Annotated in this window: 52 protein-coding genes and 2 riboswitches (2 of these 54 only partly in view); of the genes, 19 read left to right on the forward strand and 33 right to left on the reverse strand. The window is 62.6% G+C overall.

Annotated elements, in window-relative coordinates; all coding sequences use genetic code 11:
* On the forward strand, window positions 1-895 hold the 3' portion of the coding sequence (locus tag ACREP4_RS08770; protein ID WP_431595805.1) for a S66 peptidase family protein. The gene continues 143 nt to the left of window position 1, outside the view; only the last 895 of its 1,038 coding nucleotides appear in the window; the start codon falls outside the window, past its left edge; the stop codon is at window positions 893-895.
* A 294-nt stretch (window positions 896-1,189) separates the two neighbouring features.
* Here ACREP4_RS08770 and ahcY read toward each other — a convergent pair whose 3' ends face one another.
* On the reverse strand, window positions 1,190-2,635 hold the full coding sequence (gene ahcY / locus ACREP4_RS08775) for an adenosylhomocysteinase (RefSeq protein WP_431595806.1): 1,446 nt from the start codon (window positions 2,633-2,635) through the stop codon (window positions 1,190-1,192).
* Between the two features lie 32 nt (window positions 2,636-2,667).
* Window positions 2,668-2,788, reverse strand: a riboswitch (S-adenosyl-L-homocysteine riboswitch).
* Window positions 2,789-2,902: 114 nt separating this feature from the next.
* Here ahcY and ACREP4_RS08780 point away from each other — a divergent pair.
* Both ACREP4_RS08780 and ppc read left to right on the forward strand, forming a co-directional pair.
* The gene (locus ACREP4_RS08780; protein ID WP_431595807.1) at window positions 2,903-5,410 is read left to right on the forward strand and encodes a prolyl oligopeptidase family serine peptidase; all 2,508 of its coding nucleotides are present in this window, start codon (window positions 2,903-2,905) and stop codon (window positions 5,408-5,410) included.
* Window positions 5,411-5,767: 357 nt separating this feature from the next.
* The gene (ppc, locus tag ACREP4_RS08785) at window positions 5,768-8,479 is read left to right on the forward strand and encodes a phosphoenolpyruvate carboxylase (RefSeq protein WP_431595808.1); all 2,712 of its coding nucleotides are present in this window, start codon (window positions 5,768-5,770) and stop codon (window positions 8,477-8,479) included.
* 128 nt (window positions 8,480-8,607) lie between these two features.
* Here ppc and ACREP4_RS08790 read toward each other — a convergent pair whose 3' ends face one another.
* The 5 genes from ACREP4_RS08790 to metK form a co-directional block, all read right to left on the reverse strand.
* Window positions 8,608-9,129: an acyl-CoA thioesterase gene (locus tag ACREP4_RS08790; protein ID WP_431595809.1), complete on the reverse strand. Its 522-nt coding sequence runs from the start codon at window positions 9,127-9,129 to the stop codon at window positions 8,608-8,610.
* 534 nt (window positions 9,130-9,663) lie between these two features.
* On the reverse strand, window positions 9,664-10,566 hold the full coding sequence (locus ACREP4_RS08795) for a phosphatidate cytidylyltransferase (protein ID WP_431596150.1): 903 nt from the start codon (window positions 10,564-10,566) through the stop codon (window positions 9,664-9,666).
* 77 nt (window positions 10,567-10,643) lie between these two features.
* A complete protein-coding gene (locus ACREP4_RS08800) occupies window positions 10,644-11,237 on the reverse strand; it encodes a lysophospholipid acyltransferase family protein (RefSeq protein WP_431595810.1) in 594 nt (197 codons plus the stop codon).
* The gene (locus ACREP4_RS08805) at window positions 11,237-11,860 is read right to left on the reverse strand and encodes a CDP-alcohol phosphatidyltransferase family protein (protein WP_431595811.1); all 624 of its coding nucleotides are present in this window, start codon (window positions 11,858-11,860) and stop codon (window positions 11,237-11,239) included. Before ACREP4_RS08805 ends, ACREP4_RS08800 begins: the two co-directional genes overlap by 1 nt.
* 363 nt (window positions 11,861-12,223) lie before the next feature.
* Window positions 12,224-13,459, reverse strand: a complete 1,236-nt coding sequence (gene metK / locus ACREP4_RS08810) for a methionine adenosyltransferase (protein WP_431595812.1) — start codon at window positions 13,457-13,459, stop codon at window positions 12,224-12,226.
* A 155-nt stretch (window positions 13,460-13,614) separates the two neighbouring features.
* Here metK and ACREP4_RS08815 point away from each other — a divergent pair, with 155 nt between their 5' ends.
* The gene (locus ACREP4_RS08815; protein ID WP_431595813.1) at window positions 13,615-14,673 is read left to right on the forward strand and encodes a metal-dependent hydrolase; all 1,059 of its coding nucleotides are present in this window, start codon (window positions 13,615-13,617) and stop codon (window positions 14,671-14,673) included.
* Here ACREP4_RS08815 and ACREP4_RS08820 read toward each other — a convergent pair.
* Window positions 14,667-15,488 carry a methyltransferase domain-containing protein gene (locus ACREP4_RS08820; RefSeq protein ID WP_431595814.1) on the reverse strand — a complete coding sequence of 274 codons (822 nt, stop codon included), beginning with the start codon at window positions 15,486-15,488 and terminating at the stop codon, window positions 14,667-14,669. The two genes, ACREP4_RS08815 and ACREP4_RS08820, sit on opposite strands and share 7 nt — an antisense overlap.
* Window positions 15,489-15,881: 393 nt before the next feature.
* On the opposite strand from ACREP4_RS08820, the gene ACREP4_RS08825 reads away from it, so the two are divergent.
* Window positions 15,882-16,481 (forward strand): nitroreductase family protein, encoded by a 600-nt coding sequence (locus ACREP4_RS08825; RefSeq protein ID WP_431595815.1) that lies wholly within the window; start codon window positions 15,882-15,884, stop codon window positions 16,479-16,481.
* An 866-nt stretch (window positions 16,482-17,347) separates the two neighbouring features.
* Here ACREP4_RS08825 and gcvP read toward each other — a convergent pair.
* A complete protein-coding gene (gene gcvP, locus ACREP4_RS08830; protein WP_431595816.1) occupies window positions 17,348-20,212 on the reverse strand; it encodes an aminomethyl-transferring glycine dehydrogenase in 2,865 nt (954 codons plus the stop codon).
* A 105-nt stretch (window positions 20,213-20,317) separates the two neighbouring features.
* Window positions 20,318-20,426, reverse strand: a riboswitch (glycine riboswitch).
* A 333-nt stretch (window positions 20,427-20,759) separates the two neighbouring features.
* Here gcvP and ACREP4_RS08835 point away from each other — a divergent pair.
* Window positions 20,760-21,980: a multidrug effflux MFS transporter gene (locus ACREP4_RS08835; protein ID WP_431595817.1), complete on the forward strand. Its 1,221-nt coding sequence runs from the start codon at window positions 20,760-20,762 to the stop codon at window positions 21,978-21,980.
* 77 nt (window positions 21,981-22,057) lie between these two features.
* Entirely contained in the window at window positions 22,058-22,474 is a 417-nt protein-coding gene (locus ACREP4_RS08840; RefSeq protein ID WP_431595818.1) for a hypothetical protein, read from the forward strand.
* Window positions 22,475-22,738: 264 nt separating this feature from the next.
* Here the strand turns inward: ACREP4_RS08840 and ACREP4_RS08845 are convergent, their stop codons facing one another.
* Genes ACREP4_RS08845 through ACREP4_RS08855 form a run of 3 tightly spaced genes read right to left on the reverse strand, consistent with a single transcriptional unit; the run spans window position 22,739 to window position 23,877 of the window.
* Window positions 22,739-23,140 carry a hypothetical protein gene (locus ACREP4_RS08845; RefSeq protein WP_431595819.1) on the reverse strand — a complete coding sequence of 134 codons (402 nt, stop codon included), beginning with the start codon at window positions 23,138-23,140 and terminating at the stop codon, window positions 22,739-22,741.
* Window positions 23,141-23,175: 35 nt separating this feature from the next.
* Window positions 23,176-23,556, reverse strand: coding sequence for a hypothetical protein (locus tag ACREP4_RS08850; protein WP_431595820.1), 381 nt, complete (start codon window positions 23,554-23,556; stop codon window positions 23,176-23,178).
* 36 nt (window positions 23,557-23,592) lie between these two features.
* A complete protein-coding gene (locus tag ACREP4_RS08855; protein WP_431595821.1) occupies window positions 23,593-23,877 on the reverse strand; it encodes a hypothetical protein in 285 nt (94 codons plus the stop codon).
* Window positions 23,878-24,382: 505 nt separating this feature from the next.
* On the opposite strand from ACREP4_RS08855, the gene ACREP4_RS08860 reads away from it, so the two are divergent.
* Genes ACREP4_RS08860 through ACREP4_RS08870 form a run of 3 tightly spaced genes read left to right on the forward strand, consistent with a single transcriptional unit; the run spans window position 24,383 to window position 27,325 of the window.
* The gene (locus tag ACREP4_RS08860) at window positions 24,383-25,351 is read left to right on the forward strand and encodes an ABC-three component system protein (protein WP_431595822.1); all 969 of its coding nucleotides are present in this window, start codon (window positions 24,383-24,385) and stop codon (window positions 25,349-25,351) included.
* Entirely contained in the window at window positions 25,338-25,565 is a 228-nt protein-coding gene (locus ACREP4_RS08865; protein WP_431595823.1) for an ABC-three component system middle component 6, read from the forward strand. Before ACREP4_RS08860 ends, ACREP4_RS08865 begins: the two co-directional genes overlap by 14 nt.
* Window positions 25,566-25,570: 5 nt before the next feature.
* Window positions 25,571-27,325, forward strand: a complete 1,755-nt coding sequence (locus ACREP4_RS08870) for a DUF2326 domain-containing protein (RefSeq protein ID WP_431595824.1) — start codon at window positions 25,571-25,573, stop codon at window positions 27,323-27,325.
* 139 nt (window positions 27,326-27,464) lie between these two features.
* Here ACREP4_RS08870 and ACREP4_RS08875 read toward each other — a convergent pair whose 3' ends face one another.
* From ACREP4_RS08875 to ACREP4_RS08890, 4 genes are all read right to left on the reverse strand, one after another.
* Window positions 27,465-29,492 carry a M2 family metallopeptidase gene (locus ACREP4_RS08875; RefSeq protein ID WP_431595825.1) on the reverse strand — a complete coding sequence of 676 codons (2,028 nt, stop codon included), beginning with the start codon at window positions 29,490-29,492 and terminating at the stop codon, window positions 27,465-27,467.
* Window positions 29,493-29,731: 239 nt separating this feature from the next.
* The gene (locus ACREP4_RS08880) at window positions 29,732-31,399 is read right to left on the reverse strand and encodes a phosphoethanolamine transferase (protein ID WP_431595826.1); all 1,668 of its coding nucleotides are present in this window, start codon (window positions 31,397-31,399) and stop codon (window positions 29,732-29,734) included.
* Window positions 31,396-32,172: a phosphatase PAP2 family protein gene (locus ACREP4_RS08885; protein ID WP_431595827.1), complete on the reverse strand. Its 777-nt coding sequence runs from the start codon at window positions 32,170-32,172 to the stop codon at window positions 31,396-31,398. The genes ACREP4_RS08880 and ACREP4_RS08885 overlap by 4 nt, the downstream gene beginning before the upstream one ends.
* A gap of 176 nt (window positions 32,173-32,348) precedes the next feature.
* Window positions 32,349-33,986: an ArnT family glycosyltransferase gene (locus ACREP4_RS08890; RefSeq protein ID WP_431596151.1), complete on the reverse strand. Its 1,638-nt coding sequence runs from the start codon at window positions 33,984-33,986 to the stop codon at window positions 32,349-32,351.
* Between the two features lie 248 nt (window positions 33,987-34,234).
* Between ACREP4_RS08890 and ACREP4_RS08895 the strand changes: the two genes are divergently transcribed.
* Both ACREP4_RS08895 and ACREP4_RS08900 read left to right on the forward strand, forming a co-directional pair.
* On the forward strand, window positions 34,235-34,930 hold the full coding sequence (locus ACREP4_RS08895; RefSeq protein ID WP_431595828.1) for a response regulator transcription factor: 696 nt from the start codon (window positions 34,235-34,237) through the stop codon (window positions 34,928-34,930).
* Window positions 34,927-36,216 carry a sensor histidine kinase gene (locus tag ACREP4_RS08900; protein ID WP_431595829.1) on the forward strand — a complete coding sequence of 430 codons (1,290 nt, stop codon included), beginning with the start codon at window positions 34,927-34,929 and terminating at the stop codon, window positions 36,214-36,216. Before ACREP4_RS08895 ends, ACREP4_RS08900 begins: the two co-directional genes overlap by 4 nt.
* 183 nt (window positions 36,217-36,399) lie before the next feature.
* Here ACREP4_RS08900 and ACREP4_RS08905 read toward each other — a convergent pair whose 3' ends face one another.
* The 5 genes from ACREP4_RS08905 to ACREP4_RS08925 are packed head-to-tail and all read right to left on the reverse strand — an operon-like array spanning window position 36,400 to window position 39,412.
* A complete protein-coding gene (locus tag ACREP4_RS08905) occupies window positions 36,400-36,888 on the reverse strand; it encodes a hypothetical protein (RefSeq protein WP_431595830.1) in 489 nt (162 codons plus the stop codon).
* Between the two features lie 58 nt (window positions 36,889-36,946).
* Window positions 36,947-37,204, reverse strand: coding sequence for a cell division topological specificity factor MinE (gene minE / locus ACREP4_RS08910; RefSeq protein WP_431595831.1), 258 nt, complete (start codon window positions 37,202-37,204; stop codon window positions 36,947-36,949).
* Between the two features lie 2 nt (window positions 37,205-37,206).
* Window positions 37,207-38,016 carry a septum site-determining protein MinD gene (gene minD, locus ACREP4_RS08915; RefSeq protein ID WP_431595832.1) on the reverse strand — a complete coding sequence of 270 codons (810 nt, stop codon included), beginning with the start codon at window positions 38,014-38,016 and terminating at the stop codon, window positions 37,207-37,209.
* A 33-nt stretch (window positions 38,017-38,049) separates the two neighbouring features.
* Entirely contained in the window at window positions 38,050-38,820 is a 771-nt protein-coding gene (gene minC / locus ACREP4_RS08920; RefSeq protein ID WP_431595833.1) for a septum site-determining protein MinC, read from the reverse strand.
* 1 nt (window position 38,821) lies between these two features.
* Window positions 38,822-39,412 carry a GNAT family N-acetyltransferase gene (locus ACREP4_RS08925; protein WP_057634581.1) on the reverse strand — a complete coding sequence of 197 codons (591 nt, stop codon included), beginning with the start codon at window positions 39,410-39,412 and terminating at the stop codon, window positions 38,822-38,824.
* A 149-nt stretch (window positions 39,413-39,561) separates the two neighbouring features.
* Between ACREP4_RS08925 and ACREP4_RS08930 the strand changes: the two genes are divergently transcribed.
* The 5 genes from ACREP4_RS08930 to ACREP4_RS08950 all read left to right on the forward strand — a co-directional run bounded on the left by ACREP4_RS08930 (window position 39,562) and on the right by ACREP4_RS08950 (window position 44,119).
* Window positions 39,562-40,761: a sensor histidine kinase gene (locus ACREP4_RS08930; RefSeq protein ID WP_431595834.1), complete on the forward strand. Its 1,200-nt coding sequence runs from the start codon at window positions 39,562-39,564 to the stop codon at window positions 40,759-40,761.
* On the forward strand, window positions 40,761-41,402 hold the full coding sequence (locus ACREP4_RS08935; protein ID WP_057634576.1) for a response regulator: 642 nt from the start codon (window positions 40,761-40,763) through the stop codon (window positions 41,400-41,402). The genes ACREP4_RS08930 and ACREP4_RS08935 overlap by 1 nt, the downstream gene beginning before the upstream one ends.
* Window positions 41,403-41,819: 417 nt before the next feature.
* Complete coding sequence (locus ACREP4_RS08940) at window positions 41,820-42,962, forward strand: SRPBCC family protein (protein ID WP_431595835.1); 1,143 nt, start codon at window positions 41,820-41,822, stop codon at window positions 42,960-42,962.
* A 106-nt stretch (window positions 42,963-43,068) separates the two neighbouring features.
* A complete protein-coding gene (locus tag ACREP4_RS08945) occupies window positions 43,069-43,440 on the forward strand; it encodes a DUF423 domain-containing protein (RefSeq protein ID WP_431595836.1) in 372 nt (123 codons plus the stop codon).
* Between the two features lie 4 nt (window positions 43,441-43,444).
* On the forward strand, window positions 43,445-44,119 hold the full coding sequence (locus tag ACREP4_RS08950; protein ID WP_431595837.1) for a DNA-3-methyladenine glycosylase family protein: 675 nt from the start codon (window positions 43,445-43,447) through the stop codon (window positions 44,117-44,119).
* 202 nt (window positions 44,120-44,321) lie between these two features.
* Here ACREP4_RS08950 and ACREP4_RS08955 read toward each other — a convergent pair whose 3' ends face one another.
* The 7 genes from ACREP4_RS08955 to ACREP4_RS08985 are packed head-to-tail and all read right to left on the reverse strand — an operon-like array spanning window position 44,322 to window position 48,545.
* Window positions 44,322-45,131 carry a M15 family metallopeptidase gene (locus ACREP4_RS08955; RefSeq protein ID WP_431595838.1) on the reverse strand — a complete coding sequence of 270 codons (810 nt, stop codon included), beginning with the start codon at window positions 45,129-45,131 and terminating at the stop codon, window positions 44,322-44,324.
* 9 nt (window positions 45,132-45,140) lie between these two features.
* Window positions 45,141-45,710, reverse strand: a complete 570-nt coding sequence (locus ACREP4_RS08960) for a PH domain-containing protein (protein ID WP_431595839.1) — start codon at window positions 45,708-45,710, stop codon at window positions 45,141-45,143.
* On the reverse strand, window positions 45,710-47,005 hold the full coding sequence (locus ACREP4_RS08965) for an alpha/beta hydrolase (protein ID WP_431595840.1): 1,296 nt from the start codon (window positions 47,003-47,005) through the stop codon (window positions 45,710-45,712). Before ACREP4_RS08965 ends, ACREP4_RS08960 begins: the two co-directional genes overlap by 1 nt.
* The gene (locus tag ACREP4_RS08970) at window positions 47,005-47,187 is read right to left on the reverse strand and encodes a DUF4177 domain-containing protein (RefSeq protein ID WP_431595841.1); all 183 of its coding nucleotides are present in this window, start codon (window positions 47,185-47,187) and stop codon (window positions 47,005-47,007) included. Before ACREP4_RS08970 ends, ACREP4_RS08965 begins: the two co-directional genes overlap by 1 nt.
* Window positions 47,184-47,369, reverse strand: coding sequence for an Arc family DNA binding domain-containing protein (locus tag ACREP4_RS08975; protein ID WP_431595842.1), 186 nt, complete (start codon window positions 47,367-47,369; stop codon window positions 47,184-47,186). The genes ACREP4_RS08970 and ACREP4_RS08975 overlap by 4 nt, the downstream gene beginning before the upstream one ends.
* Window positions 47,366-47,653, reverse strand: coding sequence for a hypothetical protein (locus tag ACREP4_RS08980; RefSeq protein WP_431595843.1), 288 nt, complete (start codon window positions 47,651-47,653; stop codon window positions 47,366-47,368). Before ACREP4_RS08980 ends, ACREP4_RS08975 begins: the two co-directional genes overlap by 4 nt.
* A gap of 10 nt (window positions 47,654-47,663) precedes the next feature.
* A complete protein-coding gene (locus ACREP4_RS08985; protein WP_431595844.1) occupies window positions 47,664-48,545 on the reverse strand; it encodes an SPFH domain-containing protein in 882 nt (293 codons plus the stop codon).
* A gap of 272 nt (window positions 48,546-48,817) precedes the next feature.
* Between ACREP4_RS08985 and purT the strand changes: the two genes are divergently transcribed.
* Entirely contained in the window at window positions 48,818-50,005 is a 1,188-nt protein-coding gene (purT, locus tag ACREP4_RS08990) for a formate-dependent phosphoribosylglycinamide formyltransferase (protein WP_431595845.1), read from the forward strand.
* Between the two features lie 188 nt (window positions 50,006-50,193).
* On the opposite strand, the gene ACREP4_RS08995 is transcribed toward purT, so the two are convergent.
* From ACREP4_RS08995 to ACREP4_RS09010, 4 genes are all read right to left on the reverse strand, one after another.
* The gene (locus tag ACREP4_RS08995) at window positions 50,194-50,589 is read right to left on the reverse strand and encodes a hypothetical protein (protein WP_431595846.1); all 396 of its coding nucleotides are present in this window, start codon (window positions 50,587-50,589) and stop codon (window positions 50,194-50,196) included.
* A gap of 38 nt (window positions 50,590-50,627) precedes the next feature.
* Window positions 50,628-51,824, reverse strand: coding sequence for an endonuclease/exonuclease/phosphatase family protein (locus tag ACREP4_RS09000; RefSeq protein WP_431595847.1), 1,197 nt, complete (start codon window positions 51,822-51,824; stop codon window positions 50,628-50,630).
* Window positions 51,825-51,912: 88 nt separating this feature from the next.
* Window positions 51,913-52,278: a hypothetical protein gene (locus ACREP4_RS09005; RefSeq protein WP_431595848.1), complete on the reverse strand. Its 366-nt coding sequence runs from the start codon at window positions 52,276-52,278 to the stop codon at window positions 51,913-51,915.
* An 83-nt stretch (window positions 52,279-52,361) separates the two neighbouring features.
* Complete coding sequence (locus tag ACREP4_RS09010) at window positions 52,362-53,117, reverse strand: arginyltransferase (protein ID WP_431595849.1); 756 nt, start codon at window positions 53,115-53,117, stop codon at window positions 52,362-52,364.
* A 149-nt stretch (window positions 53,118-53,266) separates the two neighbouring features.
* On the opposite strand from ACREP4_RS09010, the gene ACREP4_RS09015 reads away from it, so the two are divergent.
* Entirely contained in the window at window positions 53,267-53,863 is a 597-nt protein-coding gene (locus ACREP4_RS09015) for an EF-hand domain-containing protein (RefSeq protein WP_431595850.1), read from the forward strand.
* Between the two features lie 164 nt (window positions 53,864-54,027).
* Here ACREP4_RS09015 and ACREP4_RS09020 read toward each other — a convergent pair whose 3' ends face one another.
* Window positions 54,028-55,227 carry an RNA polymerase sigma factor gene (locus ACREP4_RS09020; RefSeq protein ID WP_431595851.1) on the reverse strand — a complete coding sequence of 400 codons (1,200 nt, stop codon included), beginning with the start codon at window positions 55,225-55,227 and terminating at the stop codon, window positions 54,028-54,030.
* 59 nt (window positions 55,228-55,286) lie between these two features.
* On the reverse strand, window positions 55,287-55,651 hold the 3' portion of the coding sequence (locus ACREP4_RS09025) for a pathogenicity-like protein (RefSeq protein ID WP_431595852.1). 142 nt of this gene lie beyond the right edge of the window; 365 of the gene's 507 nt are visible here — the last part of the coding sequence; its start codon lies off the right edge, out of view; its stop codon occupies window positions 55,287-55,289.

A 55,651-nucleotide genomic window follows, 5' to 3' on the forward strand; every position in this document is an offset into this window, starting at 1 on the left:
GTCGTCGGCATCCAGTGACCGACTGAGCCTGCAACTGGCACGCGAGGCGATGGAGGCGTTCGGCTTCAAGGTGAAGACGGGCGAGCACTACGCTGCGCGCCACGGCCACTTGGCCGGCACCGATACCGAGCGCGCCGGTGATTTGAACGCCATGTTTGCCGACAGGCAGGTGAAAGCGATCATCTGCGTGCGCGGCGGTTCCGGCGCTGCGCGGCTGCTGCCATTGCTGGATTACGACCGCATCCGCGCCAATCCCAAAGTGCTGCTGGGCTACTCGGACATCACCGCGCTGCACAGCGCCATCCAGGCCAAAACCGGCTTGGTGACCTTTCATGGTCAGATCGGCTCGGGTAGCTGGAATCGCTTCAACGCCGACCAGTTCGAGCGGCTGTTCTTCAAGCGTGAGTTGATGGACTACCGGAACGTGGTGGTGGATGGCGACGACGAACTGGTGCCGCGCAAGAATCGCGCGATCACCTTGCGTGGCGGCATTGCACGCGGTGAGCTGGTTGGCGGCAATCTCACTGTGCTGACGGCGCTGGCCGGCTCGGCCTATCTGCCGGATTTCAGCGGCAAGATTCTGTTTCTGGAAGATGTGGAAGAAGCGCCGTATCGCATCGACCGCATGTTCACCACGTTGAAGCTGATGGGCGCGTTGGACAAGATCGCGGGCTTCATCTTTGGCGAATGCACTGATTGCAACCCGGGTGACGGCTATGGATCACTCACACTCGACCAGATTTTCGATGACCACATCCTGCCGTTGAAGATTCCGGCCTATCGCGGCGCAATGATCGGCCACATCCGCGAGCAGTTCATCGTGCCGGTGGGCGGCAAGGTGGAGATGGATGCTGACGCGGGCAGCTTCCGCATGCTGGAGCCGGTGTTCGCGTAAGTGCATGGGCAGGGTGTGGCCATGTAGGGCTGGGCTTCGCACTACGGAAAACGGGCGCCTTTCGGCGCCCGTTCTGGTTTGAAGCTCTGCAGTCCTTCTCCCTCTGGAGGGAGAAGGTGCCCCGTAGGGGCGGATGATGGGAAGCTCTCAATGGTTCGCCTTCAGGGCGCGTGGCGACGCGTTCTTCATCGCTGCGGTTTGATGAGCGTTGAGGCGCCCCTCACCCCAACCCCTCTCCCGTGAACGGGAGAGGGGCTCTTGGCGCTGCAGCCTTGGCGTGGACCGCCTGGCCGATCAGTAGCGGTAATGGTCCGGCTTGAACGGGCCGTCGACCGGCACGCCGATGTAATCGGCCTGTTCCTGGCTCAGCGTGGTCAGCTTCACGCCGATCTTTTCCAGGTGCAGACGGGCCACTTCTTCGTCCAGCTTCTTCGGCAGCAGGTACACCTTGTTCTCGTAGCTGTCCTTGTTCGCCCACAGGTCGATCTGTGCGAGCGTCTGGTTGGCGAACGAGTTGGACATCACGAAGCTCGGGTGGCCGGTGGCGCAGCCCAGGTTGACCAGGCGGCCTTCGGCCAGCAGGAAGATCGCGTTGCCGTTCGGGAAGATGTACTTGTCCACCTGCGGCTTGATGTTGACGTGCTGCACGCCCTTGTAGCCCACCAGCGCATCGACCTGGATTTCATTGTCGAAGTGACCGATGTTGCAGACGATGGCCTGGTCCTTCATCGCGCTCAGGTGCTCGATGCGGATGATGTCCTTGTTGCCGGTGGTGGTGACGTACAGGTCAGCGCGGCCCAGGGTGGATTCGATGGTGTTGACCTCGAAGCCTTCCATCGCCGCCTGCAGGGCGCAGATCGGGTCGATCTCGGTGACCACCACGCGCGCGCCATAGGCACGCAGCGAGGCGGCGCAGCCCTTGCCCACGTCGCCGTAGCCGCAGACCACGGCCACCTTGCCGGCCAGCATCACGTCCATCGCGCGCTTCAGGCCATCGGCCAGCGACTCGCGGCAGCCGTACAGGTTGTCGAACTTGCTCTTGGTGACCGAGTCGTTGACGTTGATCGCCGGGATCAGCAGGGTGCCGGCCTGGGCCAGCTGGTACAGGCGGTGCACGCCGGTGGTGGTCTCTTCAGAGACGCCCTTCCAATCCTTGACCACGCGCGCCCAGTAACCCGGGCGCTCGGTGGCAACGCGCTTGAGTAGGTTCTTGATGACCTGCTCTTCGTGCGAGGAGGCCGGCTCGTTGACCCAGTTGCTGCCGTTTTCGAGCTCGTAGCCCTTGTGGATCAGCAGGGTGACGTCGCCGCCGTCATCGACCACCAGCTCCGGGCCGGTCAGGGTGCCGTCGGCCAGGGTGAAGGTCAGCGCGTCCAGCGTGCAGTCCCAATATTCTTCCAGCGACTCGCCCTTCCAGGCGAACACCGGCGTGCCGGTGGCGGCAATCGCGGCGGCTGCATGGTCCTGGGTCGAGAAGATGTTGCACGAGGCCCAACGCACGTCGGCGCCGATGTCCTTCAGCGTCTCGATCAGCACCGCAGTCTGGATGGTCATGTGCAGCGAGCCGGTCACGCGCACGCCCTTCAGCGGCAGCTCGGCCTGGTACTTGCGGCGGATCGACATCAGGCCCGGCATCTCGTGCTCGGCGATGTCCAGTTCCTTGCGGCCCCAATCGGACAGCGAGATATCGCGGATCTTGTAGTCACCTTCCTGCGAGAAGGTCTGTGCAGCAGCATTCATGTGGAGCTCCGGTGTGGTGCGAGCAGGCTCGCGTTCGCCGGGCGCCGTTGTTGCATGAAAGCCGTCCGAGCCTGGCCGTTTGGAAAGTCCGCACAGTGATGTGCGGGCTCTTGTGGAGTGATCCACCCAACGGTCGCAGCGCCCCTCGGAACGGGCTGGCGATTATATCGCGGCTGCGGCGCAGCGCCCGCGGCCCAACCAACGGCAGGGGAGATTATCGACAGACATTGTTAAGTTGGCCGATTGCCCCGTTTCACAAGGATTGCCATGAACACGTTCCCCCTTCGTCGCGCCAAGCGGACCTCGGCCGTACTGGTGTTGTGCGCCGGCCTGCTGCTGGCGGTGCCGCCGGTGTTGGCACTGCCCCCGCCACTGGCGCAGAAGGCGGTTCAGGGCGAGGGCTATCGCCTGCCGTCGGCTGCCTTGCAGGCGGTGGTGGACGCCCCGCGTGCGCCCAGCCTGTACCTGTCGCCCAAGAGCGACCTGACGGCGTTGCTGCAGACCCCGGCGCTGCCGTCCATCGCCCAGGTCGCGGCGCCGGAGCTGAAGCTCGGCGGCCTGCGAATCAATCCGAAGACCGTTTCCGACAGCCGCTTCTCGTTCGGCAACAAGTTGTGGCTGGTTTCCAACACCGATGGCGCCGAGCGCCAGATCGCCGGCCTGCCGCAGCCGCTGTCGGTGGCCTCGCTGGCGTGGTCGCCTGACCAGAAGTACCTGGCCTTCAACCAGTTGAACCCGGCTACCGGCGCCAATGAGCTGTGGCTGGTGGACGTGGAATCGGCCAGTGCCCGCCGCGTCGCCGAAAACCTGAACAGCATTATCGGTAACGGTTACGCCTGGCTGCCGGGTGGCGAAGCGCTGCTGGTGCTGCAGCGCCCGGCCGGGCAGGGTGAGCCGCCGAAGGGCGACGGCATCCCGACCGGCCCTGCGGTGCAGGAAACCGTCGCCGGTCAGGGCGTGCGCACCGTGCGCACCTATCAAGACCTGTTGAAGGACGAAGACGACGCGCGCCTGCTCGAGCACTACCTCAAGGCGCAGCCCGTCCGTGTTGCGATCAATGGCCAGGCCACACCGATCGGCGCCCCCGGGATGTTCCTGGGGTTGTCGTCCTCGCCGGATGGCAAGTACCTGCTCAGCCAGCGCGTGGAGCGGCCGTTCTCGTACGCGGTGCCGGTGAGCCGTTTCCCGCGTCATATCGATGTGTTGGACGCGCAGGGCAAGGTGGTGCACACCGTCGCCAAGCTGCCGCTGGTGGATGGCCTGCCGACCGGCAACGACGCGGTGCCGACCGGCGTGCGTTCGATCAGCTGGCGCGCCGATGCGCCGGCCATGCTGGTCTGGGCGGAAGCACAGGACGGTGGTGATCCCGCGCGCGACGCCGCCATCCGCGACGCGGTGCTGGTGCAGGCCGCACCGTTCGAGAAGCCGCCGGTCACGCTGGCGCAGCTGGGCTCGCGTTATGCGGGCATCACCTGGAGCAGCGGCGATGTCGCATTGCTGGACGAATACTGGTGGAAGAGCCGCCAGGTGAAGCAGTGGAAGATCAGCCCCGACAATCCGCAGCAGGCGCCGGTGTTGTTATCGCAGCGTTCGGAAGATGACCGTTACAGCGACCCGGGTGAGCCGCTGTTGCAGGCCGATGACGCGGGCCGTTCGCGTCTGCAACTCAGCGCCGATGGCAGCAGCTTCTACCGTATCGGCAAGGGCGCTTCGGCCGAAGGTGATCGCCCGTTCCTGGACCGCATCAACCTGGCCAGCGGCAAGAGCGAGCGCCTGTTCCATTCGCAGGCGCCGTACTACGAAATGCCGTTGACCATCATCGAAGGTGACAATGCGCGCATCCTCACCTACCGCGAATCCAACGATGTGCCGGCCAACCTGTTCGCACGCGGCCTGAGCGCCGATGCAACGCCGGTGGAGTTGACTCACTTCGCCCATCCATTGCCGCAGCTGCGTGGAGTGAAGAAGGAACAGATCCGCTACACGCGCAACGATGGTGTTGAACTCACCGCCGACCTGCTGCTGCCGCCCGGTTACGACCCGAAGAAAGATGGCCCGCGCCCGGTGCTGATGTGGGCCTACCCGGCGGAGTTCAAATCGGCGGAAGACGCCAGCCAGGTGAGCGGTTCCAAGTACCGTTTCAATGCGGTCAGCTACTGGGGCCCGCAGGCCTTTCTGGCCAAGGGCTATGTGGTGCTCAACAACCCGACCATGCCGATCATCGGTGAGGGCGATGCCGAGCCGAACGACACCTATGTTCAGCAGCTGGTCGCCAGTGCGGAGGCGGCGGTGAATGAAGTGGTCAAGCGCGGCGTCGGTGATCGCGAACGCATCGCGGTCGGCGGGCATTCCTACGGCGCCTTCATGACCGCCAACCTGCTGGCGCACACGCGCTTGTTCAAGGCGGGCATCGCGCGTTCGGGTGCATACAACCGCACGCTGACGCCGTTCGGCTTCCAGGCCGAGGAGCGCAATTACTGGCAGGCGCAGGAGGTGTATCTGAAGATGTCTCCGTTCAACTATGCGGACAAGATCAAAGATCCGATCCTGTTCATTCATGGCCAGGAAGACAACAACTCCGGTACGTTCCCGGTCCAGAGCGAACGCATGTTCGCCGCGGTGAAAGGCTTGGGTGGAACCTCGCGCCTGGTGATGCTGCCCAACGAATCGCACGGCTACCGCGCCCGCGAATCCATCATGACCATGCTGGCCGAAAGTGAGTCGTGGCTGGACAAGTGGTTGGCCGCACCGAAGGCCGGTGAAGCGAAGCGTTGAACACCTCGCGTAATCAGAAGGCGTGAGCAGAAGGCGTGAGTAGAACAACCCCCTCCCTTTCGCGCAGCGAAGGGGAGGGCGGGGGAGGTAGCTTTCGCAGTTCATCTGTAGTGCCGAGCCATGCTCGGCATGGGCATTACCGATACAGCCTTGCCGAGCATGGCTCGGCACTACAGGTGAAGCGTTGCCATTTCGTCATGTCCACGAACTGGCTGATCAAACATGCTTTCCTGTCCAGATGGACAGCTGTCAGACAACATTCAAATGCAACTGTTTCAGGTTTGGTGCACTGCAAAATTGTGCTGATTTTTGCGGTAGGCTTGACGGGTTTCCGCTCTCAAGGCTTGTGCGTCTTCGATGAACGAGTACCGTAGCAGCGTTGTCTTTGCCACCCCCGACCTGCCGTTGCGCGACGATGTGCGCCGCCTTGGCACCTTGGTCGGCGATCTCCTTTCCGAACAGGTTTCGCCCGGTTTCCTCGATGAAGTGGAAGACGTGCGCACCGCTGCCATCGCGCGCCGCGAGAGCCAAGCGCCACTGGTTACGTTGAGTACGCAACTGGCCGGCCGTTCACCGCGTGAAGCCGAAGCCTTGGTGCGTGCGTTCAGTACCTATTTCCAGGTAGTGAACATCGCCGAGCGCGTGCACCGCATCCGCCGCCGCCGTGACTACCAACGCGCAGGCACCAAACGTCCGCAGCCGGACGGGCTGCACGACGCGCTGCTCGCGCTCAAGGCGCAAGGCGTATCGCTGGAAGAGTTGGCGCACTGGTTGCCGCGCATCGATATCGAACCGGTATTCACCGCACATCCCACCGAGGCCGTGCGTCGCGCGCTGTTGGAAAAAGAACAATTGATGGTGGCGTCGCTGGTCGATAACCTCGACGGCCAGCGCACCCCGGGTGAGCAGGCTGCCGATGCCGCACGCTTCCGCATGGCGCTCACCGCATCGTGGCAGACCACGGATTCCTCGCCGGTGCGTCCCACGGTTGATGACGAGCGCGAGCACGTGGGTTTCTATCTCACGCGTGTGCTGTACCGGGTAATTCCGGTGTTCTACGAATCGCTGGAACAAGCCTTGCTCGACACCTGGGGCCGCACGCTGCCGCTGCCGCGTCTGCTGCGCTTCGGTACGTGGGTCGGCGGTGACATGGACGGCAATCCCAACGTGGATGCCAGCACCATCACGGCCACCTTGAACGCACAGCGTGTTGCGGTGTTGGAGCTGTACATCAAGGACATGCTGGGGCTGGCGAGCCTGCTCAGCCAGTCCACGGAATTGATTGGCGTCAGAGATGCGGTGGTATCACGCGTGGCTGAGTATCGCCAACTGCTGCCGAACGTGGAATCGCGTCCGCGTCATGCCGACATGCCGTACCGCTTGCTCAATGACCGCATGCGCGCGCGGTTGCAGGCAACCTTGGCCGATGCGCCGGGCGCGTATGCCGCACCGGAAGAATTCATCGGTGACCTCCAGTTGATTCTCGACAGTCTGGAAGCAAACAAGGGTAAGCACGCTGGCTGGTTCTCGGTGCGTCGTCTGTTGTGGCGCGCGCGTACCTTCGGCTTTCATCTGGCGCGGTTGGATGTACGCCAGGAGTCGAGCGTGCATTCGCGTGCCCTGGCCGAAGTGCTGGGCGGGCAAGAAAATTTTGATGCGTTGGATGACACGGCGCGCGCGCAGCTGCTTTCCGCGTACGCCTCTGGCGAAGCAACGCTGGCGCCGGGCGCCGATGAAGCAGGTCAGCGCTTGGACAAGGTATTCGGTGCATTGGCCGACGCGCGTCGTCGCCACGGTGCCGATGCGTTGGGCAGTTACATCATCTCGATGGCGCACGATCGCGGCGACGTGCTGGCGGTATTGGCGCTGGCGCGGCGCGGCGGCTTGCTGGATGCAAATAGCGCCGTGCCGCTGGATATCGCGCCATTGTTCGAGACCGTGGATGACCTGCGTCGCGGTACGGCAACGCTACGCGATCTGTTGGCCGATCCGGTTTATCGCGCACACCTGACGGCACGCGACGACGTGCAGATGGTGATGCTGGGTTACTCGGACAGCGGCAAAGACGGCGGCATTGCCGCGTCGCGTTGGGGGTTGCAGCAGGCGCAGGTGGAACTGCTGGAAGTGGCCAACGAATTCGGCGTGCACCTGACGTTCTTCCACGGCCGTGGCGGTTCGATCAGCCGTGGCGGCACCAAGACCACGCATGCGGTGAACGCATCGCCGCGCGGCAGCATTGATGGTCGCCTGCGTGTGACCGAACAGGGCGAAGTGATCCATCGCAAGTACGGCATTCGTGCATTGGCGCTGCGCTCGCTGGAGCAGTCCGCCGGTGCGGTGCTGCGTGCAAGCCTGCGGCCGCGTGAGGCCGAGCCGCGCGAGGAATTGTGGAAGCCGGTGATGGGCGTGGTCGCTGAGCAGAGTTCGCGCGCTTACCGTGCTTTTGTTGGCGACGCCGAGTTCATGAGCTACTTCCGCCAAGCCACCCCGATTGATGTGATCGAGCGCATGACGCTGGGCTCGCGTCCTTCGCGTCGTTTGGGTGAAAACGCGGCGTTGACCAACCTCCGCGCGATTCCGTGGGTATTCGCATGGAGCCAGGCGCGCGCGGTGATTCCCGGTTGGTTTGGCGTGGGCAGTGGCCTGCAGGCCGCGGCTGATGCGGGGCACGAGGAGCTGCTGCGCGAGATGGCACACGACTGGCCGTTCTTCGAGACCTTCCTCGATGACATGTCGATGGTGCTGAGCAAGGGCGACATCCATATCGCCGAGCAGTTCTCGCGGCTGGCGGGCCCGTTGCATGAGCGCTTCTTCCCGTTGATTCGTGAAGAGCTGGCGCTGACCGCGCATTGGGTAAAGCGCCTGAGCGGTCAGCAGGAATTGCTGGACCACGACCCGCGACTGGCGTTGTCCATTCGCTTGCGCAACCCCTACATCGACCCGATCAGCACCTTGCAGGTAGATCTGCTGCAGCGCTGGCGTGCCAGTGGGCGCGAGGACGATGCATTGCTGCGCGCGTTGGTCGCCTGCGTCAACGGCGTTTCGCAGGGCGTGCAGAACACGGGCTGAAGCCGTTCCTGTAGTGCCGAGCCACGCTCGGCAGAGGCTTTACCAGGAAAGCCCAAATGTAGTGCCGAGCCATGCTCGGCACTACAGATATGTCGGATGCATTGCCCGCTTCGCGGCTGACGCCGCTCCTACAATCCGGGTGCTGAAAAATCCGCTTCCCCAGACGGATTGCTCTTCAGCAACTCCAGATGCCGTTGCTCCATTTCCTGCCGCAGCTGACGGCGGATCTGCGCGGCAGCGTGGCGACGCTTCTCGTCACTGGTTTCAGGTAGCAACGGCGGCACCGGCGTCGGCCTGCCATCGTCGTCCACCGCCACCATGGTGAAGAAACAACTGTTGGCGTGGCGCACACTGGCCTTGCGGATGTCTTCGGCCACCACCTTGATGCCCACTTCCAGCGAAGACGTGCCGGTGTAATTCACCGAAGCCAAAAAGGTGACCAGCTCGCCGACGGCGATGGGCTGGCGGAACATGACCTGGTCCACCGACAGCGTGACGACATAGTTGCCGGCGTAGCGGCTGGCGCAGGCATAGGCCACCTGGTCGAGCAGGCGCAGTACCGAGCCGCCATGAACTTTCCCGGAGAAATTGGCCATCTCCGGCGTCATCAGCACGGTCATCGACAACTGGTGGGATTTGGGTTCGGACATGATGGCAACACCACGACAGCGGGAGCCGCAGGCTACTCCAGCGCGAGAGGCGGTGATAGTCCGGGCGTGGGGATGATGCGTTCCCGTTTTTCCGTTGCGACGGGAGGCAGGTGGGTTGCGAGCGATTGGTTTGTGCAGTGACTGAACAGTTTGCTCGCTTGCTACGGATGCCCGAGCTTGGAGAATTCCTTGGGGGCCAAGCACCGCTGCCTTCGCTCATGCCCTCACCCCAACCCCTCTCCCGCTTGCGGGAGAGGGGCTAATAGTCTTCAAGCGCGCGAAGGTGCTATCAGCGCTCGCGATGCTTGAATGGCTCCCTTCTCCCGCAAGCGGGGTGAAGGCATGCGGCTTACGAGCCACTGGCTCGTGCATGGCTGAACGCCACGCACGCTGTGCGTGGCTGGGGCGCGGAGCGAGGTGCCCGAAGGGCGGAGGAGGGGGCTTTGGCTTTGGGCTTTGAGGCATGCCGCAGAGCATTGAAAGCTGCCCTCACCCCAACCCCTATCCCGCTCGCGGGAGAGGGGCTTAGAGCAGTTACTGGAAGTTGTATCGCACCACATGGAAGAACACCGGCGCGGAAAACACCACCGAGTCCAGACGGTCCAGAATGCCGCCGTGCCCTTCGATCATCTCGCCCCAGTCCTTGGCGCCGAGGCTGCGCTTGACCGCCGACAATGCCAGCCCGCCGAGGAAGCCGCAGATCACGATCAGCAGTGACAACGCCGCCGACTGCAGCGGTGTGAACGGGGTGATCCAGTACAGTGCAGCGCCGACGCCGGTTGCGGCCAGCCCGCCGCCGACCAGTCCTTCGACTGTCTTGGAAGGACTCACCAGCGGCGCCAGCAGATGCTTGCCGAACAACTTGCCGAACACGTACTGCAGCACGTCGCTCAACTGCACGACCAGCAACAGGTAGAACAGCAGCATCAGGTTCTGGCCTTCGTAGCCGGGAATGCGCAGCAGCATCAACGCCGGTGCGTGGCTCAGGCAGAACACGGTGAGCATCACGCCCCACTGGATCTTGGTGTTGCGCTCCAGGAAGTTCTCGGTGTCACCGGACAAGGCCGAAACCGCCGGCAACGCCAGGAAGCCATAGACCGGAATGCACATCACGAACAGGCCGTACCAGTCGATGCCGATCAGCCAGTACTGCAGCGGGATGGCGACGTAGAAACACAGGCACAGCGCAAGGTGATCGCCGCGTCGCGTTGGCGTCAGCGAAATGAATTCACGCAGTGCGAAGAACGACAGCAGGCCGAAGAACACCAGCGTGGCGATCTTGCCGAGCACAAAGCAGAACAGCAGCACGCCGGCCATCACCCACCACGCACGGATGCGCGCGTTGAGGTTGTCGACCACCGAGCCGGGTTTGATTCGGCCAAGAATGAAGCCGATTGTGCTGGCGAGGATCAGCACGCCAAACACGCCGCCGATCATCCACCAGAAACTTGGCGGCGCGCGGTCGATGGCTTGGCGAAGGAAGCTGCCCAGCGGCAGCTGTTGGAATACGTTGCTCATGCCAGTTCCACCACCGCCTGCCGGGCGCGTTCCAGGAAGTGCGCCTTGTCTTCATCGGGAATGCGGTTGAGCGGGGCGCCGAAGCGCACCGTGCAGACCAGCGGCACCGGCACCATGCTGCCCTTGGGCAATGCACGTCGCGCGTTGTCCAGGTGCACCGCCACCAGTTCCACATGCGGATAACGCTGCGCCAGGTAGTACAGGCCCGCCTTGAACGGCAGTGGCGTTTCTTCGTGATTGCGCGTGCCTTCCGGGAACAGGATCAGCGAATCACCGGCGTCCAGCGCGTCGTACAACGGCTGCAGCGGATCGCCTTCGCATTTGTTGCGGTCACGCTCGATCAACACCGCGTTGAAGCCTTTGTTGGCGATGACCTTGCGGATGCCTTTGCTCCAGTAGTCACGCGCGGCAACCGGGCGGGTGTGTTCGCGCAGGGCAGGCGGCAGTGCCGACCACAGCGCCACCGTATCCAGATGGCTGGAATGGTTGGCGAAGTAGATGCGTTGCGTATCGGTGGGACGACTGCCGACCCAGCGTGGATAGGCGCCAATGAAAACCTTGACCGCTGCGACCAGCAGGCGCGACAGCATCAGGAGCGCACCTTGAGTTGCGCGGCGATGGCGCGGGTGCGGGTGATGCAGGTCAACAGTGAGCCTGCTGCAATGACGGCTGCGGCGGTTGGCAGGACATAGGCGGTGTGCGTGGTCAGCCGCTCGACGATGGCAAGCATGCAGGCGATGGTCAGCACTGCCATGCGGTGCTGCTTGGCCATCGGTCCGCGAAAGTCCTGCGGCAAGCCGAGGCTGGCGCCGGACAAGCGCACATAGGCGGTGAGCGCGGCAAGCAGTGCGCCCAGCCAACCCAGCCACGGCATACCGGCGGCGTAACCGAGCGCGACGATCAACAGCGAGTCGGCGATGCGATCGGGATACTCGTTGTAGAGCGCACCGGTCGGCGTCTGCTTGCCGCCTTCCATCGCCACCATGCCGTCGAGCAGGTTGCAGATCAGGCGCAGCTGGATGCCAATGGCACAGGCAATCAAACCGGGAATGCCCGGCCAGTACAGCAGCGCAGCGGCGGCGCCGCCGGCGAAGAAGATGCTCAGTACCGAGATCTGATTCGGCGTGATGGAAGAACGTACCAGCGCGGCACTCAGGGCACGGGCCCAGCCGGTGGAACGGGCGGCAATTGGTCTACGGTCATCCTTTCCCATGCCGGCGATGGTAGTGCATTGGAGGGAGAGAGGGAGTGCGAAGGGGGAGGAAGGGCGGGAGGTAGTGTTAGAGGCAGCGCTGGAGGCAGTGCTGGAGGCAGTGCATGCGAGGGCGGAGTCGCGCTTGTCCCTTCTCCCGCGTGCGGGAGAAGGTGCCCCGAAGGGGCGGATGAGGGGGCTCTTTGCTTTTGGATGTAGAGCCTGAAAGAGCTACTGCCAATGCAGAATCAAAGGCGCCCTCATCCCAACCCTTCTCCCGCTTGCGGGAGAAGGGCTAAGGCAGAAGCCTAAGCAACAGCTACCCCCCAAAACAGAAAGGCCGCCCTCGCGGGCGGCCTCTCATTTCAACACTTGCTCGAAACCTTACTTCAGCTTTGCAGCCTTGCGCAGGGCTTCGGCGCGGTCGGTGTTTTCCCAGGAGAACGCAGTCGCGTTCTGGGTCTTGCCGTCACCGTCGATGTACGAGAAGTCCTTCGGCTTGCGGCCGAAGTGGCCGTAGGCAGCGGTCTGCTGGTACATCGGGTGGATCAGGTCGAGCATCTTGATGATGCCGTACGGGCGCAGGTCGAAGTGCGCGCGGATCAGCTTCTCGATCTGTGCGTCCGAGATCTTGCCGGTGCCGAAGGTGGTCACCGAGATCGAGGTCGGCTCGGCCACGCCGATGGCGTAGGAGACCTGCACTTCGCACTTGTCGGCCAGGCCGGCAGCAACCACGTTCTTGGCCACGTAACGGGCAGCGTAAGCAGCCGAACGGTCAACCTTGGACGGATCCTTGCCCGAGAACGCACCGCCGCCGTGACGGGCCATGCCGCCGTAGGTGTCGACGATGATCTTGCGACCGGTCAGGCCGCAATCGCCCACCGGGCCGCCGATCACGAAGATACCGGTCGGGTTGATGTGCACCTTGTTCTTCGGCAGCTTTTCCAGCCACGCCTTCGGCAGCACCGGCTTGAGGATGTGCTCGCGCACGGCCTCGATCAGGTCCTTCTGCTTCACGCCCGGGTCGTGCTGGGTCGACAGCACCACGGCGTCAAGACCTTCGATCTTGCCGTCCTGGCCGTAACGCAGGGTGACCTGGCTCTTGGCATCCGGGCGCAGCCACGGCAACGGCGAGTTCTTCTTCTTGCGGACCTTGGCCTGCTGCTCGACCAGACGGTGCGAGTAGTAAAGCGGCGCCGGCATGAATTCCGGGGCTTCGTTGCAGGCGTAGCCGAACATCAGACCCTGGTCGCCAGCGCCTTGTTCTTCCAGCTTCTTGGCCTTCTTGCCGCTGCCATCAACGCCGGCAGCGATGTCCGGAGACTGCTTGCCCAGCATGTTGATGATGGCGCAGGTGTGGCCATCGAAGCCGACGTCCGAGTTGTCGTAACCAATCGAGTTGATGACGTTGCGGGTCAACTCTTCGATGTCGACCCACGCCGAGGTGGTGACTTCGCCGGCCACGATGGCCGCACCGGTCTTGACCAGGGTTTCGCAGGCTACACGGGCGCGCTTGTCCTGGGTCAGGATCGCGTCCAGCACCGCATCGGAGATCTGGTCGGCAATCTTGTCCGGATGGCCTTCGGAGACCGATTCGGAGGTGAACAGGTAGCTGGACATCGGGCTATATATCCTTTGATTCGGATGGAAAGATGGGCGCGAATGATACACGGCATGACCGCAGGGTGCATTGTGCGCTGTGCCATGTTGCCGGTCGTTAAGCAATTTGGGGCATCCGGGGCCTGAAGCTGCAATGGGCTTGCTAGCATCCGCGCATGGATTCCCTCAGTCAGATTGTTCTTGGCGGCGCCATTGCCGCTGCCATCGCGCCCGCCGCACATCGCCGGGCGGCCTTGCTGGCCGGCGCAGCGCTGGCCACGCTGCCCGACCTCGACGGTTTGTTAATCAAGGCCTTTACCGATAACCCGGTGAGCCTGATGACGGTGCACCGCAGCTTCAGCCATTCGCTGTTCGTGCTGCCATTGCTGGGCACGCTGATCTGGTGGCTGTACAAGCGCTTCGGCCACGGCCGCGTTGCGGCGGCGCCGGGCCGCTGGTGGTGGGCGATGGTGCTGGCGCTGGTCACGCATCCGCTGCTGGACGCCTTCACCGTTTACGGCACCCAGCTGTGGTGGCCGTTCATGCCGCCGCCGACCATGTGGTCCAGCGTTTTCATCATCGACCCGCTGTATACGATCTGGCTGTTGATCGGCTGTGCGGTGGCATGGTTTGCCCGCGCACGACCGGTGGCGCAGCGGGCGTTGGTGCTCGGTTTGGTGCTGAGTACGGGTTACCTGGGCTGGTCGCTGGTGGCCAAGGCGCAGGTGGACCGTGCGGCCGATCAGGCCTTGGCCAGCATGGGTCTGGCCGATGCGCCGCGTTTCTCGGTGCCGATGCCGTTCAACACCTTGTTGTGGCGCGTGGTGGCGATGACGCCGCAGGGCTATGTGGTGGGCGACCGTTCGTTGTGGGCGGATCATGGGCCGATGCGGTTCCAGGGATATCCGTCGAATGTGCAGGCGCTGCGCCAAGCGGCCGACGTGCCGGCGGTGCGGCGTCTGCAATGGTTCAACCACGGCTTCATGCGCGCCCAGGTACAGGACGGCGAGCTGGTGCTCAGCGACCTGCGCATGGGATTGGAGCCGGACTACAACTTCAATTTCGCCGTGGCCGCCGAGCACGACGGCCAGTGGCAGGCCATCGCGCCACAACAGCAGCGGCCGTCGTATCGCGAGGCCGGCAACCGGGGTGTCCTCAAGCAGCGTCTGGCGCAGATGTGGCAGCGGATCTGGCAGGCACCCGAGCACACGCCCACTGCGGTCAGCACTCAGTAGACCGTGGCGCTGGCCTGCACGAAGGAATAGAAGAACACCGCGTTGGGGTCGTTCTGCACCTGGTTGAATTCCCGGCGCATGCCTTCGACCGTGGCCGCATCCACCTTGCCGGCTTCCAGCAACTGGTCGGCGGCTGACAGCAGCAATTCTTCCCACAGCGCGAACATCACCTTGCGCCGTGCCGGCTCGCGGTTGTCCAGGTGCACGGTTTTGGTCTGCGTCTGCACGTCGCGGAAGCCGCCTGCCAGCAGCAGGTTGCCCAGCTTGGCGCCAACAAACGGGTCGCCACCGCTGTCGATCTGGAAATCGTTGAACGCCATCCAGTAGCGCCACAGGTTGGGCGAGTACGGATCGAGCAGGAAGGAGGCGTTCATCACCTCGGTCACGAACACCGGCGAGCCCGGGCTGAGCACGCGGCGCACTTCGGCCAGGGCGCGGGCGGGCGAGGGCACGTGTTCCAGCACCCAACACAGGAAGGCGCCGTCGAAGCTGCGCGGCTCGAACGGCAGGTCGGTGGCGTCGGCACGCTGGAACTCGCAGCGTTCGCGCAACCACGGCGTCTGTGCCATGTGCTCGTTGGCGGCGGCCAGCTGACGCTCGTTGAGGTCCACGCCGGTGATGCGCAGGTCGGGAAAGCGGCGCAGCAGGATCTCCGTCTGTGCACCGACGCCGCTGCCCACTTCCAGCACATGGCGGGCGTTGCAGAAATCGATGTCGTGGAAGATGGCCGGTTCAAACAGGCGCGCTTGTTTGCGCAGCCGAGCCTGCTCGTTGGCGGAGAAGCCGTGCAGGTAGGGGAAGTCGTTGAGCGTCATGAGTACTGCGTCTTGCAGGAATCAGGGAAGTATCACCAGCAACTGTTATCGCGGCGCATGCAATGCGGGAACCCAGCATTGCGGTGTGGGTGGTAATCCTTGCAGGGCGGGCCTTTGCGGCCGATTGCGGCTGATAGCCAACGGTTCTGAGCTTGGAAGTGGATGGAATCAGTGGTGATTGAGATTCGAGGGCGCCGCATGCAGTGAGGTCACGGCAGCGTAGGAGCCGCTCCTACAGGCTATTGGGCGCGTTTGGTCTTGCGATTTGTTCTGAAAATGAAATGATTCGTTGGAATTTAAGTAATTGTTCTAATTTTGCAGGCAAATAGAATGGCCGCCAACAAGAAGGGTCGGCGCTGTTGCCGATCTACCTTTCCCTTAAAGGAAACGATCATGAGCAGCCAAGCCATCTCCCTGTACAAGAAGCGTCGTTCTCAGTACGCGCTCGGCAAGACCCTGCCGATCAGCCAGAACGACACCACCCACCTGATCAAGCAGGCCGTGCGTGAAGCGCCGTCGGCGTTCAACGCGCAGTCCTCGCGTGCGGTGATCCTGTTCGGCGCCGAGAGCCAGAAGTTCTGGAGCCGGGCCAAGGACGAGCTGCGCAAGATCGTCCCGGCCGATGCATTCGCGGGCACCGAGAAGAAGATCGACAGCTTTGCTGCCGGCGCCGGCACGGTGCTGTTCTTCATCGACACTGACGTGGTGAAGGGCCTGCAGGAGCAGTTCGCTCTGTACGCCGACAACTTCCCGGTGTGGGCCGAGCAGTCCAACGGCATGGCGCAGTTCGCGGTATGGACCGCCCTGGCCGAAGCCGACATCGGCGCCAGCCTGCAGCACTACAACCCGTTGGTGGACGACAGCGTGCGTGAAGCCTGGGGCATCCCGGCCAGCTGGACCCTGCGCGCGCAGATGCCGTTCGGCTCCAACGAAGCTGCCTTCGGTGAAAAGGCCTACGTGGAAGACGAAGCCCGTTTCAAGGTGTTTGGTTGATCAAGAAGGTTTGATCCGCACCGGCGCGACTCTCTCCCCCGCGCGCCGTGTTGCAGCCGCACCCGCCCGCCAGCTTTGCTGGCGGGCTTTTTTGTTTGTGGTGAGGTGGCCGGGCAGTGGCGAGCTCAGTGGTGTTCGGCGGGGTGTTGGTTGATACGACGCATGGTTCTGCGCTGCGCGACGATGGAGGTTGGGGGTTTTTTGAGGTTGAAGCATTCCCCCTCTCCCCAACCCCTCTCCCGCCAGGGGAGAGGGGCTTTAAAAGCTGCAGTTGCCAGCGATGCTTGAACTCGCAGTGGGCAAAGCCCCTCTCCCGCCAGGGGAGAGGGGCTTTAAAAGCTGCAGTTGCCAGCGATGCTTGAACTCGCAGTGGGCAAAGCCCCTCTCCCCCCGCGGGAGAGGGGTTGGGGAGAGGAGCTTTAAAAGCTGCAGTTGCCAGCGATGCTTGAATTCGCAGTGGACAAAGCCCCTCTCCCCTGGCGGGAGAGGGGTTGGGGAGAGGGGCTCTAAAAAGCTGCAGTTGCCAGCGATGCTTGAATTCGCAGTGGGCAAAGCCCCTCTCCCCTGGCGGGAGAGGGGTTGGGGAGAGGGGCTTTAAAAGCTGCAGTTGCCAGCGATGCTTGAACTCGCAGTGGGCAAAGCCCCTCTCCCCCCGCGGGAGAGGGGTTGGGGAGAGGGGCTCTAAAAAGCTGCAGTTGCCAGCGAGGCTTGAATTCGCGGTGGGCAAAGCCCCTCTCCCCTTGCGGGAGAGGGGTTGGGGAGAGGGCGCTTTTCCGCAAGATGCCGCTTCACACCAATAAAAAAGCCAGCCGGTTCTCACCGGCTGGCTTTTCTTCAATCAGCACTCAGTTGATGCGCAGGCCGAATCAGGCCTCCACATCTTCCTTGTACGCATCCACCGGGATGCAGGCGCACATGATGTTCTTGTCGCCGTAGACGTTGTCCACGCGTGCCACCGGCGGCCAGTACTTCTGCAGCTTCAGCGACGGCAGCGGGAAGGCGGCCAGTTCGCGCGGATATGCGTGGGTCCACTCGCTGGCCGACACGGCACCAGCCGTATGCGGTGCGTGCTTGAGCGGGTTGTCCTCGCGGTCCAGGCGACCATCTTCGATGGCCTGGATTTCTTCGCGGATCTGGATCATCGCGTCGATGAAACGGTCCAGCTCGTGCTGCGATTCGCTTTCGGTCGGCTCCACCATCAGCGTGCCGGCGACCGGGAAGCTCAGGGTCGGGGCGTGGAAGCCGAAGTCGATCAGACGCTTGGCCACGTCCTCGGCGCCGATGCCGGAGGTCTTCTCCAGCGGACGCACGTCGAGGATGCACTCGTGTGCCACCAGACCGTTGCGGCCGGTGTACAGCGTCTTGTAGTGCGGGGCCAGGCGCTTGGCGACGTAGTTGGCGTTGAGCAGCGCCACCTGGGTGGCCTTGCGCAGACCGGCGGTGCCCATCAGCGTGATGTACATCCAGCTGATCGGCAGGATCGAGGCGCTGCCGAAGCTGGCGGCGCTGACCATGCCGACCGGGCCGTTGTCACCCAGCTTGCCCGGCAGGAACGGGGCCAGGTGCGACTTGACCGCACACGGGCCAACGCCCGGGCCGCCGCCGCCGTGCGGGATGCAGAAGGTCTTGTGCAGGTTGAGGTGCGACACGTCCGAGCCCCACTTGCCGGGCTTGGCCACGCCGACCAGGGCGTTCATGTTGGCGCCGTCGGTGTACACCTGGCCGCCGTGCTGGTGGATGATCTCGCAGATCTCGACGACCTCTTCCTCGAACACGCCGTGCGTGGACGGGTAGGTCATCATGATCGCGGCCAGACGACCGCTGTACTTCTCGGCGTTGAGGCGGATGTCATCCACGTCGACGTTGCCGTTGGCATCGGTCTTGGTGACGACGACGGTCATGCCGCACATCTGTGCCGAAGCCGGGTTGGTGCCGTGCGCCGAATCCGGAATCAGGCAGATGTCGCGATGGCCTTCGCCGCGCGACTGGTGATACGCACGGATGGCCAGCAGGCCGGCGTACTCGCCCTGCGCGCCGGAGTTCGGCTGCAGGCTCACCGCGTCGTAGCCGGTGCATTCGACCAGCATCGCTTCCAGGCCGTCGATCAGTTCCTTGTAGCCGGTGGCCTGGTCGGCCGGAGCCAGCGGATGGATATTGGCGAATTCCGGCCAGGTCACCGGGATCATCTCGGCGGTGGCGTTGAGCTTCATGGTGCAGCTACCCAGCGGGATCATGGTGCGATCCATCGCCAGATCTTTGTCGGCCAGTGAACGCAGGTAGCGCAGCATTTCGTGCTCGCTGTGGTGCGTGTTGAACACCGGGTGGGCCAGGAACTCGCTGGTGCGCAGCAGGCTCTGCGGCAGTGCGTCGGCGGTGCTGGCGTCCAGTGCGTCCACATCGACCGTGGCGCCAAACAGCTGGCCCAGCGCGACGATGTCGGCACGGGTGGCGGTTTCGTCCAGGCTGATGCCGACCGAGCCGGCGTCGATGATGCGCAGGTTGATGCCGGCGGCTTCGGACTTGGCCTTCAGTGCGGCCGAGTCAACGCCGGTGATGTGCAGCGTGTCGAAGAAGTCGTTGCCGACCGCGACGCCCTTGCCACGCAGTGCGGCGGCGAGGATCGAGGCCAGGCGATGGGTGCGACGGGCGATGCGCTGCAGGCCCTGCGGGCCGTGGTACACGGCGTACATCGAGGCCATCACCGCCAGCAGCACCTGTGCGGTACAGATGTTGGACGTGGCCTTCTCGCGGCGGATGTGCTGCTCGCGGGTCTGCAGGGTGAGGCGGTACGCGGCCTTGCCTTCGGCATCCACCGACACGCCGATCAAACGGCCCGGCATCGAGCGCTTGTAAGCATCGCGGCAGGCCATGAAGGCCGCGTGCGGGCCACCGAAACCGAACGGCACGCCGAAACGCTGGCTGTTGCCGACCACGATGTCCGCGCCCCATTCGCCGGGTGCGGCGATCAGGGTCAGCGCGAGCAGATCGGTGGCCACGGCGACCAAGCCCTGACGTGCATGCACGGCATCGACCAGCGCCTTGTAGTCGCCAATCTGGCCCAGGCTGTCCGGGTACTGCAGCAGCAGGCCGAACGAGTCAGCGGTCAGCGCTTCAGCCGGGGTGCCGATCTGCAGTTCGATGCCCATCGGCTCGGCGCGGGTGCGCAGCAGTTCCAGCGTCTGCGGGTGCACGGCGTTGTGCACGAAGAAGGTCTTGGACTTGGACTTGGCCGAGCGCTTGGCCAGGGTCATCGCTTCAGCCGCGGCGGTGGCTTCGTCCAACAGCGAGGCGTTGGCGATTTCCATGCCGGTCAGGTCGGCGACCATGGTCTGGAAGTTGATCAGCGCTTCCATGCGGCCCTGCGAAATCTCGGCCTGGTACGGCGTGTACGCCGTGTACCACGCCGGGTTTTCCAGGATGTTGCGCAGGATCACGTTCGGCGTGTGGGTGCCGTAATAGCCCTGGCCGATGAAGCTGCGCAGCACTTTGTTCTTGTCGGCGATGGCGCGGATCTTGGCCAGCGCTTCCACTTCGGTAAGCGATTCGGGCAGCGCCAGCGGCGCCGGCGACTTGATCGAGCCCGGCACGATGGCGTCGGTCATCGCTTCAAGCGACTCGTGGCCAACGGTGCGCAGCATCTGCGCGATTTCGGCATCGTTGGGGCCGATGTGGCGGTCAACGAACGCGGAGTGGTGTTCGAGTTCGCGCAACGAAGGGATGTTCTTGGGCATGGCTGACGTCCGGAGAAGGCATACGGGGCAGGTGAGCCAGGTCAGCCCCGTTGCCGTCAGGATGCCGCGCACGCGACACCTCAGCCGGCAAACCGGTGGCTTACCTCGCGCCCCTCTGTCCTTTTGCCTGAGAGTTTGGAAGCGACGCGACGAGGATCGTGCGCTTCGTGCACCTTCGGCGCCGGAATGAACCGGTCTCTCCAGAGTTTTGTTACGGGTGGTATCGGGCCTGAGCGATTCACGGGCGTTTGCGCCTTCGGCAGCGGGGTGAACCGCTTCTCCCACCGTGTTGCATGCAGCGGCGCGATTATAGCCCGGGGCAGACCTGCGCACCGGCTTGGATTACCATCTGCGTCCCGGTTTCAATGCCGCGCGTTGCACGCGAATGGCCGGGGCGCCGGAACCGCAGGCTGAAGCGGGTGAATGTCCGGACAATTTGACGCATCATGGCCCCGTGCCGCCGCAGGCACCCGGCCCTGTTCATTTTTGCCATTCCCCTGCATCGGCCATTACGCCGGTGCCGTCGCACGTTGTTTCACAGGAACTCATGGAAGCTAGCAAACAGGTTTCGCTGCGCCGCATCGCCGTGCTGGTCGGCGGGTTGTCGATGTTCGGCCCGTTCGCGATTGACGCCGTATTCCCGGCATTTCCGCAGATCGGCGCCGATCTGGGCGCGGACAAGCTGGCGATGCAGCAGGTCATCAGCATCTATCTATTGGCCTATGCGCTGATGAGCCTCGTGCATGGCGCGCTGTCTGACGCGCTGGGCCGCAAGCGGGTGATCCTTGGCGGGCTGGCGGTGTTCATCGGTGCCTCGGTGGGCTGCGCGCTGGCCACCGACATGGCAACGCTGCTGTTCTTCCGCGCGCTGCAGGGCCTGTCGGCCGGCGTGGGCTACATCATCGGGCGCGCGGTCATCCGCGACCTGTACGACGGCGACGATGCGCAGCGCCTGATGAGCCAGGTGTCGATGATCTTCTCCATCGCCCCGGCCATCGCCCCGATCATCGGCGGCTGGCTGCTGGGCTGGAGCAACTGGCAGGGCATCTTCTGGTTCCTGGTGGCGTTCTCCACGGCCTTGCTGTTGATCACCATGACCTGGCTGCCGGAAACCCATCCGCCGCACGCGCGTCTGTCCTTGCATCCGGCGCGCTTGATGCGCGACTACCTCAGCATCGCCCGCAATCCGCGTTTCCTGCGGTTGGCGGCGGCCGGCTCGTTCGGCTTCGGCGGCTTGTTCCTGTACATCGCCTCGGCACCGGCCTTCATTCTTGACCTGCTGCGTTTGAACGAGCGCGAATTTGCGTGGCTGTTCATTCCGACCATTGGCGGCATGGCGCTGGGCGCTTACGCCTCCGGCCGCGCCGCAGGCCGCATGGATGGCGCGCGCGCAGTGCGCATCGGGTATGCCTGCATCGCTGTGGCCACGCTGTACAACATCGGCTACAACGCGCTCGCGCCGCAGATGAGCGTGCCGTGGGCAGTGTTGTCGCTACCGCTGACCTCGTTCGGCGTGGCGCTGATCTTCCCGATCCTGAGCCTGGACATTCTGGATATGTACCCGCGTCAGCGCGGTACCGCCTCGTCCATGCAGGCATTCAGTACCTTGCTGACCAACTCGATCATTGCCGGTGTGCTGTCGCCGCTGCTCAGCCGTAGCGGGCTGTGGTTGGCTATCGGCGCCGGCTTGTTTGGCGTTGCCAGTGGCCTGGCGTGGAAGTGGGAGCGCAACAGTCAGCGCGCCCAACGTGCCGCAGCGCAACCCTGAGTCACCACCGCGTCATCACCCCGATAAGTGACAATAAGCAGGCCGCCATCAGCGGCGACGGTAGAGAGCCCCCAACGATGTCGATCCAATCCAAAGGCCGCCGCGAGGCGAAGAAGAAGCTGGCCGAGCGCGAGCGCAACCAGGCCGAAGCCAATCCCGCACCGAAGGCGAAAGTGGAGCCGCATGCGGAACTGCGCGACCAGGACCGCACCTTGCTGGCCGGTATCGTGCGCCGTGACGGAGAGTGGGTGCTGGGCATGAACGGCAAGATCGCCGGTGAAACCACCAGCGCCGCCCGCGTCCTGGCGCTGATCATGCGCGCCGCCGAACTGCACGAGCGCAACAACACCCCCGTGCGCCTGATGTACTCGGACGCCCTCAAGGACGCCGCCCACGCCGAAGTGGCAGAGCAGGGCATCGACTTCGATGCCTACAAGCGCAACCTGGCCGAAGAGCTGAGCGTCGGCACCAAGAGCGCGGCTGTCACGCATTGAATCCAGTGCGTGGGTCGTGAATGAACAAGGGCGCCGAGAGGCGCCCTTGTTGTTTGTAATGCCGAGGATTCCGCGACCGGCCAGGAGTGCTACTGCCCACTACACCAATGCGCGATGGCCGCTTCGTTCTGCCGTTCGTGAGCGAGCGTGCAGTTCTCTTTGATGGTTTCCGCATCTGTACCCGGAGGTGCCACAGTCGAGGCATGTGACTCAACACGAGCAATCCGCACAACATCATTGGAATGATTGCTGCAGATTTCACCATCACGCTGCAGAGCCCTCGTAGTTCCATAGTGGGCGGAACGCCGCGCGATGCAGCCATGCCAGTACGGCGAGATAGCAGAAGTGGAACGTTCCCCAAGGCCATTGCTGATTGAGGAACAGGTGGAAGATGAAGATGCCGGTGACCAGCGGAGCCAGAACGGCGATACCCAGCGGCGCGGTACGGCGGAACAGCAACAGAACACCGCCGGCCAAACAGGCACTTGCGATCAGTGGATCCACAATGCCGCTGTCGCTCAACGCAGTCGTGAGTACCTTGGCCGCAGGCGCTTCCTTGTGATCCGGCCAGGACGTACCGAAGAGTTTGTAGGAGAACCAACTGGCGCCGACATAGGCATAGAACAGGCCGAACAACCAACGTGCGACAGCGACGATCTTGTTCATGCGATCTACCCCGGATGTTCTGGATAACGCAGGGATCAAGCCGAACCGCGAAGCAAAGGCTTGAGCGTGTTGTTCGGTGAAAGTGCCGCAGACATCATTCCGCCAATCGCCACGTGCAACGCAAGCTGCCTCAAATAACCCCCGGAAGCGCTGAAGACGAGTTGCGAAACGTATCGCAGAATGCGCCTTCCCCAGCGCTGGTACAACTGCAGGAGATAGGGCCAAACGGTACTGCCGATCACCACGCTCAGCTGGGCGGAAACCAGGTAGATCAAAACATCCAATCCCAGCGCGTCCAGCACCGGCACAAAGACCGAAAGCTCAGGATTGGATGCGATGCAAAGAATCACCAGGGCCGTAAGCAGTGCGACCACTCTGTGCTGCCAAGGTCCACTTCTGAACTTCATCAAGGGCATGATTCGAGCCTGTCGAAAGAAAGAAGGGTACAGAAGTCAGTAGCCCTGGTCGCTGGCGACAAGCTGATCATCGACATAGATCATGTAGTTCTGCGTCCTGAGCCCACCCATGATCTGTGTGCGGGTTTTCTCCACGCGAACAATCCTTCCCTCGATTTCCCGCTCCCACGCATTCTTGGTCTGAAAGGAGAAGTGTGTAGACAGATTCAGCGGATGCTGGAGCCAGATGGACCGTGCGGCAGTAATGATCTTCATGCCACCGAAGAAGCTGTCGCGGGAGAGAGTTGCAGGTGTGGTGCCAATATGGAAATGAATCTTCATCGGGTCTCTTGAAGGCGGATCTGTAAGGCTGCGTTGGTGTGGAGCATTGTTGTTGAAAGTTCTGAACAACTGTCCCGTGCCGGAATTAAGCCGATCCGCGCAGCGGATTCGGCTTGATTGCTAGCCCTCATCTGCATCTGGCTGAAGCAGAAGCCGCTCTCAAGTTGCGCTGGTGGAATTCCGGTGGGCCTGCCAGCCAACGGGAAGATCAGCTAGCTCCACGACACTCTTGTCGTGTTGATACGCACAACCGTGGTCGTGACTGACCAGCAAAACCGGATACCCCTCGCGCAGGGAAAACACGGCTCAGGGTCGGGTTCTTCAATAACTCAACTCTGACCCCTGTTTTGTCAATTAAATTTCAACGACTTGTCCTTGGCGACTGCTAGCTCTGAGTGTCCGGCGCGGGTAGACTGACTAATGTCCTAGAGGGCAAAGACCGTGCTGGTCTCTTAAGTGGTGCCATTGACTCCGTAGAGGTGAGCGGAGCGCCAGGGGAGGGCGAATGAGGCGTAGTACCCAATTCGATGCGTGCGAGTATTTGCTGACCCATCTCTGTACTCGGGTCGAGGTGCGCGGGAAGCTAAACATCTTGAACTTGCACGTTCACTGCGAAGACTTCTACGCGGGGCTGCTGAATCGTCTCTTGGAACTGCAACTCGAGAACATGAACGCTCAAGCTCATAATGCTGAGGGTATCGATCTCATCGATTCTAACGCGAAGGTTATTTTTCAGGTTTCCGCCACCGCCACAAAGGGCAAAATCGAATCAACTCTTTCTAAGGATCTGTCGAGCTATGCTGGGCATGGATTTCGTTTCATGTCCATTTCTAAGGATGCGGCGAAACTCCGGACGCAAAAATACAATAACCCTCACAAGCTTACATTCGATCCGGCGAACGACATTCACGACGTCGTTTCTCTTCTCGACATCATTCTCCACATGAACCTCTCTGGACAGCGAGAGATTTACGAGTATCTCCGAGACGAGTTAAGTGAACCTGATGCCTGTCGCTTCATGGAAGAGTCCAACCTGGCGGAGATCATCAACTCTATTTCGAGGCAGAACTTGGGCGCCGTCTCAACGGGTGCGACGACAAACGAGTTCAATGTGGAAGAGAAGATTGGCTTCAATAAGCTTCAAGCAGCTGCCGGAGTGATCGAAGACTACAAGATATGTCACCCCATTGTTGACAGCATATATACGGAGTTCGACAACAACGGGGTCAACAAGAGTAGGTCGGTACTTGATGCATTTCGAGGCACTTACCATAAGTTGAGTGTCAAGTACTCAGGTGACGATCTCTTCTATCGGATCGTCGATGAGGTGGTGGAATCGATACGTGGTGCTTCCAATTACTCCCCGATTCCGATTGACGAATTGCTTTTGTGCGTGAATATTCTTGCGGTGGACGCCTTCATGCGGTGCAAAATTTTTAAAAATCCGTCTGGAACGAACCATGTTGCTGCCTGATAACATCCATCCCGAAAGTACTGCGGTCTATAATGGTGCCCTAATAGTGAAGGCTCTACGAAAGATCGGGGGTGCATCCTTGATGGATTTGTACGTAGAGGCGAGGAACGAAAGCAAGATGACTATGCCTCTATTTGTACTTTCCCTCGATTGGCTCTACTTAGTTGACTGTGTAAAGCTCGATGAGCTAGGGAATGTATCGCTATGTTCTTGAGATCTTTGAAGATAGAAAATGCGAACGGAGTTATTCGCGAAATTCAGTTCCATGCTGGTCTTAATCTCATTGTCGACGAGACCCCTTCTGACGAAAATTCCAGTACCGGCAACAACGTCGGTAAGACCACTGTCCTCAAGCTGATCGACCTGTGTCTCGGCGGTGATCCGAAGAGGATTTTTACCGACCCCGAGGATAAGAAGTCGGAGTACGTCGAGGTAAAGAAATTTCTGATTGATACGAAGGTCCTGGTCACCTTAATCCTCTGTACGTCGTTAGAAGGAGTGACCCAAGGTGACATTCGAATCGAACGGAATTTTCTTTCGAGGAATAAAATTATTCGTCGAATCAATGGTGTCAACTACACCGAGGAAGAGTTTGAGACCTACATGCGGTCCACTTTGTTTCCCGAGTATAAGAGCAAGAAGCCAACATTCAGGCAGATCATATCGCACAACATTCGATACAAAGAGCCTGGCCTGAGTAATACGCTGCGAACTTTGGATGAGTACACGCGTCCAGAAGAGTATGAGGCGCTCTATTTGTTTTTACTAGGTTGCGACTTTGATCAAGGTGATGCGAAGCAAGTGCTGCTTACGCAGTTGCGCACCGAATCTTCATTCAAGAAGCGTCTTGAAGCCCGGCAAACTAAGTCTGCTTATCAGATTTCTCTTTCTTTTCTACTTGATGAGATTAAAGAGCTTCAGAGGGTGCGAGCTTCTTACAAGGAGGTGTCCGAGCTGGATTCGAAGATCGCGCGTCTCGGTGAGGTCAAGTATCAGCGGAGCGTGGTTGCTGGTGACTTGGCAAAAGTTAAGCTGCGGCATCAGCTCGTGCAGGAGGCGGTCCATCAAGTTCGGTCTCAGAAGAGCCACGTAGATACCAAAGAGCTGTGGTCGCTCTACAGTCAGGTCGCTGCAAATGTCACCAAATTGACCAAATCATTTGAGGATCTGGTTGCATTTCACAACCGAATGGTTGAAGAGAAAGTTCGCTATATCGCGAAGGATCTTCCCCAGTTGGAAATCGAAATTGAACGTAAAGAGTTCGAGCTTGCCGCACTGGCAAGGCAAGAGGGTTCTTTAGTTGATGAGGTGTCAAAGGATGCGGCTTATAACGACATGGAGTCAATTATAGCTGACCTGAATGAAAAGCATGGCCGTCGTGGCGAGTATGAAACAATCATTGGGCAGATCACCGCAGTGGATGAATCAATCGGAGAAATTAAGAAGGGGCTTGCAGAGCTGGATAGATCCCTCTTTTCGGATGAGGCCAAGGTTGTAATTGATTCACAGTTGATAAAGCTGAATCGCCACTTTACGGCGGTGTCGGAAGAACTTTACGGCGAGAAGTACGCCCTCAAATGCGAACGCATTATTTCCAAGAAGACAGATCAGCAGGTTTACGAGTTTAGCTGCTTTGCAACGAACTTTAGCACTGGTAAAAAGCAGGGGGAAATTGCCTGCTTCGACATTGCCTATACTCTGTTCGCGGACGAGCAAGAAATCCCCTGCTACCACTTCCTGCTGAACGACAAGAAGGAACTGGTCCACCACAACCAACTTGAGCGAATCGGGCAGCTAGTTAACCGTAAGGGGGATCAACTCCAGTTCGTTGCTTCAATTTTGCGTGACAAGCTTCCGCTTTCACTTAACAAGGAAAGCTACATCGTTGTGAAATTGTCGCAAGTCGACAAACTGTTCCGCATTGAGAGCGCAGGTCGAGCGCCTGTAGAGAATGAGGGGTACGGCATCTTCTAGCCTATTACAGGCTGAATTATTGGTTCGGCCTGATCCTGTCTGGCTCAAATTTAATCTAATTCCAGTGTGTGTCGCCTGCCCGGAAACAGGAAGGGCGCCGTGATGGCGCCCTTCAGGTGTTGCGGTATTGCCCTGCGTCTTATCCCGCCTTGGCCTGCGTAGCCGGAGCAGTCGGGGCCGTTGGTGCAGCGGCCGGAGCTGCCGCCTGCCAACCACACATCTGCCCTTCGTTCTGCTGCTTCAGCCATTCCTGCAGTGGAGCGAAGTATTCCAGCATCGGGGCAGCGTCGAGTTTCTCTTCGCCGGTCAGTTCTTTCAGCGTGGCTTGCCACGGCTGGCTGGAACCCTTGCTCAGCATTGCCCAGAACTTCTGGCCGGCTTCCTTGTTGCCGTAGAAACTGCACTCGTTGAGCGGGCCGGTATAACCGGACGCGTCGCACAGGCCCTTGTAGAACTGGTACTGCAGAATGCGCGCCAGGAAGTAACGCAGGTACGGGGTGTTGCCCGGTACGTGGTACTTGGCGCCGGCGTCGAAGAACTCCTCGCCGCGTGCGCCGGCCGGGGCCACGCCCTGGTACTGCGCCTTCAGTTCCCACCACTTCTGGTTGTACTGGTCCGGCTTGATCGAGCCGTCGAACACGCCCCAGCGCCAGCGGTCGATCATCAGGCCGAACGGCAGGAACGACACGCCCGACATGGCCATGCGCATCTGCGCGTTGATGGTGGCTTCGCGGCTTTCCTGCTGCGCGCCGACCAGGCCGATCGAGTTCAGATACTTCGGCGTCATCGCCAGCACGATGGTGTCGCCGATGGCTTCGTGGAAGCCGTCATTGGCACCGCCCTGGAACAACGGCGGCAGCGGGTTGTAGGCCAGGTCGTAATAGATGTGGCCCAGCTCGTGGTAGATGGTGGTGAAGTTCTCTTCGTTGGGCGTGATGCACATCTTGGTGCGCACGTCGGCGCCGATGTCCTTGCCGTCGCCACCCATGTTCATGTCCCAGGCGCTGGCATGGCAGACCACGTTGCGGTCCAGCGGCTTGATGAACTGCGTGTTCTGCCAGTAGCTCTCCGGCAGCTTGGGCATGCCCAGCGACACGTAGAAGTCCTGCGCGCGTTCGGTCATCTGCTTGGCGGTGGCCAACTCGGCCTCACGCTGCGCCTTGAAGCGTGCGGACACGTCGGCGTTGCCGTCGAGCTTGCGCAGCGACGCGCTGAGGTTGGTCTGGTACTGCTTTTCCAGCGCGGCGGTGATGTCCAGGCTGCCCGCGTTCGGGTACGGCGCGGTCATGTCCCACAGGTTGCTCCAGTCCTGCTGCCACATGTTGCCGGTGAGGTGCGCGGCGATCATGCCGCCGGCCACTTCGGCCTTGTCCTTGCCGTATTCCTTGTCGAGCTTGGCGCGGGTGTAGCAATGCAGCTGTTCGTACAGCGGCTTGACCTGGTCCCACAGGCGGTCGGTTTCCGGGCCAACCTGATCGGCCGGCATGTCGTAGCCGCTGCGCCACATCTGGCCGGCGTCGCTGTAGCCCAGCTCGCGGGCGCCTTCGTTCACCAGCTCAACAAAACGCTGGTAGTTGGCGCGCGACGGCACGGCGGTGGAATGCCAACCCTGCCAGGCATCGAGTTGTTTGTCGTAGTCGCGCGAACGCGCCAGCACTTGTTCCAGGTCGCCCAGCTGGCGGCAGTTCTGCTTGTCGCCTTCGCCCACGCAATAGGTGCCGGCGCCGTAGTCGCCTTCCAGCTTGGTGGCGATGCCGGCCAGTTCGGCCAGCTTCTGCGGGTCGCGCGGTGCGGGCATGGAGGTCATCAGCTTGAGCAGGCTGATGGCGCGCGCGGTGTCGGCGCTCATCGGCTGGCCGTCGTACGTGTTGGCCTGCTCGATCCAGCCATTGAGCACGGTCAGCCAGCGCTCGTTGGCCTTGGCGGCCACGCGTGCGGAATCGTCATTGATGTAGGTGGACGACAACCACTGCGCCGAGGTCATTTCCGGGTACATGGCCTTGTATTCGGCATTGACGCGGGCGACGAACTGGTCGGCGCTTTCGGCCGGCGCGGCAGCGGTGGTGGCCGGCGTGGCGGCGTCCGGTGCGGCGTCCTTTTTACAGGCAGCCAGCGAAAGTACGGCCACGCCTATGGCGGCGGCCAGCAACAGATGACGATTCTTCACGTATATCCCCGGTAATGGTTACAAGTACCGGCGAAGGCTAGTGGGGCGGCGGCGGGGCCGCAAGTGGACGAAGGCAGGGCGGGCGCCTGCCGAGCCGTAATTGAGATGATTCCGAGGCTCAGGTTCCCGGGGCGCGGAATGGATGTTTGTAGGAGCAGCCTCGGCCGCGAAACAACGGATGTCGCCGTAATCGTGCGCTCCACCTGTTCGGGCGGAGCGCTATAGGCGCCGCGCGGGGATTACGTCTTGCTCACCGGCTCACAACCGGCGAACACATCGCGACTACGGTCGTACAGCGAGGTGCTTACCTGCATCAACCCGAGTACCGAAGGGAACAGGTTGTCGTGGTCGGCGCGTTGGCTGGCGCGTTGGCGCAGGCATTGCAGATTCAATCCGCGGTCGCTGGCGAAGCTCGGCGAGAACCACATCAGCATCGGCACGCGGGTTTGCTCTTCCGGCGCGATGGCGTACGGCATGCCGTGCAGATACAAGCCCTTCTCGCCCAGCGATTCGCCGTGATCGGAGAGGTAGATCATCGCCGTGTCGTAGTCGTCCATGCCGCGCAATGCAGCGATGGTGCGGCTGAGGAAATGGTCGGTATAACGAATGGCGTTGTCGTAGCTGTTGACGATTTCATCGCGGTTGCATTTGCCCAGGTCCGCCGTCTCGCAGGTGGGGGTGAACTGGCGGAACTGCGCCGGGTAGCGTTGGAAGTAGCTGGGACCATGGTTGCCCAACTGATGCAGCACCACCACGCGGTCGCCGGGCTTGGCACGCACCTGCGTGGCCAGATCGTTGAGCAGGATTTCATCCATGCAGCGGCCATCGGCGCACAGGCCGGGCAGGGTGTCGTCGTCCAGACGCTCAATCTGCAGCTGATCGCACACGCCTTTGCAGCCGGATTGGTTGTCGCGCCACAGCGTGCTGATGCCTGCGTGTTCCAGAACATGCAACAGCGATTGATGGCCGCGGATTCTCTTCTCGTCGTAATCGTGGCGACCATACGGCGAGAACATGCACGGCAGCGAGACTTCGGTGCTGGTGCCGCACGAATGCATGTCGGGGAAATTGATGGCGCCCGTCTGCGACAACTCCGGCGTGGTCTGGCGCGCATAGCCGTTCAAGCCCCAGTTCTGCGCGCGCACGGTTTCGCCCACCACCAGTACCAACAGGCGCGGTTTGCTGGTGGCTGCACGCGGCAGGGCTTTGGCGTCGGTGCCGATCGGCAACTTGGGCTGCTTGCGGATCGGGCTTGCGCTGCTCATGTTCTGCTTCAGCGCGATCAGGTAGTTGACCGGCGTTGCCAGGTAGCGCACTTCACGGTGGTTGCGCATCAGTGCCGAGATGTCCTGGAACGAGACCATCGTGCCGGCGCCGCCCACCATCACCACGCCCAACAGGAAGACGATGCGCCACAGTAATGCGCGTCCCACGCTGCGCTTGCGGATGCGCACGCGCCACAACAACAGCGTCGGCAGCACCGCATAGCCCAGCAGCGGCAACAGCAGTGCGGGGGTCATCAACTCGCGGGATTCCTTGCGGTCGGTGGCCAACACGTTGCGCAGCATGTCCGCGTCCAGATAGACGTTGTAGCTGTTCATGTAATGCACGGCGAAGGCGGTGGTGATGAACAGCACGGTCAACAGCACCTTGGCATTCCAGCGCCACAGCAACAGGCCGAACAGCAGCGCATGCACGCTCATCAGCAAGGCAAACAACGAAGTGGCAAACAGCACGCTGCCGGGATGTGTGGCCATCGCGCTGCGCCAGAACAAGCTGTTGCACACCAAGGCGAAGAACGCGCTGGCCAACAGGATCAGCATTTCGCTGCTGATCTCCGGCCGCCAGCTGCGCAGCGCGCTCCACGACATTTCCTGCAGACGGACGCGGGGGGCGACGACGCTCATGCAACTTCTCCATTGTTGAGCAGGCGGGTACGTGCCTGCGCCGCCGGAGCGGTGACCGGGCCGAACATCCACAGCGACAACAACGCGGCGACCGCCCAGCTGATTGCCAGCGACCACAGGTCATGCGAAAGAAAATGCGCGCCGCGCAATTGCTGCGCGAAGCCGAACGCCGCGCCGGTTGCGAGTGCGGCGGCCAGGGCGGGCCAACGCCACTGCGGACGTATCTGCAGCATGAAGAAGTACAGCGCCACCCAGGCATAACCCGCGCTGGCGTGACCGGCCGGGAAGCAGGCCGCGTGGCCCATCGATATCGGTCGTGTTTGCAGTAAGCCAATGAACGGACGCAGCCCACCGTAGCGCTCCAGATCCCACGGGCAATCCATGTGCGTCCAGCTCTTCAGCAACGACACCACACCGGTCGAAAGCGCGACCGACAGCAGCAGGTAGAGCAGCGGCTTGCGCAGCGGGCGCCAGCGGGCGTCGAAGCGGGTGCGGATCAGCCCCAGGATCACCAGCAATGCAGCGAAGGTGCTGAGGTTTCTGCCGCCCTTGTGCAGCAGGTGGCTGGTCCACCAGGCATCGCGCAGCAGCCACTGGCTGCCTTGCCAGCGGTAGAGCTGGTCGGCAAGCCACTGGTCGCCACCGCCGGCCATCAGCACCACGCTGGCGATCACCAGGACGACGGCGGGGATCAACAACGTCCGGTTGATGAAATCCAGCCGGGCGCTCGATAGGGCAGCGGTAAAAGGGCGTGCAGACGTGGGCTGGGACATGGAGCAGGCGTGCCATCAAGGTTGATGGCGGCATGCTGTTCCCGGCGCTGTCGGAGCGCGGTCGGAAGCCTGTCGGATTTATGTTGGAACGCGTAAGGACGTGTGGTGCGGTTCAACGTGCGGTGCGAACCGGGCTGCCCGGCGGGCTCCGGGCAGGCAGCAACAGCCGGCCCGGCTTAGTCGTTGTTGTCCTCAACGGCTGCATCGCCATTGGGTACAGCGCCGTGGGTACGCGCGATGCAGTCAGCATCCAATGCGGTGCCTGGTAGCAGCTGCCAGTGGTTGCGGTTGGCGCTGCCGATGTCGATGACCTGTGCGGGATCGGCACAGGGCGACATTGCCGCGTCCAGCACAAACAACCAGCGTTGGTTCGGCGCCTCGGCAATCCAGCGCGCAGCGTCTTGCCATTGCTCGGCGACCGGTCGTTTGAAGCCGAAGTCGGTGGCTTGTGGATCGGTCTGCAGCAGGTTCTGTTCACGCCACGCCACCATGCCCAACTCAGCGTCCGCGCCGATGCGCTCGCGCACCTTGTCCATCACCAATGATGCCGAGCTGTAAGGATCCAGCGCTGGCATCGCGCCCAATCCGTACATTGACCACAGCAGCACGGTGGTCAGCACCACCGCCAAACCGACGCGTCGCAGCCGCAGCACGGCGGCCAACAGCAACGTCGCCGCAGCAAAGCCGATCAGCCACCAACCTACGCGCGGCAGCACCCACAGATCGATGGCGCGTTTGACGGCGTTGCGTTGCGCCCAACCATCGCCATGCACCGCGCCGTAACCGACGGCCAGTGTTGCCAGTGCCAATACCAGCACATACAACAACAGCACCCAGCGCACGCCGGTACGTCGCAGCAGGCCGGGCAGCAGTGGTGCGGCAGCAACCGCCAGCGCGGGCAGCATCGGCAGGATGTAGACCTCACGCTTGCCTGGGCTGGCGCTGAAGAACAGCAGCACCAGCAGTGCCCATCCCAACAGCAGGAGATAACGCGGATCCGCACGGCGGCAGCGGCGCCACCATGCCGGCGCCAGCCAGGGCAGCAGCAAGCTGCCGGGCAGCCACAGGGTGATCATCACCTGCAGGTAGTACCAGACCGGCTGCGTGTGATGCCAGGCGTTGGTGTAGCGGGTGCCGGTCTGCTTGAACAGCAGCTCATGTGCGTAAGCCTGCAGACCGGGGTCCGGGTTCCTCAGCAGGGCGATGGCCAGCGGCCCCAGCCACACCGCCAAGCCGGCAATGAAGGCCGGCAGCAACAGCCACCACGCCCAGCTGCGGCCCGGGCCGGGCGCCTGCGGATGGCGCCAGCGCCAGGCCAGCCACGGCAACAGCATCAACAACGACAGGAAGCCAACGCCCTTCGTCACTGTGCCCACGCCAGCGGCAAACGCAGCCAGTGCGAGCGCCGCCCAGTTCGGGCCCAGCAATAGATGGCGGACCAAGCCCCACAAGGCCAGCGTGGTCATGCCCAGCAGCACCATGTCGATCTGCGCCCGCTTGGCCATCAGCCCGAACTGGATGCAGACGAACAATCCCAGCACCGCGTAGCGCGCCACCTGCCGGTTCCATAGCCGGCGCGACATATCCCAGGTCAGCCACAGCGTCAGCAGTGCCGCCAGCAGCGAGGGCACCAGAAAGGACAGGTTCCAGCTGCCCAACAGTTTGTAGCTGGCGGCCTGCATCCACATGAAGGTCGGCGGCTTTTCGGCATACAGCTCACTGCCGCGATGGGGCAGCAACCATTGACCGGTTTCGACCATGTGCTTGGCGGCCAGCACGAAGCGGGGTTCGTCCGGCGGCTGTGGTGAGCGCATGCCGAGCCCGGCCAGCAGGCTGGCAACGACCAGCGCAATGACGATGGCAAACCACAATGAGGTCGAGTTGGGGCGGGAATTGGACGGGCGCACGGAGGGCTCGTGGGATTGGACGGCACGATTCTGACGGTGCGGACGTTGGAAGCGCGTCAGAATCCCCGCCGGTCGCTTCGACGCTATTCCGACGCCCCCGGCGCTAGGATGTGCAGGTTCGCCCCGGCTTGCGGGGCCTTGAAGGTCTTGCCTGCATGCGGCTGCTGGTCATTGAAGACAATCGCAATCTGATCGCCAACCTGTTCGAGTACTTCGAGGCGCGCGGTCATGTGCTGGACGTCGCCCCGGATGGCGTCACCGGCCTGCACCTTGCGGGCACCCAGAGTTACGACGCGATCCTGCTCGACTGGATGCTGCCGCGCATGGAAGGCCCGGAAGTGCTGCGCCGCCTACGTGAAGAACATCGCTCGGAAGTGCCGGTGATCATGCTGACCGCGCGCGACGAACTGCCTGACAAAATTGCAGGCTTCCGTGCCGGTGCCGACGATTACCTGACCAAGCCGTTCGACCTGCCGGAACTGGAAGTGCGCCTTGAAGCAGTGATGACCCGCATCAAGGGCCGCAACCCGCGCAAGGTGCTGGAAGTACACGACCTCACGCTGGACATGGGCACGCTGGAAGCGCAGCGCGGCGGACAGGTGCTGCATCTCTATCCGGCGTGTCGCAAGTTGCTGGAACTGCTGATGCGTGCCAGCCCGGCCGCCGTCACGCGAGATCAGTTGGAGTTCGCGCTGTGGGGCGATGAGCCACCGGACGGCGACATGCTCCGCTCGCACATCTACGAACTGCGCCGCGCCGTTGATGGCCCGTTCGAGCAGAAACTGCTGCACACCTTGCCGCGCGTCGGCTACCGGTTGTCGGCACCGAGCCGGATGGAAAAGGCGCTATGAAGCGGCCCACGCTGCGACGCAAGTTGCTGGGTTGGCTGGGCGCGTATCTGGCGCTGATCACGCTGGCGGTATTTGGCGCGGCCAACTATGTGCATGAGCACGCCGAGCACGCGGTGTGGCGTTCGCTGTTGAACACCGAGCTGGACAGCATCCTCGCGCACATGCGTGTTGATCCGGATTACCACTGGCAGGATTCGGACACGTTGTTTTTCTTCGACGGCAGTCCGTCGCGGCCATTGCCGCAAACGCTGCTTGAACTGAGGCCGGGCCTACATGACGGCGCGCTGCTGGAAGGCCGCAAAAGTGCGGCGATGGTGCGCGAAACCTCCGACTTCGGTCGCGTGGTGCTGGTGCTCGATATCACCGACTTTGCCGAGCTGGAACACTTCGCCACCCGCTGGGCCATGCTGGCTGGCGTCGCCTTGGTATTGGTGACCTTGGTGATGGCGTGGGTCGGCATGAATCGTCTGGTGCGGCCGCTATCAACGCTGGCGCAGGACATCGGCGCATTGCGGCCAGAGTTGCGCGGGCAGAAAGTGACCGTGAGTTCGGGCGGCAGTGCCGAGCTGGAAGTCATTGCCGGCGCCTTGAACGATTATCTGCGCCGCAACGAACACTTCGTCGAACGCGAACGGATGTTCATCAGCACCGCCAGCCATGAATTACGCACGCCGATAGCAGTCATCGGCGGCGCGGCGGAACTGGCGCTGGAACAACCGGATCTGCCGGTAAAAGCGCGGCAGCCGCTGCAGCGTATTCGCAGCACCACAGTCGGTGTCGAGCAGCTGATCCAATTGCTGCTGGTGCTGGCGCGCGACCCGGCCAAACTGGCTGCAATGAGCGAGTTGGTGGCATTGGATCAACTGCTACCGGAGATCGTCGAGGACCACCGTTATCTGGCCAACGGTAAGGAACTGGAACTGGCCCTGCAGCAACTCGACGAATGCCGCGTGCTGGCGCCGCTGGGCGTGGTGCAGGCGGCCATCGGCAACCTGCTGCGCAACGCCATCGAGAACAGCGATCGTGGCGTGATCCGTCTGGCGGTATCGGCGCGCGCGGTAGTCATCATCGAAGATCCCGGACACGGTATGAGCCCGGAAGAAGTGGCGCAGGTGTACGCACGCATGGCCAAGGGCGAGCGCAACATGCGCTCCGGAATCGGTTTGGATTTGATCGCCCGGTTGTGCGATCACCTGGGCTGGAAGCTCGACATCCAGTCGCAGCCCGAACGCGGCACCCGCGTCACCCTGGACATGAGCAGCTCGTTACCCTCGACTTCGGTGTAAGAGCGGCCTCGGCCGCGAAACCAAAAATGCATAACGCGTCGCCGCGTTGAACCTTCCCTTGCTTGAGCAAGGTTGTTCCAGCAATCGATCAGATCGTCAGAGTCCCGCTTTCACCCCCTCCCTTTCGCACAGCGAAGGGGAGGGCGGGGTAGCTTTTGCTTTTGCCAAAAAAGCCCTGAGCACTCAACCCGCCAACAACTCCCGCTCAATCAACCAACACCGCGCATCCTCCGCGTCCTGCTCAAACCACGCCTGCGTCGAGCCAAGTCGATACGTGTAACCCCACGCATCCATGTCGGCCATCAGACGCGCGCTGCCAACGCCGGGCAGCTGTCCGGCCAGCACAATCTGCAGATAACAGGTCGCATCTTCTTCAGGCACCGAATCGGTCGCATCGGTATGCACCTGCGCGCGCCGCTCGGGCGGCAGCACGATCAGGTGGCAGGACTCATGCAGCATCGAATGGACCGGCGTGTCGTCACGCACGTACACATCGCAGGCGATGATGCCGGCCTCGGGTTCGCCCCAGTAACTGCCGGGGATTTTCTCGCCAGCGGCCACATGATTGAGGCGCAGGCCGTAGCGGCCGAGCAGGGCGGCAGCGTCGTCCCAGTGGATATCACCCACACACAGGATGTCGGCGGCGGAGTCGGGTTGGGTCAGGTCGGGCATGGATTTCAAAACCAACAGGGCCGCTGGATTCAGCGGCCCTGGAAGGATGTTGCGGGTATCAGGCCTGGGGGCCTTCAGGCAGGGCCACGGAAATATCAAGCACATCGTGCTCGCCATCCTTGACCAGATCCACCCTGACCGCATCGGCGTCGATGTTGACGTATTTCTTGATCACTTCCAGCAACTCGCGCTGCAGCAGCGGCAGGTAATCCGGGCCGCCGCGATGGCTGCGTTCCTGCGCGATGATGATCTGCAGGCGGTTCTTGGCGGTTTCTGCGGTGGTCTTCTTGGCCTTGAGGAAATCAAAAAGTCCCATCTTCACCCTCCGAACAGCTTGCTGAAGAAGCCCTTTTTCTCAACCGTGATGAAGCGCATCGGGCGCTCTTCACCGAGAATGCGTGCGACGGCATCGTCGTAGGCCTGGCCGGCCGGCGATTCGCTGTCCAGGATCACCGGCTCGCCCTTGTTGGAGGCGTTGAGCACGTCACCAGATTCGGGCACCACGCCGATGGCCTTCAGCCCCAGCACTTCTTCCACGTCGGTGATGCTCAGCATTTCGCCGGTCTCAACACGCGACGGGCTGTAGCGGGTGAGCAGCAGGTAAGCCGGCACGCTCTTGCCGTTTTCGGCATTGGCGGTCTTGGAGTCGAGCAGACCGATGATGCGGTCCGAGTCGCGCACCGACGACACTTCCGGGTTCACTACGACAACGGCGCGGTCGGCGAAGTACATCGCCAGGAACGCGCCCTTCTCGATGCCGGCCGGGGAGTCGCAGATGATGAAGTCGAAGCCGTCAGCGGCCAGATCCTTGAGGACCTTCTCCACGCCTTCCTTGTTCAGTGCGTCCTTGTCGCGGGTCTGCGAAGCAGCCAGCACGAACAGGTTGTCAAAACGCTTGTCCTTGATCAGCGCCTGCTTCAGCGTGGCTTCGCCGTGGACGACGTTGACGAAGTCGTACACCACGCGCCGCTCGCAGCCCATGATCAGGTCAAGGTTGCGCAGGCCGACGTCGAAGTCGATGACGGCAACTTTTTTGCCGCGACGAGCAAGTCCGCAGGCGATGCTGGCGCTGGACGTGGTCTTGCCAACGCCACCTTTGCCGGAAGTGACTACGATGATTTCAGCCAAAGGATCTCTCCTGAATGTTGCTTGTGAGCTGCGTCAATCCAGCGCAGCGATCATGATCTGGTCCTGTTCCAGCCACACCTGCACGGCTTTGCCGCGCAGGTTGTCGGGAATATCGTCCAGTACCTTGTAACGTCCTGCAATGGCGACCAGTTCAGCGTGGAAGTCGCGGCAGAAAATCCGCGCGCCCTCATCGCCTTGTGCGCCTGCCAGTGCACGGCCCCGCAGCGTACCGTAGATGTGGATGCTGCCGTCGGCGATCACCTCGGCGCCGGCGCCCACTGTTGCAAGTACGGTCAGGTCGCAGTTCTCGGCGTACAGCTGCTGGCCGGAGCGTACCGTCGCGCGCTGCATGCGTCCGGGTTGCGGTGCGCTTGCGGCAGCCGCGGCCGGCGCGGCCTTGGTTTTGGGTTCGGCCGCACGCGGTGGCGGTGGAGCGGGAGCCGGTGCCGGCTCGCCCGCCGCACGTTCGTACTGGGCGCGGAACTTGGCCAGCAATGGCAGGCCAAGTTGTTCGGAAAGCCGTTCGGTTTCCTGTGTGCCGTAGGCCAGTGCAACCGGCAGTACGCCGGCCTGACGCAGGCCATTGAGCAGTTCCTGGGCGGTGGCCAGGTCCGGCAGCTGGCTCAGCCCGCCGAAGTCCAGAATCACCGCCGCACGCCCGAACAACTTCGGTGCGCGTGACACGCGCTCGTGCATTTCCTGGACCAGTCGCGCCACATCAAGGGTGCGGATACGCAGGTTGGCGATGCCCACCTGCCCAATTTTCAGCTCACCGGCTTGTTCGTAATCCAAATTCACTGCCATCTCAGGTTCCCGTCGGCCGTTGTTGCAGCGGCCGACGTGTGTTGCCTACCCAGGGAACGTCGGGCAGGTTGTCGCCGTAGGTTTCTTTCACCCATTCATAGCTGCACAGTTCCTTGAGCAGCATGCTGGCGCGTACATCCACCGACGGCATGGTGTTCTGGCCGACTTCGCGGAAGCCGAAGCTGCCATGGAACAGCAGCGCGGCGTCGGCGCCGTGGTCCAGGAATACCTCGCAGGCCATCTGCGGGTAACGCAGCTCGGCGTAACTCTGGGCATCGGCATAGAACGCACGGCCGACACCACCACCACGGCGGCGGCTGGCCACCACGATGCGGTCGATATAGAAGAAGCTGGGGTAGCGCTGCTGGAACCAGGCGAAGTTGCAGCTGTCGTGGGGGCTGTGGCTGCCATATCCCACCAGGAACCCGGCCATGTTGCCGTCACGTTCGGCGACCCGGAAATACTCAGCGGTCTCGTAGAAGCGCCGGACTTTGGCGGCGTCGAGCGGCAGGATGGCAAGACCCGCGTTGTTGTTCAGTGCCAGGACGGAATCGAGCTCATGCTCGCGCACGTCGCGGATGACAATCGACATTGTGACTCCGTGGGGTAAAGCGGTGGACCCTGAGGCTTTGCCGGCGATTATCGCATGGGGTGGCGGGGCGGGCGAGCACCGGCCGTGCCGGTTGGATACATGACTTCCGTGGGAGGGCGCAAAGTGCCCGCTGTCCTTACCATGCGTGCATGTTGGTACATCTCAGTCACACCCGCGTTCTCCGTCTGGCCGGCCTGTTCACCTGGGCCCTGGTCAGCTTGCCGTTGGTCTACACGCAGTACGCGCCCGAAGAGGGGATGATCCAGCCCGGCGCCGGCGAGGCAACCTGGCTGTTTGCGGCGTATCTGGCGTTTGGTGGCTGCTACTTCTGGCTGACCCGCGGGCTCAGCGCCGCGGGTCATACCGGCTGGTATGACCGCCTGGCCCTGCTGGTGCTGACCATTTCGGCGCTGGCGGTGAGCTACATCTCCGGCACCGGCCTGGGCAGCATCTTGATGATGGTGGCGGCCGGGGTGATCCCGTGGCTGCTGAGCAAGCGGGTCGGCGTGATCTGGCTGGTGGTCAGCCAGCTGGCGGTGCTGCCGGTCTACAGCCTGATCATGGGTCTGCCGTTGTTTGAGGCGCTGTTGCAGTCGCTGCTGTACGGCGGCTTCTCGATGTTCGTGTTCGTGACTAGTTTGGTGGCGCGGCAGCAGACCCAGGCCCGTGAAGAGCAGCGCCGGCTCAACGCCGAGCTGCGCGCCACACGCCTGTTGCTGGCTGAAAGCGCCCGGGTCAACGAACGCACCCGCATTTCCCGCGAGCTGCATGACCTGCTGGGCCACCACTTGACGGCGCTGAGCCTGAATCTGGAAGTGGCCGGGCATATCACCGAAGGGCAGGCGCAGGAACACGTCCGCCAGGCGCATACGCTGGCCAAGCTGCTGCTGACCGACGTGCGAGAGGCGGTCAGTCAGCTGCGTGAAAGCGGCGCCATCGACCTGGCTGCTGCGCTGCGGCCGCTGACCGAGCGGGTGCCGTCGCTGGACATCCACTTGCAGGTGGACGCACCGCTCAGCGTCGACGACCCCGAGCGCGCCCACGTCCTGCTGCGTTGCACCCAGGAGATCATCACCAACGCGGTGCGCCATGCCGGCGCCCGCAATCTGTGGATCCGGGTCGAGAAGGAGGGCGGCAATATCGTCATTGATGCGCGTGATGACGGCATCGGCGGCGAGGTGGATGAAGTCCTGCCCGGCAATGGCCTGCGCGGCATGCGTGAGCGGCTGGCCGAGTACGGCGGTGGCTTTGATGTGTCGGCGCGTCGGGGCGAGGGTTTCCACCTTCGCGCCAGTCTGCCGGTGGTAACCAATATGATGTTGGCCTCGGGGCCCCAAGGAGTGAGTTGATGATCCGTGTCTGCCTGGTCGACGACCAAACGCTGGTAAGGCAGGGCATCCGCTCCTTGCTGGCGCTGGACGACAGCATTGAAGTGGTGGCCGAAGCCACCGACGGCCGCCATGCGGTGGAGGTGATTCCCGTCGTCAAGCCGGATGTCGTGCTGATGGACATGCGCATGCCGATGATGTCGGGCCTGGAAGCGCTGCAGACCCTGAGCCGCCTCGGCCAGCTGCCGCCTTCGATCATCCTGACCACCTTCGACGACGACCAATTGGTGCTGGCCGGGCTCAAGGCCGGCGCCAAGGGCTATCTGCTCAAGGATGTGACGCTGGAGCAGTTGGTGGGGGCGATCCGGACGGTGGCCGGCGGCGGCTCGCTGGTGCAGCCGGCGGTGACCCAGCGCTTGTTGTCGGGGCTGGAACACATGCGCAACGAGTTTGTCAGCCTTGATCGGCCCGACCCGCTGACCGACCGTGAGACCGAAATCCTGCGGCTGATGGCCAGCGGCTTCTCCAACAAGGAGATTGCCAACTCGCTGGGCGTGGCTGAAGGCACCATCAAGAACCACGTTTCCAACATTCTGTCCAAGCTCGGCGTGCGCGACCGTACCCGGGCCGTGCTGAAGGCCTTCGAGCTGCAACTGGTCTGAGCGACACAATCGCTGGCCCGCCGCCAATGTGCGGCGGGCCAGCGATGCCTGTGAGCGGCGTTTTTTGGACGCTGCGAATGTGTGCCACCGGCCTTCAGCAGGGCTGGATTTTGCCGATGTTGGCTTTCACTGGCACATGGCAGCGGCTAGGCTGTAAAAAAACATGCATAAATGCTGGTGCTCGCCTGCGGACTGAGGCGAAAATGGACGGCAGGGGCCGTCCTACGGCCCGTGCTATCGCTTGAAGGCGCGTATCGTTGGTAATGGATGCGTTACCTTGCGCCAGAGCGATGGGATGCCGTGATCGGGCAAGGAAACCGGTACGCCATTTGTAATGAACAACGTGCGAAAAGCCTGCTAGGATGGGGGCTTCGCTTCAATCAACCCGGCCGTGGGATCGGCCACGGAGACTCCTGAATGACCCGTATTATCGAGTTCCTGATTGCCTTGGGGATCGTGGCTGGCCTGTTCGTCATCATTGGCGTGTGTTTGCCCGGTGAGCGCCATATTTCTGAAAGCATCGAAACCAACCGCAAGATGACGATCGTGTATGACACGGTCAACAGTCTGCGCCGCTTCAAGGACTGGAACCCACTGGCACTGCGCGATAAGAGCGTGGAGCTGAAGTTCAGCGGTCCGGACGCCGGCAAGGGCGCCCGCATGGAATACAGCTCCAAGGACAGCACGCTGGGCCAAGGTAGCTGGCAGATCACCGACAGCGAGAAGAACAAGCGCGTCGAGATCGCCATTGATGACCAGACCCGTGGTCACGACAAGGTCACCACCTTTACCCTCGAGCCGACCGGCAAGAACGACCGCAACGTCAAGATCACGCAGGAATACAGCGTCAAGTACGGCTTCGACCTGTTCGGTCGCTATGCCGGCCTGTACGTGAGCCGCCACATTGGTGACGACGTCAAGCTGGGCCTGTCGCGTATGGCCAACATGCTGGCTTCGGTGCCGAACGTGGATTACCGCGCTCCGGATGCACCGCTGACCGACCTGAAGGTTGTGGACGTGCCGGCAGAAGATCTGCTGGTGGTCAACGCCGGTAACATCGACCGCAACAACGACACCATCCGGAAGTCCATTGAGGACAACCAGGAGTGGATCAAGCGTGCGATGGAAGCCAATGGTCTTGAAGCCGCCGGTCCGGTGCGCATCGTGACCACCGACTTCGGTGCCGAGAAGTACGCGTTTGACGTGGTGCAGCCGGTGCGCAAGCGCAGTGGTGCTGCTCCGGCCGCCGACAAGAAGGAAGGCGAGGCTGACAAGGCCGCTGCCGCTCCGGTTGCCGTGGCTGCTGCTGATGGCAAGTTGAATGTGAAGATCCCGGCGGGCAACCCGGTCAGCTACGTGCATGCAGATGCCCGTCGCGCCGCGTTCGCTTCCTACACCGGCCACATGGCAGGTCTGGATATCGCTCGTAACGCACTGCGTGCCTGGGCGACCACCACCGGCAACGAAGTGATTGATCGTCCGTACGAGTCCTGGAAGGGTGGCGTAGCCAAGGGCTTCACCACGGAAGGCAGCTACGACATCTACTGGGCTGTGAAATAAACACCCGGTTGTTGACGATGAGTTGATTGTCAAAAAACGCGCCGCTTCCTGCGGCGCGTTTTTTTTGTGGCCATCGAAACTGGCCATCAGATGATGGGAGCACGACATGTTTATGCAGGAGCGACGCAAGACCAAGCCTTCCTTCCTGGCATTTTGTGGAGGGCTGTTGGCGGCGGTGGCGGTGGGGCTTTCGGCCTATGCCTCGCATGGAGTGGCTGAGCCGTTGGCGCAGTCACATCTGAACACCGCGGCGATGTATGCGTTTGGCCACGGCGTGGCGCTGGCCGCGCTTGGCGTGGCGACGTTGAACTCGCTCGGGCGCATAGCGCTGTGCGTGTTGCTGGTGGGGACGCTGTTGTTCTCCGGCAGCCTGGTTGGCAACGTGCTGATGAAGTGGCCGACCACGTTGGCGCCGTTCGGCGGCATGACCTTGATGGGCGGCTGGATTCTGTTGGCTTTCAGTTCGCTGAAGCGCTGACGTCATGCCCCGCTATGCGCGCGGCTTCGATATTGAGCAGGCGCTGGATCACCTGCAGCGGAAAGACCGGCGGCTGGCGGCGTGGATACGCCGGCTCGGTCCGTTGGCCGCACCCGAAGGCTGGCGGAAATCGTTTGATCCGGTAGACGCGTTGGCGCGCGCCATTCTGTTTCAGCAGCTCAGTGGCAAGGCTGCCTCGACCATCGTCGGGCGGGTGGAAGCCGCCATTGGCAGCAAGCGCTTGCATGCCGACACCTTGGGCGCGATTGATGACGTGGCGTTGCGTGCCTGCGGTGTTTCTGGCAACAAGGCGTTGGCATTACGCGACCTTGCGCGCCGTGAAGCCGCCGGTGAACTGCCGTCGTTACGGCAGATGTCGGTGATGAATCACGAGGACATCATCAATGCGTTGGTGCCGGTGCGGGGCATTGGCCGCTGGACGGTGGAAATGATGTTGATGTTCCGTCTGGGCCGCCCCGACATCCTGCCGATTGATGACCTTGGCATCCGCAAAGGCGCGCAACGCGTCGACGGCGCCGAGGTGATGCTAACGCCCAAAGCATTGGCCGAGCGCGGCGAACGCTGGGGGCCGTATCGCACCTATGCGAGTTTGTACTTGTGGCGCATCGCCGATTTCAGCGCGGGCCCAAAGCTCAAGACCAATCGTTCGCAGGATTGAGCCGCGTAGCGCATGCGCCGAGCTGTTCGCGTGCTGCAAACGATGACGTTGGCCATTGTCCGTGTGCGGGCTAGGCCGCTTACCTTGCGTCTACATCTGGGCGCGGCGGTCTGCACGGGCCGCTTCGGTAGCAGGGGCATCAATCGCGGCATGTGATTGCAGACAACACATGTACGCTGCCAAGGGCGAGCCTGCAATGACCTCAGTAACCCCCGCCAATCCAACACCAATGCCACGGTTCGTAGACGATGCCGTATGGATTGTCGCGCGGATAACTCATGTGGAAGCCGTACGCGCTGGCATGTGTCTGCAGCCAGGCGAAAGCATCGGTGTGCTCGAATGATTCTTCTGCCGGCGGCTCGCCGGGTGCGCCGATATCCAGTGCGTTGCCGCCGTGGTGTTCGCTGAAGCCGGGCGCGGCGTTGACGGTGAGGATTTCGGCCACGCTCAGGCCGCGTGCGCGTTTTCGCTCGAAAATGCCCAGCTGATAGTCGTGGCTGCGGTAGCCGGAAATCGCATCCATCGCGATGCCGTCGATAGCCGCGGCATCACGCATGCGCTGCCAGCCGCGCGCTGCGGGCCGGGTCAGCCACAGCGCGCGGCGGTAACGGTCGAAGCCTGCCAGCGCCAGGTGCGCGGGTTCGGCGACCAGCCATAGGCCGGTGTCGGCGGCATAGTCGTCGCTATCCAATCCCAGTTGGTCCAGACGCTGCTGCAGTTGATGCAGTGGCAATTCGCCCTGCGCGGGCGGGATGCGCGCCGGCTGCGACAACTGTGTGTCCAGCGCGGACAAGGCCTGTTCGATGCCCGGTTCTTCCGGCAGACGCTGGATCAGCGGCATCAAGCCGCGTGGCAGTTGCACGGCGAGATAGCGGCCATCGCTTTTGCGGCGCAGGACATGACTGGCCTGCGCCAGCAAGCGCGCGTCGTGATTGCTGCGCGCGCGCAGCAGGCCGCCGGGCCAGATTTCGATGTCCGGCGTGTTGATCAGAAGATGGGGAGCGTTGCGCATGTGCGCAGCTTAGGCCCGGTTGCGGTTGTCGGCCAGTTGATTGAGTGCATCGAGCAGGGCGCGTGGCTTGTCGGGGCTGACCATCACCACCGAGCCATCGCGCAGCGGCAAGATCAATACGCGGTGATTGTCGGTGATCAGGCAGAAGCCCTTGCCGCCTTCGGCCGTGCGGAAATGGCCGGAGCGGAAGCCGGGCAGCTGGAAACCATTGCTTTTGGCGCCGGGTTTGAACTCCGGATATTCATCGAAATTCACCACGCGGGCGCGATCCAGACGCAGATTGTTCAGCGGAATCTGCTTGCGGTAGAACGTGCTGACGACCTCCAGCTGCTGCGGCGTCAATGTGATACCGCGCCGACGGTAGAGCAGGGTCAAGGCGATGCCCACCAAGGGCAACGTTAGTACCGATGCCAAGGACGTCAACGTCGGCTCGACAATGGGCTTGCCGGCAAACAAGCGGGTCAATGGATCGATGCTCGTGATCAGCAACAACGGCCCCCACAACCACCAGAGCGTGATTGCCGATGACGCGGCAATCTTGATTGGCTTCGGGTAAGGCGAGGGGTTGGCTGTCTTCATTACTGCGCCTTGATCCAGCTGGCGATGTCGTTGATCAAGGCAGCATCAACGTGACCGGCTTGCTCGTACTCGGCCATGCCGCCCTTGCCATTGCTGGTGATGCCCAGATGGTTGAGGGCAGGGTAGTGATGGAAACGGTAGCGCTCGCCCTGCAGGCCTTTTTTCCACAGCTGCCATTCGGCATCGACCACCTGGAAATCGCGTCCGCCCTGCAGCAGCAAAACCGGCAGGCCGCTGTTGCGGACATCGGCGACCGGATCGACCTGTTCCAGTTGCTGCCAGAAGCTGCCCGGCAGGTTCATCAACGTCGCGGTTGGATCGCGGCGAACCGTGGCGATGGCGGCATCCAGTGCGTCCAGATGGGTTTGTTCCTCGGCGCTGATGTTGCCGTCCAGATTGACCAGATAGCGGTTCTGTTCGGCCAGGATGTCGAGGATGGGGCGCACCGGTGCGGCCAGTAATATCAAGCCGGCAAGTTTGTCGCCGCTGGCCTTGGCGATGCGCCCGGCCAACATGCCGCCCTGGCTGTGGCCGAGGACGTACAGGTGCTTTGGATCGATGCCGGTGGTGTTGGCAAGCGCCGTGACGGCGGACACCGCATCGTCGGTGGTTTCATCGTCGATGCTGAAAGCACCAGTGAAATCCTGCGGCCGTGCATGCGTGCGTTTTTCGTAACGCAGCACGGCAATGCCCTGCGCGGCGAGGCCGCGCGCGATGTCCAGGAACGGCCGGTTCGGGCCGGTGGTTTCGTCGCGATCCTGCGGGCCAGAACCGTGCACCAGCACCACAGCAGGGAACGGCCCCTTGCCCTTGGGCAACGCCAATGTAGCGGGCAGGCTGTTCTTTCCATCCGCGCCAATCGGCACGCTGAACGGCTGTTCGATGAAGCTTGCATCGGCAGCCGGCGCAGCGGCTGCTGGCGGCGCGGCCGGTTGCACCAGGAAGCCTGCAACCTTGTCGTCCTTGTCCAATACGATGCGCGCTTGCAGGTGGCCGTTGGCGTAATCCAATGGGATGACGACGATGCGGTAACCGTCGGCCTCGCTGATCTGCGCATCACCGCGTTTGCCGGCGGCGCCCATTTGCGCGGGCAGTGATTCCCACACGGCCTTGAGCTTGTCGGCGGGGACGGCGGCTTTCATCTCTGCCGAGAACATGGCCTCGGCTGCGCTGTATTGCGCCGCGTCGAGCTGGTCGAGCAGGCGCGTGGCCAGTGCACTGGGGGCTTCGGCGGCAAACGTGCTGGCGGATGCCATGAGCAGCACGGCGGAGATCCATCTGTTGAGCCGCTTCATCAGTGTTCCTTCTTGAAGATCAACACCGCAGGTGACAGCTGCCCGTAATGCACCATGTTGACCAGCTCCCAGCCCAGGTTGCCCTGTTTGGTGAGCTCGGCCTGCACTTTTTCTGCGGGCGGGCCACCTTTCATCAGTGAGGCGGGCATTTCGATGGTGAGGTACTGCCAACGCTTGCTCATGGTTCCTCCACGTTGCCCTTGTCGGGCTTGGGTTTGGGTAGCCGCCCGGCCTTGCGCAGGGCGTCGCGGATCACGTATTCGATCTGCGCGTTGAGGCTGCGCAGTTCGTCGTCGGCCCAGCGCTGGGTCGCGGCCAGGACGTCGGCGTTGATGCGCAGCGGATAGGCCTTTTTCTCACTCACTTTCTGGACGCCCCGTTGTTGTCGGCGCGGCGCAGGTACAACACCAGCGACACGCCAAGCGCGTTGACCGCAACCACCAGTGCGATCACCACGCCATAGGCGATGTTGCGGTTGTCGCCAGCCAGGTACACGCCGATGGCGCCGACAAACAAGCACAGCGCGATCAGTGCCCAGCGCAGCCCCACTCCGCGTGCATGCGCGGTACCGGGGCGGCCGCTCCAGGCGGCGAAGCACAGGGCGGGGATGCCGGTGGCGGCGATGATCAATGGAGCAACTGCATTCACGGGTATTTCCTCAGTACAACGAACCGGCGTTGACCACGGGCTGGGTGCCGCGGTCCGAACACAGCACAGTGAGCAGGTTGCTGACCATCTGCGCCTTGCGTTCTTCGTCCAGCTGGACGATTGCGTTCTTCTGCAGCTCCATCAGGGCCATTTCGACCATGCCTACCGCGCCGGCAACGATCTGCGTGCGGGCGGCAATCACCGCGCTGGCCTGCTGGCGCTGCAACATGGCCTGGGCGATTTCCGGTGCGTAAGCGAGGTGGCTGATGCGCGCGTCGATCACCTGCACACCGGCATCGGCCAGGCGTTCGGCAAGCTCGTCTTTCAGGTGCTGCGAAATTTCGGCCGCGTGACTGCGCAGTGCAAGCTGGCCTTCGGTGTGCTGGTCGTAGGGATAGCTGGTGGCCATCGCACGCAGCGCCGATTCGGACTGGATGTGCACGAAGCTCTCGTAGTCGTCCACGTTGTAGACGGCTTCAGAGGCATCCACCACCTGCCAGACGATGACGGCGGCGATCTCGATCGGCGAACCGTCCAGCTCGTTGACCTTGAGCTTGCCGCTCTCAAAATTGCGTACGCGCTGGCTGACGGTGCGCTTGCTGAAGAACGGGTTGTTCCAGCGCAGGCCGTTGTCCTTGACCGTGCCCACGTACTTGCCGAACAGGCTGATCACTGCCACTTGGTTGGGTTGAACCATGTACAGGCCGCAGCTGAGGAAGATGCCAACGATCACCAGCACGATGCCGCCGAGCACCATCGGCCCGCCGCCACCGGTGCCGTTTTTGGTGACAACAACCGCGCCGATGATGGCGGCTGTGCCGGCCAGCATCATCAAGAGGGTGCCGAGCAGGGTGGGAATGCCGGACATGGAACCGAGGGACTTCTCTTTCATGGCACATCTTCCGTGGTAGTTGGATTGGAAGATATCAAATTGATATCAGTCCGCAAGTGCCGGGCGGGAGGCTCGGGGCAGGGCATCGAGCCGCCCCGCAGCTGGGGTCGGCAGAGCGCAGCCGGGGTGTGATCGCCGCCAGCCCGGCCAGATGGGCCGTGGTTTATGGGGAATGGCGCCACAGTGGCATGCGGCGGATGGCTTCCTGCTGCCCGGCGGTGACGGGCTCGCCCTAGAATGTGCGTCCTTTCTTCGCCTGCCCGGAACTGCTGATGATCACCCTCGGTACCCCGTTGTCCCCATCCGCCACCCGCGTCCTGCTGCTCGGCTCGGGCGAACTGGGCAAGGAAGTGGCCATCGAGCTGCAGCGTTTTGGCGTGGAAGTGATTGCCGCCGACCGTTATGCCAATGCACCGGCGATGCAGGTTGCGCACCGCAGCCATGTGCTCGACATGCTGGATCCAGCCGCGCTGAAGGCGTTGATCGAACAGGAGAAGCCGCATCTGGTTGTCCCCGAGATCGAGGCCATCCACACCGAAACCCTGGTGCAGTTGGAAGCCGAACAGAGCCTGCGGGTAATTCCGACCGCACGCGCCGCGCGCCTGACCATGGACCGCGAGGGCATCCGCCGTCTGGCCGCCGAAACCCTGGGCCTGCCGACCTCGCCGTATCGCTTTGTCGATACCGAAGCCGAATACCGTGAAGCGGTCGCCGCCATCGGCCTGCCGTGCGTGGTCAAGCCGGTGATGTCGTCCTCCGGCAAGGGGCAAAGCACGTTGCGCAGCGAGGCCGACATCGGCCCGGCGTGGGAATACGCGCAGACCGGCGGTCGCGCCGGTGCCGGGCGTTGCATCGTTGAAGGCTTCATCGACTTCGATTACGAAATCACCCTGCTGACCGTGCGCCACGCCGGCGGCACCGCATTCTGTGATCCGGTCGGCCACCTGCAGAAGGACGGCGATTACCGCGAAAGCTGGCAGCCGCAGGCAATGTCGGCCAAGGCGCTGGAACACGCACAGCAGGTTGCCCGTGCCATCACCGACGACCTCGGTGGCTGGGGTTTGTTCGGCGTGGAGTTGTTCGTGAAAGGCGACGAGGTGTGGTTCAGCGAAGTCTCACCGCGCCCGCATGACACCGGTCTGGTGACGCTGGTATCGCAGGAATTGAGTGAGTTCGCGCTGCACGCGCGCGCGATTCTCGGCCTGCCGATTCCGACCATCCGCCACAACGGCGCATCCGCCTCCTGCGCGATGTTGGCGCAGGGCAATGGCGTGCCGTTCTTCAGCAATGTTGCCGAAGCATTGGTGCATCCGGACTCGGCACTGCGCCTGTTCGGCAAGCCGATGGTGCAGGGCCAGCGCCGCGTCGGCGTCACCCTGGCGCGCGCGGAAAATGTGGACCAAGCACGCGCGATTGCACGTGATGCAGCGGCGGCCATTGGTATCGAATTGCGTGCATAAGCAGTAGTCATAGGCTGGGATGGAACCCCAGCGTCACGCGGCTCAATAAACTCAAGCTGGGATTCCATCCCAGCCTACGGATCTGCTTCAAGAAAAACGCCGGCATTGCCGGCGTTTTTTCTTCCATCGGAGTGCAGCCAATCGCGACGTCTGCTTTTCATTGGATGCTGTGCAAGAGCAGTTGGTACTCAACTCTGCGAATGACCGACCTTGCTCACTTTTCCGTCGATGTACTCAATGTCGAGATCGTCGTAATCCACGCGCAGTCCGCTGCACATGCCCAGGTCGTAATGGGCCATGTCGCCACGAATGCGATCTGCAGGGCCGAGCTGGCGCTCCACGTCCGCCCGTGATCTTCCCGGTGTGGCAATGGTGTCGATGATGTCGTTTGCCATTGCACCGCGGATGCAGTCACGGTCATCGTTTGTGCGGTTGCCGGTCATCCATTGGCTGCGATCAAACGTGGCGGAAGAAAACGGCCTTTCGTGCAGCCACCAGCGCAGTGTCACCAGCAGCAGAAGCATCGCTGCGACAACGGCGACAAAGCCTCCCGCGAGAATCTTTGCCGCCGTTGTGTATTTCATGCCCAGCCTCCGTGCCTGTGGCGTCTGCTACGCGGGAATCAGCGAACGTCCACCCAGACCAGGTGGTGGTCGCTGCCATCGGCGATCTTCGCTTCCGGGCTTTCATTGGCCGGCCAGAACACGCCGCTGCCGATGTGGCTGAATCCGGTCGATGGCAGCACGTAGTCCAGTCGCATCGTGCCCGAGCGTGGGCCGAAATCCCCGGTGGCGTGTTGGGGGGCGCCGCGACGGGTGATGCCCTTTTCGGCATAGGCCAAGCCGGTTTCTTCGGCGCCCTTGCTGCTCGGTGTCGGGTAGCGCAGCACGCGGTTGTGTTCGAGCAGTTCGAGGATGGCGTCGTGACGGCCGTCGCCGTCTGCCGGATCGTTGTTGAGGTCGCCGACCAGCACGAAGCGCGCATCGGCAGCCAATCCGCCACAACGGCCCTGGTCATCACACAGCCAGGGCTTGTCGCCGCCATCCAGGTATTCCTTCCACAGCCGAAGTTCGTCGTGGTTGCGAGCGGCGTTGCGCTTCTCTTTGCCATCGAACACCGGCGGGGTCGGGTGTGCAGCCAGGACGTGCACAGTACCCAGCGGCGTATTTACCGGCACATCCCAATGTGACTTGGACGACAGCCGAAGCTGCGACCACACCGCATCGGGCCAGAACGATTTGCCGGTGGTCGGATCAACCGGGCGCAACGCGCCGGGCATCGTGCTCCACTTCAGCAGCTGGAAAGTACGCACGGCCTGGTTATCGATGGGGTACTTGGAGAGCACCAACATGCCGTATTGGCCCGGATGCAAGCCGTAGCCCCAGGCATCGTTGCCGCGCTCGCGACCCTTGCCGCCGACCGTGCCGTTGTTGTCCAGGTCCAGGCCGCTGGGCACGCCGGTATTGACCGGTGCCAGGTAGCGGTAGGCGTAGTGCAGCGGCTCGCCACCGCCGGGTTGTGCGACTTCCAGGTAGCGCTTCTGGAACAGGTCCGCAGCGCGACCGGCGTCGTCGAAATCGAACTCGTTGAGCAGCACCAGGTCCGGGCGGGTCTGCTGCAGAACGGCGGCAATCTTGCGGGCGTGTTCGCTGTCGCCCTGCAGTTTGTGGATCAGGCCGCCGTCGTCGTCCGAATACAGCGACGTGTTGTAGGTGGCCAGACGCAGGTGAGCGGTGGAGGGCGTGTTGTCGGCGGCGGTGGTGGTGGAGCAGGCGGCCAGCAACAGAGTCATTGGAAGCAGGAGAGTTGGGATGCGCATGCGCGCATTTTCTCATGTCCGCATGACGAGGATGAGAAACAACAACGCCCCGGCAAGCGGGGCGTCGAGGGATTGCATGGGGGACGTATTAGAACGTGCAGCCCATTGCGCCGAAGCTGGTCTTGGCCTGGTCCATGGCGGCCGTGCACTGGGCGGCCAGAGCGGACTTGTCGGCAATGCCGGCCCATGCGCTCTTCGACTGCTCGATGCCCTGCTTCATCATGTCGCGCTGGGCTTCCGGCACCTTGTCGCTGATGCAGGCGTACACCTTTTCCAGGTACTGGTCGCACTCGGCAACGCCGGTGCCGGCCTGCACGGTATCGGTGCTCGCGGCCGGGGTGACTTCGGCAGCCGGAGTGGTGGCGGCAGCGTCAGCAGCGGGGGCTTCAGTCTTCTTGCAAGCAGCCAGCGACAGAAGGGTGATTGCAGCAATCGTCAGAATTTTAATTTTCACGTGAGATTCCAAATTGTTTCGAGGGTACTTCCATGTGCCAACGCAACCTGCGCGATGACGGCGCGAGTCTGGGGGGGCTGCTCTCAAAGGGCAAGTGCCTCATCCATGAGATTCGTCTGAATCCAGTGCCGACCGTTGTAGTGTTCCAATGGTTTGAAGCGACGCTTGTAATCCATCTTGCGATGGCCGTGGATCCAATAACCCAGGTAAAGGTGCGGCAAACCGACGCGCTGCGCCCAGGCAATCTGCTGCAGGATGCCGAACGTGCCGAGGCCGCGCTTCACTTCATCCGGGTCGAAGAAGGTGTACACCGCTGACAATCCCTGCTCGGTCACATCGGTGACGGCCACCGCCAACAGGCGCCCGCCTTGCGCGGTGGGCAGGCGGATTTCCATGAAGCGGCCATGCGCCCAACTGCCGATCAGAAACTGATCGAACTCATGCGTGCCGTGCTCGTCCATGCCGCCTTTGGCATGACGGTGCTGTAGATAGCGTTGATAAAGTGCGAACTGTTCCTCGGTGCGCTCGGCCGGCAGAATGCGGCATTCCAGATCCGCATTGGCGGCCAGGCAGCGGCGTTGACTGCGGTCAGGCGCGAACCGCGCCACCGGGATGCGCACCGGTACGCAGGCGCGGCAGCCTTGGCAGTGCGGCCGGTAGACCAGGTCGCCGGAACGACGGAAGCCCCAGCTCAGCGCCATCGGGTACAGCGTGGCCAAGCGCTCGTCCTGTGGATCGAGCACAAGGTCGCGCGCCTGCCGGTCGGGCCAGTAGCCGCAGGGATGTTCGCCGGTTTGAAACAGGCGCAGTTCTTGGTTGGGGTCGCCGTGTAAAGCCATGGCCGAAGCATAGCCGCCGTGGGTCTCAAAACATGCGCCTGTCTGCGTGATGAATACGACAGCTTGCGCAGTCAACCGTCACGCCCACCGCACGTTGACCGTAGTGAGGACGCAATGCTGCGTCTGTTCTTCCACCACGGAGCCGCACAATGACCCGACGTAAACCTCTTCTCCTGCTGGCCATGCTGCTGGCGACTTCGGCGACCGGTTTGGCCATCGCCGCCAGCCCTGCTGGCCCCACGCCGGCCCCGGCGCGTATGGACAGCAATGGCGACGGCGTGATCGACCGCCAGGAAGCGGCCGCGCATCCGCGTCTAGCCGAGCGTTTTGACGCGCTGGACAAGAACAAGGACGGCAAGCTGGCGCGCGATGAAATGCCGATGCCGCGCCATGGCATGCGTCACGACCGCCATCACGGCGGCGAACGTGGCGAGCGCGGCGGCCGCGATGGTGGCTTCATGCGCGGCATGGACACCGACAACGACGGCCGTATCAGCGCCGCCGAGTACCGTGCCCAGTTCGACCGGCTGGACGTGAACAAGGATGGTTACATCGACCGGGCGGATCGTCAGGCGCGCGCCGAACAGCGACGTGCCGAATGGTTCGCCAAGGCTGATACCGACAAGGATGGCAAGTTGAGCCAGGCCGAGTTGGATGCGGCAGGTGCCAAGCACGGCCCGCGCGGTTCACATGGTTCGCACGGCCCGCGTACGCCGATGGTGCCGCTGACTCCGGCAGCGAAGTAACTCCCCGGAGAGGCGCCGAACGACAACCGCCCCGCTGCATGCAGCGGGGCGGCTTTGTTTCAGCGATCTGCGAGGTCGTCAGTCGTATCGGCGTGCAACTGCGGGAATGGCATCCGGCCCGCGCAAACAATGCCAAGTGCAGCGCACGAATGTCTGCTTCGGGACTACTTGCCCAGGAATGTGTACAGCACCACAGCTACCGTGAACACGGTGGCGGACACCATCGCGGTACGGCCGAACATGCTGCGGTAGATCCAGCTGGGTCCGTTGCGGCCGTGGCGCGCGGCATCGCGTGCCAACATCGGCGCCATCAAGCGCGGCAGGGTGACCAGATACTGGTAGTTCAGCGTGATCATGCCGATGGCCATCACCGTCAGCGCAACCGTCAGGCTCAGTTTGAATGCCACCACGACCAATATGCTGCCGCAGAAAAGCAGCGTGGTGAGATTGTGTAGACGCAGGAAGGAGCGCACTCGCACCTGCTCGGCCGGCGTTTCCGCATAGCGCAGCAAGTACAGGCTGGCGAACCACGCGGCGAGCATGCCGATGCCGATGCCACCACCGGCGTACAGCCACAGCTCCACCGGATTGGGCATCAGGCCGTTGGCGACAGCGCCCAGCGCGCCGCCTGCAGCACCGCCGCCGAGGGTGTTCGCCCCTACGCCACCTGCGCCCACTTTGCCGGCGCCCGCCATGCCAATCGCAATGGCGCTGGCGGTGCTGGGGGCCGCCAGCATCACGGCGGAACTGACTACCGCGGCAAACGCGGTGCTTGGCGCGGTGCTGCGGGCGAATTCGCCAAAGCGCTTGAGCATCTCTTCACGCACGCTGGCTCGGGCGCGCGACAGCCGCTTGCGCACGGCGGCATCGCTCAAGCCCAGCAGCTGGGCGACCTGCTGCGAACTCTGGCCTTCGCGATAGAACAGCAGCAGCGTTTCGCGGCTGTCTTCGGGCAGGGCTGAAATGATGTCTTCGGCGGCCAGTTCTTCCTCGACCCGCACCATCGCATCGGCGCCATCGGGCGCGGGGTCGGCGGCCATGCCGATGGCGATCTCGGCCGCTTCGCCGCTCAGTGGCCGATTACGGTTGGCACGCAGCCAATCGCGGGCGAGGTTGCGGGTGATCTGTCGCAACCACGGCAGGAAGCTGGCGCTGTTGTTGAGCTGGGTGAGCTGCTGCCAGGCCTTGAGGAAGGCTTCCTGGGCGATGTCCTCGCTGGCCTGCACGTCGCGGGTGATGGCAAGCGCGATGGAGGTCACCGTGTTCTGGCAGGCCATCACGATGCGTCCGTACGAGCGCGTGCAGCCCTTGCGGGCAGCGGGCAGTTCGTCCTGCAGCATGGTTTCCAGTGTCGCGCTCGTCATGGCCAATTCCCTCGGGGTTTGCAGGACATGACGAGCGCGCGGGCCAGATGTGACCGGGCTTACTTCGCCGGAGCCGGCGGTGCGCTGGGCTCGATGCGCACGCGGACTTCTTCGGTCTGCTCCTGCGCGGGCGCCGGTTGCACCTGTTGCGTCGGCGCGTCGGCGGGCGGGGTCGGCGTGCTGCGGTGGCGCAGCATGATCACCAGCGCCACGCCGGCAATCACCACCAGCAGGGCGATACGGATGCGCCACGCCCAGCTGCGGCCGCTGGTCTGCGCGGGAACATCACTGAAGGCGTACTCGGCCGTGGGGTGGTCGCGACGGGTGGTGTCGAGCAGCCGCGCATCGCGCAGAATTTCGCGCGCGCGTGGCTGGTCATTGGCGCTCACGACCCAAACGGCAGGCTGGTTGGCGCCGTCCTGCT

Origin of the sequence: Stenotrophomonas sp. (assembly GCF_050737575.1) — a bacterium.
In the GTDB taxonomy this organism is placed as follows: Bacteria; Pseudomonadota; Gammaproteobacteria; order Xanthomonadales; family Xanthomonadaceae; genus Stenotrophomonas.

What these genes read in the sequence shown, in the direction of transcription:
- ACREP4_RS08970 (WP_431595841.1), bottom strand. Translation starts at nt 47,187, where the DNA reads ATGAGCAAGCGTTGGCAGTACCTCACCATCGAAATGCCCGCCTCACTG.
- ACREP4_RS08845 (WP_431595819.1), bottom strand. Translation starts at nt 23,140, where the DNA reads ATGAACAAGATCGTCGCTGTCGCACGTTGGTTGTTCGGCCTGTTCTAT.
- ACREP4_RS08790 (WP_431595809.1), bottom strand. Translation starts at nt 9,129, where the DNA reads ATGTCCGAACCCAAATCCCACCAGTTGTCGATGACCGTGCTGATGACG.
- ACREP4_RS08890 (WP_431596151.1), bottom strand. Translation starts at nt 33,986, where the DNA reads ATGCGCTCACCACAGCCGCCGGACGAACCCCGCTTCGTGCTGGCCGCC.
- ACREP4_RS08825 (WP_431595815.1), top strand. Translation starts at nt 15,882, where the DNA reads ATGAGCAGCCAAGCCATCTCCCTGTACAAGAAGCGTCGTTCTCAGTAC.
- ACREP4_RS08960 (WP_431595839.1), bottom strand. Translation starts at nt 45,710, where the DNA reads ATGAAGACAGCCAACCCCTCGCCTTACCCGAAGCCAATCAAGATTGCC.
- ACREP4_RS09000 (WP_431595847.1), bottom strand. Translation starts at nt 51,824, where the DNA reads ATGCGCATCCCAACTCTCCTGCTTCCAATGACTCTGTTGCTGGCCGCC.
- ACREP4_RS08860 (WP_431595822.1), top strand. Translation starts at nt 24,383, where the DNA reads ATGAGGCGTAGTACCCAATTCGATGCGTGCGAGTATTTGCTGACCCAT.
- ACREP4_RS08935 (WP_057634576.1), top strand. Translation starts at nt 40,761, where the DNA reads ATGATCCGTGTCTGCCTGGTCGACGACCAAACGCTGGTAAGGCAGGGC.
- ppc (WP_431595808.1), top strand. Translation starts at nt 5,768, where the DNA reads ATGAACGAGTACCGTAGCAGCGTTGTCTTTGCCACCCCCGACCTGCCG.
- ACREP4_RS08815 (WP_431595813.1), top strand. Translation starts at nt 13,615, where the DNA reads ATGGATTCCCTCAGTCAGATTGTTCTTGGCGGCGCCATTGCCGCTGCC.
- ACREP4_RS08900 (WP_431595829.1), top strand. Translation starts at nt 34,927, where the DNA reads ATGAAGCGGCCCACGCTGCGACGCAAGTTGCTGGGTTGGCTGGGCGCG.
- ACREP4_RS08945 (WP_431595836.1), top strand. Translation starts at nt 43,069, where the DNA reads ATGTTTATGCAGGAGCGACGCAAGACCAAGCCTTCCTTCCTGGCATTT.
- gcvP (WP_431595816.1), bottom strand. Translation starts at nt 20,212, where the DNA reads ATGCCCAAGAACATCCCTTCGTTGCGCGAACTCGAACACCACTCCGCG.
- metK (WP_431595812.1), bottom strand. Translation starts at nt 13,459, where the DNA reads ATGTCCAGCTACCTGTTCACCTCCGAATCGGTCTCCGAAGGCCATCCG.
- ACREP4_RS08995 (WP_431595846.1), bottom strand. Translation starts at nt 50,589, where the DNA reads ATGAAATACACAACGGCGGCAAAGATTCTCGCGGGAGGCTTTGTCGCC.
- ACREP4_RS09010 (WP_431595849.1), bottom strand. Translation starts at nt 53,117, where the DNA reads ATGGCTTTACACGGCGACCCCAACCAAGAACTGCGCCTGTTTCAAACC.
- minE (WP_431595831.1), bottom strand. Translation starts at nt 37,204, where the DNA reads ATGGGACTTTTTGATTTCCTCAAGGCCAAGAAGACCACCGCAGAAACC.
- ACREP4_RS08800 (WP_431595810.1), bottom strand. Translation starts at nt 11,237, where the DNA reads ATGCTGTCGCGCCTGCTGGTCGCAGCGGTCAAGGTTTTCATTGGCGCC.
- ACREP4_RS08985 (WP_431595844.1), bottom strand. Translation starts at nt 48,545, where the DNA reads ATGAAAGAGAAGTCCCTCGGTTCCATGTCCGGCATTCCCACCCTGCTC.
- ACREP4_RS08840 (WP_431595818.1), top strand. Translation starts at nt 22,058, where the DNA reads ATGTCGATCCAATCCAAAGGCCGCCGCGAGGCGAAGAAGAAGCTGGCC.
- minC (WP_431595833.1), bottom strand. Translation starts at nt 38,820, where the DNA reads ATGGCAGTGAATTTGGATTACGAACAAGCCGGTGAGCTGAAAATTGGG.
- ACREP4_RS08965 (WP_431595840.1), bottom strand. Translation starts at nt 47,005, where the DNA reads ATGAAGCGGCTCAACAGATGGATCTCCGCCGTGCTGCTCATGGCATCC.
- ACREP4_RS08895 (WP_431595828.1), top strand. Translation starts at nt 34,235, where the DNA reads ATGCGGCTGCTGGTCATTGAAGACAATCGCAATCTGATCGCCAACCTG.
- ACREP4_RS08855 (WP_431595821.1), bottom strand. Translation starts at nt 23,877, where the DNA reads ATGAAGATTCATTTCCATATTGGCACCACACCTGCAACTCTCTCCCGC.
- ACREP4_RS08780 (WP_431595807.1), top strand. Translation starts at nt 2,903, where the DNA reads ATGAACACGTTCCCCCTTCGTCGCGCCAAGCGGACCTCGGCCGTACTG.
- ACREP4_RS08795 (WP_431596150.1), bottom strand. Translation starts at nt 10,566, where the DNA reads ATGATCGGCGGCGTGTTTGGCGTGCTGATCCTCGCCAGCACAATCGGC.
- ACREP4_RS08950 (WP_431595837.1), top strand. Translation starts at nt 43,445, where the DNA reads ATGCCCCGCTATGCGCGCGGCTTCGATATTGAGCAGGCGCTGGATCAC.
- ACREP4_RS08925 (WP_057634581.1), bottom strand. Translation starts at nt 39,412, where the DNA reads ATGTCGATTGTCATCCGCGACGTGCGCGAGCATGAGCTCGATTCCGTC.
- ACREP4_RS08805 (WP_431595811.1), bottom strand. Translation starts at nt 11,860, where the DNA reads ATGGGAAAGGATGACCGTAGACCAATTGCCGCCCGTTCCACCGGCTGG.
- ACREP4_RS08850 (WP_431595820.1), bottom strand. Translation starts at nt 23,556, where the DNA reads ATGCCCTTGATGAAGTTCAGAAGTGGACCTTGGCAGCACAGAGTGGTC.
- ACREP4_RS09015 (WP_431595850.1), top strand. Translation starts at nt 53,267, where the DNA reads ATGACCCGACGTAAACCTCTTCTCCTGCTGGCCATGCTGCTGGCGACT.
- ACREP4_RS08865 (WP_431595823.1), top strand. Translation starts at nt 25,338, where the DNA reads ATGTTGCTGCCTGATAACATCCATCCCGAAAGTACTGCGGTCTATAAT.
- ACREP4_RS08820 (WP_431595814.1), bottom strand. Translation starts at nt 15,488, where the DNA reads ATGACGCTCAACGACTTCCCCTACCTGCACGGCTTCTCCGCCAACGAG.
- ahcY (WP_431595806.1), bottom strand. Translation starts at nt 2,635, where the DNA reads ATGAATGCTGCTGCACAGACCTTCTCGCAGGAAGGTGACTACAAGATC.
- ACREP4_RS08885 (WP_431595827.1), bottom strand. Translation starts at nt 32,172, where the DNA reads ATGTCCCAGCCCACGTCTGCACGCCCTTTTACCGCTGCCCTATCGAGC.
- ACREP4_RS08835 (WP_431595817.1), top strand. Translation starts at nt 20,760, where the DNA reads ATGGAAGCTAGCAAACAGGTTTCGCTGCGCCGCATCGCCGTGCTGGTC.
- ACREP4_RS08880 (WP_431595826.1), bottom strand. Translation starts at nt 31,399, where the DNA reads ATGAGCGTCGTCGCCCCCCGCGTCCGTCTGCAGGAAATGTCGTGGAGC.
- ACREP4_RS09020 (WP_431595851.1), bottom strand. Translation starts at nt 55,227, where the DNA reads ATGACGAGCGCGACACTGGAAACCATGCTGCAGGACGAACTGCCCGCT.
- ACREP4_RS08930 (WP_431595834.1), top strand. Translation starts at nt 39,562, where the DNA reads ATGTTGGTACATCTCAGTCACACCCGCGTTCTCCGTCTGGCCGGCCTG.
- purT (WP_431595845.1), top strand. Translation starts at nt 48,818, where the DNA reads ATGATCACCCTCGGTACCCCGTTGTCCCCATCCGCCACCCGCGTCCTG.
- ACREP4_RS08940 (WP_431595835.1), top strand. Translation starts at nt 41,820, where the DNA reads ATGACCCGTATTATCGAGTTCCTGATTGCCTTGGGGATCGTGGCTGGC.
- ACREP4_RS08905 (WP_431595830.1), bottom strand. Translation starts at nt 36,888, where the DNA reads ATGCCCGACCTGACCCAACCCGACTCCGCCGCCGACATCCTGTGTGTG.
- ACREP4_RS08955 (WP_431595838.1), bottom strand. Translation starts at nt 45,131, where the DNA reads ATGCGCAACGCTCCCCATCTTCTGATCAACACGCCGGACATCGAAATC.